Below are 57,107 nucleotides of genomic sequence, written 5' to 3' on the forward strand. Positions count from 1 at the left end.
CTTTCAGCAATATCCACTGGAGACACGACATCATGGCGAACAACATCACGGCTGATGAGATTCGGGAAAAATTTTCGCAGGCAATGTCGACGATGTACCAGCAAGAGGTGCCGCAGTACGGGACGCTGCTCGATCTGGTTGCGGACGTAAACCTCGCGGTGCTGGAAAACGACCCGGCCCTGCATCAGCGGTTAGAAAACGCCGACGAGCTGGCAAGACTTAACGTCGAGCGCCACGGCGCGATCCGCGTCGGCAAGCCCGAGGAGCTGTTCACGCTGCGGCGCATATTCGCCGTAATGGGCATGCAGCCGGTCGGCTACTACGATCTCTCGCAGGCGGGCGTGCCGGTGCACTCCACCGCGTTTCGCCCGGTTGACGACACCGCGCTTGCCTGCAATCCGTTCCGCGTTTTCACCTCTTTGCTGCGCCTGGAGCTTATCGAGGACGAAGCGCTGCGCAGAAAGGCGGCGTCGATTCTGGCCCGGCGCGATATTTTCACCCCGCGCTGCCGGGCGCTGCTCGACGTGTATGACAAACAGGGCGGCTTTAGCGCGGCGCAGGCCGACGAGTTTGTGCGCGCTGCCTTAGAGACGTTCCGCTGGCACAGCCACGCCACGGTGGATGCGCAGACCTACCAGGCGTTTCATGACCAGCATCGCCTGATTGCCGACGTCGTTTGCTTCCGGGGCTGCCACATCAACCACCTCACGCCGCGCACGCTGGATATCGACCGCGTGCAGGCGCTGATGCCGGAATACGGCATAACGCCGAAAGCGATCATCGAAGGCCCGCCGCGCCGCGAGTTTCCCATTCTTCTGCGCCAGACCAGCTTTAAGGCGCTGGAAGAGCCTATTCTGTTTGCCGGCGAGCACCACGGCACCCATACTGCGCGCTTCGGCGAGATAGAGCAGCGCGGCGTGGCGCTGACGCCGAAAGGTCGCGCCCTGTACGACGAGCTGCTGCTCGCGGCGGGCAGCGGCAAAGATAACCTCAGCCACCAGCAGAGGCTTCAGGAAGCCTTTAGCCGCCTGCCGGACAGCGACACCCTTATGCGCCGCCAGGCGCTGGCCTATTTCCGTTACCGCCTGACGCCAACCGGCGAGATGCACCGCGCGGGAATCGGGCCGGGGGACGATCCTCAGCCGCTTATCGAACGCGGCTGGCTGGTCGCACAGCCCATCACCTACGAAGATTTCCTGCCGGTGAGCGCGGCGGGGATATTTCAGTCCAATCTGGGAAGCGACGGCGGGGCGCGCAGCCACGGCCACGCCAGCCAGGAAGCCTTTGAAGAAGCGCTTGGCGCACCGGTCGCCAATGAGTTCGATCTGTACCAGCAGGCGGAGGATCGCAGCAAACGGCGTTGCGGTCTGCTCTGAAAGCGTTACTCTGCTGGGGTGTCGTTAACAAGGAACAGCAGATGGAAGAGCCAGAAATGCCGACGGTCAGGGTCGCTCAGGGCGAACTCGTCGGAACAAGGGAAGGGAACTGCAGCATCTTTCGCGGCATTCCCTTCGCCGCGCCGCCGGTCGGTAATCTACGCTGGCGCGCGCCGCGTCCCCCGGCAGGCTGGGAGGGCGTTAGGTCCGCCACAACATTTTCCCCCGCAAGCTGGCAAAGCCTCGAATACTGCAAGGCGGTAGGCGGCGGCGATCCGGGCCAGTTCTCCGAAGACTGCCTCTACTTAAACGTCTGGGCGCCCGACGGCCGTGCCGACGAGCCGCTGCCGGTTATGGTCTGGCTGCACGGCGGCGGCTTCACCATCGGGGCCGGTGGCCTGACACCCTATGACGGATGCGCGTTCGCCGCGCGCGGCGTGGTGCTGGTGTCCATCAACTATCGCCTCGGGCACCTGGGGTTTTTCGCCCACCCGGCGCTGGAAAACGAAGATCCCGATGGGCCGCTGCATAACTTTGCCCTGCTTGACCAAATCGCAGCGCTGAAGTGGGTGCAGGAGAACATTGCCGCGTTTGGCGGCGATCCGAGCCGGGTCACGCTGTTCGGCGAATCGGCCGGGGCGCGCAGCGTGCTTTCGCTGATGGCTTCGCCTCTCGCCGGTGGCCTGTTCCACAAGGCGATTGTTCAGAGCGCGTATACGTTGCCGGACGTCGAGCGCAATCAGGCGCTGAAAAAGGGCGTTTCCCTAGCCCGCCACTTTGGGCTGGAGGATGCCAGCGCGGAGCAGCTGCGCGAGCTGCCCGCCGACGCGTTCTGGCCGCTGGAAGCGCCGCAGAACGTTGGCCCCGCGCCGATATGCGGCGACCGCGTTCTGCCGGAGCCCATGCTCGACGTTTTCTTCGCGGGCAGGCAGCACGCGATGCCGGTAATGATCGGCAGCAACAGCGACGAGGCCAGCGTGCTGAGCTACTTCGGTATCGATCTCGCCGGGCAAATCGAGCTGCTCAGGCGCGAAAAACGCCTTGGGCTGGGGCTGATTCGCCTGCTATACCCCGGCGTGAAGGGCGATGTCGAACTCGGTCGGCAGGTCTGCCGCGATATGGCGTTTACCACCATGGGATTTGTGGTGATGCAGGCACAGCAGCGTATCAACCAGCCCTGCTGGCGCTACTACTTTGACTATGTTGCCCAGGCGGAGCACAAGGCGTATCCCAACGGCACCTGGCACGGCAACGAAGTGCCCTACGTGTTCAACACGCTGCCGCTCACGCCGCCCGCGAGCGAGTATGTGACGCAGGTTGATTTAGATTTCTCGGCAAAGATTTGCGACTACTGGGCAGATTTTGCGCGCAAAGTGACATCGCAAAGCGACCGGCTTGAGGGGGCGATCCGCTGGCCCGCCTGCACCCGCCGACGGGACAGAACGATGCTGCTGGGCGTGGATAAAAAGGCAAAATTTGCCATCATCAACCGGTTTATGCGCCTGCGGATGCAGCTCTTTAAGCGCGTGATGAAACATCATGTTCGGTTAGGGTAGGCGTTGGGTACGGCCGTACCCAATCGTCACGTTATGCAGGTAGTTTGCTGCGAAGTTAACTCAGGGACGAGTTAGCCGTTCGGTTCCCGCTTTACCTCGCCGTCTTTCAAAATAAAGGTCAGCGTGCCGTCCCAAAATTCGGCGATGAAAATCTCTTCTGGCTTAATATCCAGCGCCTCCATCTTGGCCTGTAACCACTCTTCATCCTTGCCGATCCCGCTTAGCTCGTTAAACCTTGGACGACCGTCTTTTATCAGAATGATGGAGGGCATTTTCCCGCCTTCACAAACCACGGAAAGCGAGCCGCTTGGCTCAATCTGGGCATAGCGTATTTCCTGAAAGGAATGAATGCCCTGCGAGTGAAGCTGGGAAGCGACGTTGATGATGTCGATCTTATTTCGCCTGCGTAAGATGTTTCCCATTAAAAATTTGCCGTCTTTGATGATGGCGATAGGCTCACCGATGGTAAAAGAGCGGAAAAACCACAGGTGTTTGCTCGCCCAGTTCAGCAAAGATATAAGACAGACGCCGATAAATAAGACCAAAATATACTGATGCATCGGTATGGCGTCGCTGTATATCACACCGCCGATGATGCCCCCCAGCACAAAGTTGCCAATAAAGTCCACCGGCGTCATTTGCGAGAGCTGGGTTTTACCGGAAAAATTTAAATGGGAGATGACGACAACGAAGCCAATAATAAATTTGGCAAGGACAATGGCATAATATTCCATGAGGCTTCCTTCTGAAAACAAGAAAGGGGCGTCATGCCCCTTGCGAAAACTATTTATTCTGCGGTGCTGCGCCGCCTGCCGGCGCGCTATTATCGGCAGGCTTGATGCTGTCTTTGATTTCTTTGGCCTTCACGGCGGCGTCCGATGAGAGCGTGTTTGCGCCGGAGATGGCGTCGGCTTTAATTTGTTTTGCCTGCTCAACAATTCGATCGCTTTGTTGTTTGGCATCAGCCTTTACGGCTTCGGCCTTGCTGTCCGCCTGCTGGGCGATGGCATCGGCTTTCTTGTCCGCTTCGGCCTTGAGCTGGTCAGCCTTTTCGGTGAGCTGTTTCGCCTGCTGGTCGGCCTCTTGCTTAACGGCATCGATGTGCTTTTCCGCATCATCTTTTATCACAGAGGCTTTATCAGCGGCGGCGTCTTTGATCTGTGCGGCATTATCTTTGGCCTTATCGAGATTAGCATCGACTTTAGATGAGTCGTCACAGCCGGCGAGGAACAGGCAAATTGCGGAGGCCAGCAGAGTTTTATTCCATAATTTCATAAATTGTCCTTTGAAATCACAAGTCATTATAAATGATATATTCTTAACGCTTAGGTGACTAATAGTGTCGTGCGGGGAACACGCTTTTAAAGGCGAGTTTTTATTGCAGAGGTAATTTATTATTATGCTGTCCAGTGTAGTTACCGGTCGGTTTGCGTCAAGTTTTTTTACTTGCTTAATGATGTGTGAGTGAAGCCTGAAACTTATTTTGCTAGCTAAGACTTTTCGCAACATAAATTAATTAATAGCGGGCGTCGGCTAATGCGTGATTGCCAATGACGGCCCCGGCACTGAATTATTCGTAAAAAACATCACAAGTTCTCACCTGTTTAAAGGTTATGTCCGGTCAGCGTCAGGCGGGCGTAAGGTGGCGTGACTTCCAATACAACCTGAGGTCACCATGAATTTCGATCCCTCCAATGACAATATTGCCATCGTATTGTCAGCGCTTAAGCTGCGCCAAACGTCAGATGGTCTGGATCCGTACAACGAGCCTTATCTCGTCGTGCTGGCTATGGATGAGAACGACGCGGGCCAGGCGCGCCTGTCTTATCATCTGCAAGAATTTCACAACGTTCGCGAGTATCAGCCGATGGTTCCCGCCGGGGAAGGGGTGATGCTCTACGGCCCCGCTAACCCGGGGGCGTTTGTCACTTTAACCGTGGCGCTGATGGAATCTGATGAAGATATTCGCGAGGCGGGGGCGCAAATACAGGCGCTGATAACGCGGGTAAACGCCGATTTGCAGACCACCAACCTGTCGAAAATTTTACCGGGCGTAGCGGCCGCCGAAGCTTTCCTGCACGGCGTGCTGGGTGATGTGGCGGGCGTGCTGGTCGAAAACCGGGACGATTACCTGCTGACCATCAGCGGCACCTGGCTACGGGACACGCCAACGCCCTATAAAATCGGCAGTTTTACCACTCATCATAATGATTTCGCCGAAGCGACGCTGAAGGTGGTGCCGCTCGTGAAACGCCCGCCGCGCAGGCCGGTGGAAAAGTGGCGCGTCACCCAAGCCTAAGCAGGCTTGCGCAGAACGCGTCGAGACCCGCCGCGCCGTCGCTTCCTTCGCGAACCGACAGGCGGTAGCTTGCCCCGGTTTTCACGCTGTGCGCAAACGGGCGCACCAGCCTGCCGGTGCGTAAATCCTCGGCAACCAGCGTTTCATCGGCAATCGCAATGCCAAAGCCTTGAATCGCGGCGCTGATGGCTAAATCCATGGTGTCGAAATGCTGATTTTTGAGCATTGCGGGGCGGGGCGCAGGATAATTTTCCAGCCACAGCGACCAGTCGGTGCGGTCCCGCGTCGGGTGCAGAAAGGTTAAACGTTGCAGCGCGTCTGCGGGCAGCTCGCCGTTTACCAGCAGGCTGCGGCCGATAACCGGCGTGAGGATCTCTTCAAAAAGCAACGTGCCGGCACGGGCATGCGGGCCAAAAACAATCGCCGCGTCGTAAGGCTCGTTTTTGAAATTGATGCCGTGCTCGACGGTGGTGGTCAGCGCCACCTGGATATCCGGCGCGCTCTGCTCAAGCTCAATCAGCCTCGGCACCAGCCAGCGCATCGCACAGGTAGGTGCCTTGAGGCGGATAACGCTTGGCTTATGGCTTGCCCGCTCGGCCACGTCCAGCAGGTTCTCAAAAGCGTGCTGCATGTCCGGCAGCAGGGCGCTTCCCTGCGGCGTAAGGTGCAGGCCGCGCGCGTGGCGTTCAAACAGCGCAAACCCTAGCCACTCCTCAAGCGCGGCAATCTTGCGGCTTACCGCACCCTGGGTCAGGCAAAGCTCTTTGGCAGCACGCGTCAGATTTAAATGCCGCGCCGTGACCAGAAACGCATCGATAGTATTGAGGGGGAAATTACGCCGCGCCATAGATGTTGCTCTCCGCTGAGCCATGCATTTTTTGCATGGCTATTATGACAACAATTCGTTTGTCGTGGCAATCGACTCGCTATTGAATAGTTATGCAAATCGAGACGCAACAGGAGCGGCCATGACAATGCATACCCCGGTTCAACATCGTTCTAAATTGCCCGACGTGGGAACCACCATTTTTACCGTTATCGGCCAGCTCTCGGCGCAGCATAACGCCATCAACCTTTCCCAGGGCGCGCCGAACTTTTCCCCCGACCCGAAGCTGGTGGCGGGCGTCACCAAAGCCATGCAGGATAATCATAACCAGTACGCGGCGATGACCGGCCTGGCACCGCTGAAAACCCTGATTGCCGAGAAGGTAGAAACGCTGTACGGCGCGCGCTACGACGTAAGCGACGAAGTGCTGATCACCGCAAGCGCGAGCGAAGGGCTGTACTCGGCGATTAGCGGCCTGGTGCATCCCGGCGACGAAGTAATCTACTTTGAACCCTCGTTCGACAGCTATGCGCCGATTGTGCGCTTACAGGGGGCAAAGCCCGTTGCGCTCAAGCTCGCGCTGCCGAACTTTACCGTTGACTGGGACGAGGTGCGCGCGGCGATTACGCCCCGCACGCGGATGATCATCATCAACACGCCGCACAACCCGAGCGGGCAGGTGTTTAACGCCCGGGATTTGGACATGCTGGCGGCGTTAACGCGCAATACGGATATCGTTATTCTCTCGGATGAAGTGTACGAACACATCGTTTTTGACGGCCAGCGCCACCACGGCATGGTGACGCACCCGCTGCTTGCGGAACGCAGCGTTATCGTTTCCTCGTTCGGCAAAACCTTCCACGTGACGGGCTGGCGCGTGGGCTACTGCCTGGCCCCGGCGGCGCTGATGGACGAAATTTGCAAGGTGCATCAGTTTTTGATGTTTTCTGCCGATACTCCTATGCAGTACGCGTTTGCGGACTACATGACGGACCCGCAAACCTATCTGTCGCTGGCGGCGTTTTACCAGCGCAAGCGCGACCTGATGCAAAATCTGCTCGCGGATTCACCGTTTAAGCTGCTGCCGAGCGCCGGTTCGTTTTTCCTGCTTGCAAGCTATGCGCATTTCAGCGATGAATCAGACGGCGAAATGGTGAAGCGTTTGATTACCGAATATGGCGTGGCGACGATACCGCTCTCCGCGTTTTATACCGACGGCACGGACAACAGGCTGATTCGCCTGTCGTTTGCCAAAGATGAAGCCACACTGCGGGCGGGCGCACGGGCGCTTTGCCAGGTTAAGCCACGTTGATTGGGAGCTACCGCAATGAAAAAAATCCATGCACTGAGTCTGGTCGTTGGGATGTTCACTACTTTTTCCGGGCTTGCCGCAACCGAGCTGCGCTATGGCCTGGAGGCCGAATACCCGCCGTTTGAAAGCCGTAATTCGGCGGGCGAGCTGGAAGGGTTTGACGTCGAGCTGGGCAACGCCATCTGCAAGGCCGCAAGCCTGAAATGCTCGTGGGTCGAAACTTCGTTTGACGCGTTAATTCCCGGCCTGATGGCGAAGAAGTTTGACGCTATTAACTCGGCGATGAACATTACCGAACAGCGGCGCAAGAGCATTGATTTTACCCAGCCCATATACCGCATTCCTTCGCAGCTGGTGGGCAAGGCGGGCAGCGCCGTTGAGGCCACGCCGGAAGGGCTGAAGGGCAAAACGGTCGGCGTTCTGCAGGGTTCTATCCAGGAAACCTACGCCAAAGAGCATTGGGAAAAGCAGGGCGTAACGGTGGTGTCCTATAAAGATCAGAACATGGCGTGGGGCGACCTGCTCAACGGGCGTATCGACGCCTCTCTGGTCATGTCCGCCGCGGGCCAGGCCGGGTTCCTCAGCAAGCCGCAGGGCAAAGGGTTTGGCTTTATCGGCAAGCCGGTGAGCGACGATACCATCCTCGGCAGCGGCATAGGCTTTGGACTGCGTAAGGGCGATGCGGACACTAAGAAACAGCTCGATGCCGCCATTGAAAAAGTGAAGGCCGACGGCACGGTAACCGCGCTTGCGAAGAAATATTTCCCAGGGATTGACGTTAGCGTCAAGTAACCGGGCTCGGTGAGGCATAGCGTAGGTTTGATAAGCGCAAGCGCCATCAAACAATCAAGCGGGTAGCGGCAAGTCGCCTTACCCGCCCTACGACACGCCTTCACCGACATTATCTTCCCCATTTTTCATCCCATTCCGGTACAAATAAAAAAACTGCGTCCCTAAGCCGAATCCGAGGCGAGAAGCATTGGATTAGCAATGAATTTTGTCTAGAGTGTGCGGTCGTAAAGGTTGCACCATCTTGCCGTAGTTCTGCCCTCGGGGCGGGACGAAATACATCGACAAAAAAGGACGATTTCCCAGGCATGAACCGCAGACGTTTTATCAAAGCCTCTATGGCTCTCGCCGCAGCCTGCGGCACCCCGGCCCTTGCCACTTTCTTCTCTCGTACCGCGTTTGCTGCGGAATCGGGTATCGCTGACGGCCTGACCACCGAGTTCGACTTTTCAGTGTTACAGGCGATGGCCCATGACCTGTCGAAAAAGCCCTGGAGCGGTGCGCCGCGCCCGCTTCCTGACACCCTGGCGAAGCTGACGCCGCAGGCCTACAACGCCATTCAGTACGACGCTGCGCATTCGCTGTGGAATAACCTCGGCGACGCCCGCAGGCTCGACGTGCAGTTCTTCCACGTGGGGATGGGGTTCCGCCGCCGGGTGCGCATGTTCTCCGTCGATCCGGCTTCCCAACAGTCGCGCGAAATCCACTTTCGCCCGGAGCTGTTTAACTACAACGACGCGGGCGTAGATACTCGACAGCTTGAAGGGCAGATGGATCTCGGCTTTGCCGGGTTCAAGGCGTTCAAAGCCCCGGAAATTGCCCGCCGCGACGTGGTGTCCTTCCTGGGTGCCAGCTACTTCCGCGCCGTGGATAACACCTATCAATACGGCCTGTCCGCCCGTGGCCTTGCGGTGAACACCTTTACCGACCAGCTTGAAGAGTTCCCGGACTTCACCGCGTTCTGGTTTGAAACGCCGAAGGCAAACGACACCACCTTTGTGGTCTACGCGCTGCTGGATAGCAAGAGCGTCACCGGAGCGTACAAATTCATTATCAGCTGCGAAGAAAAACGCGTGGTGATGGAGGTGGACAACCACCTCTACGCGCGCGAAGACATCAAACAGCTGGGCATCGCGCCGATGACCAGCATGTTCGCCTGCGGCACCAATGAACGCCGCATGTGCGATACCATTCACCCGCAGATCCACGACTCTGACCGTCTGGCGATGTGGCGCGGCAACGGCGAATGGATCGCCCGCCCGCTCAATAACCCACAGAAGCTGCAGTTCAACGCCTACACCGACAACAACCCGAAAGGCTTTGGCCTCCTGCAGCTCGACCACGAGTTCGCTAACTATCAGGACATCATGGGCTGGTACAACAAGCGCCCGAGCCTGTGGGTGGAGCCGCGCAACAAATGGGGTAAAGGCACCGTAGGCCTGATGGAAATCCCCACCACCGGTGAAACGCTGGATAACATCGTTTGCTTCTGGCAGCCGGAAAAGCCGGTAAAAGCGGGGGACGAGCTGGAGTTTAAATATCGCCTGTACTGGAGCGGCCTGCCGCCGGTCACTACCGATTTAGCTCGTGTCTACGCCACCCGCACCGGCATGGGCAGCTTCCCGGAAGGCTGGGCGCCGGGCGAGCACTTCCCGGATAAATGGTCGCGCCGCTTTGCCATCGACTTTGTTGGCGGCGATCTTAAAGCCGCAGCCCCGAGAGGCATCGAGCCGGTTATTACGCTGTCCAACGGCGAGGCGAAGCAGATCGAAATCCTCTACGTCGAACCGTTCGACGGCTATCGCATCCTGTTCGACTGGTACCCAACCGACGACTCAACGGCGCCGGTTGATATGCGCATGTTCCTGCGCTGCCAGGGTGAAGCGATCAGCGAAACCTGGCTGTACCACTACTTCCCACCGGCACCGGACAAGCGTAACTACGTCGATGACCGCGTGATGAAATAGCGGTTAGAAATGCAAAACCCCGCGGGTTATGTCGCGGGGTTTTTTATTACTTGAGCTTCATCTGCTGGCTGAGGATCTCAACAATGTAGCTATTCACTGACATACGCCGTTCGGCGGCGGCAATCGCAAGGCGTTCGCCAAAAGACTCCGGGTAACGAAGGGTGAAGGTTTTCACTTTCTCTTCGCGTTCATACGGGTCGATTCCGCTGGCTTTACAGTCGGCAAGATAGTCGTTTAGCGATATCTCTCCTTCCTGCATGAGTCCCTTCGCGCTGTCAGAAACAAAATCACAATATCCGGAAAGGCCTAAAAATTTGCCGCGGAACTGAGCGATTTCGGGAACCCAGGTAATCAGCGCCGGCTGACCACAGATGACCATTGTGTTGGGAATTAAATGTGTATTCGTCATGGTGCTACTCCAATACTTTCAAACCATTCTCTTAAGCTGACGATGGCACCCTTGTCGGCATCGGGAGAGGGATGGGGCCGATGAAACCTTGCGATACTGCTCTTTAAAAAGAAACGTACCCGCGAGCCCCTGCCGTTACTGACCTCTCCACCTAAAGCAACAATGAGCATCTCAACATCTTGCCATTTGATATTGGATGCCGTTGGTTTGGCAAAAATCTGTTTTAACGTGACGCGGTGTTTGTTCCTAAGGTAATCCTTGTCATAGCCCATGAATCCTTCCGTGATGTCAGTTTATGAAGTCATGGTAGCATACAAAAAAATGACGTCAATTTCTGACGTCATTTCTGGAACTGGATTCAGGATTGCAATGAAAAAACATGCAACTCACTCCAGCGGGCCACCCATAATCGTTTCGCGCATGCCGGACAGCACGCGTTCGCCGGTTTCGGCTTTCAGCTCCTCATACCAGCCGTGGGTCACGTCCATATCTTTGCCGTGGGTCACATCGCAGCGCTTGCGGGCCTTAAGCACCAGATCTTTCACCCGCCAGGCGCGTTTTTCCTGATAGCGGAGCAGGGCATCTTCGACACCCAGCGAGTTGGTTTGCAGGGCGATGGCCAGCACGACCGCATCCTCCATGGCCGCGCAGCCGCCCTGGCCGATATCCGGCGTCGTGCTGTGTCCGGAATCCCCCAGCAGCGCAACCCGCCCGCGCACCAGCTGCATAAAAGGCTCGATATCGTGAATTTCTATGCGATTTGTGGTTTCAGGGTTGATAGCGTTAATCAGTTTTTGCACCGGCTCGGCCCAGCCGGAGAAGTAGCGCGTCAGGTCGGCCTTCACCGTACTGCGGTCTTCGGGCAGGCCTTTCGGCAGCGGAACGTCGAAGAAAAAGTAGAAGCGGCTGTTGGCAACGGGCATTAGCGATACGCGTTTGCCTTCGCCCACGAAGGTGGTCCACTGGTTTGCCGGGGCGATGGATTCATCGATTTCCACCAGGCCGTTCCAGTTAACGTACCCGGCATAGTGCCTTTCCGCCTGCTGCCCTAAAACATAGGGGCGGATAACGGAGTGGGTGCCGTCGGCGGCAATCAGCAGATCGCCCTCGGCGACGTGCCCGCATTCGAAACGGGCGCGAACGCCGCCTGCACATTCTTCCACCTCCACAATGCGCTTGCCGAACTGAATCTCTTCGCGCCCGTAGGTATCAATCAGCATATTTTGCAGCTCGGCGCGGGCGACGGGGTAAGGGCGCTCGCCAACGCTCTTCACCAGCGGGTCGAGGCTAAAGCGCGTCAGGGTTTGGCCGTGCAGATATTCGCGGTAGGCCATGTAGTCCATTTGCCCGCCAAGGCGCTGCAACTGCTCCTTCATGCCCAGCCAGTTCAGGCACTTCACGCCGTTCGGCCAGATCGAAATCGCTGCGCCTGCGGGCCTGATCTCTTTCACCGCCTCATAGACTTCGGTGGCGATACCGCACCGTTTTAACGCAATTGCCGCCGATAGCCCACCGATGCCGCCGCCAATTATTATCGCTTTCATCTCTGCCTCCTTTTCGTTTTGCAGAGATGAAGCAACTTTTGTACCAGTTTTCCTAGCTGCTGAAACGGTTGTTTCTTGCGGTTCAGGCCGGGCGCGTGCGCGGCGCTGGGGTTCTACGCTGGTGCAGCGCTACTTCTGTGCACCATAGAACATCCCTTCAAGCTTCATGCCGTCCGGGTCGAGAAAGAACACGGCGTAGTAGTCCGGATAATATTCGTCCGCCGGGTCGAAGATCTTGACGTTATTCTCTTTGAGCCAGGCCTGCAGCTCGTCCACGTCCTGCCTGCTGCGCAGCGCCCACGCATAATGATGGAAGCCGGGGTCGCCTTTGCGGTAGGGATGTTTCAACCCCTGCTCGTCGGCCTGGCTTATCCAAAGGCGGGTGGAGCCGTTCGTCCAGCCCATCATCGCCGGGTACTCGTCCAGCACCTCAAAGCCCAGAAATTCCATCAGGCCGGAATAAAACCTGCGCGAGACCGCAAAATCGCTGACTGAAATCACCAGGTGATCGACTGCTTTAACGCGAGACATATGCTTTCCCCCTATTTAAGCCTGTGTTAACTATAGAAGACAGGCACGAAACCCAGGAGAAGCCCCTTGCAAGACGTTGAAAACTGGCAGGATGAAGTGATTGCCCTTGACGAAAACCTCACGCTGCGTTCGGTGAGCGAAAAATACGTCGACGATATATTTGAGCTGGTGCGCAAAAATCAGCGCTGGCTGCAAAAGGCGATGGAGTGGCCGCAGTACGTCACCAGCCGCGACGACTCGCTTAAAACGGTGCAGGGGAACTACATTTTGCACCATCGCGGCTACGCCAAAATGTTCCTTATATACCGCGATGAGCAGATGATTGGCGTGTTCTCATTCAACCAAATCGAGCCGACGAACCGGACGGCGTACATCGGCTACTGGCTTGACGAAGACTGTCAGGGGCAGGGGGTTATTTCGCGCGCGCTGGAGGCGGTTATCGCCAAATATGCCAGCGAAGGAAGCGTGCGCCGCTTTGTTATCAAATGCATCGTAACTAACGAAGCCAGCAACCGGCTCGCCGTTCGCAACGGCTTCACGCTTGAGGGCCGCCTGCGCCAGGCGGAGTATTTGAACGGCGAGTATCACGATCAGAATATTTACGCGCGGATTGTTGAGTAATCAGAAGACGCCATAAAACGGCGTGCGCGTTACCCGCTGCTCGCCGTTGATATCCTTGATGCCGCGAACGTGCAGCGGCTCATCGTTCAGCCCGTCTACGACGGCGTTATCGTAAATCTGGACGTTGTTTTCGATAAGCACGTTGCCGGTGACGCGCGCGCTGCCGTAGATCTGCACGTGGTTGTCGAGCAGGATCGGGCCGCCTGTCAGCACGGCGTTATCGAAAACGCACACCTGATGCTTCAGCACGCAGTCGCCTTCTATTACCGCATTGCCATACACCTGCGAAGAGTAGCGAACGGTTGGGATCTGGTCATCGCCGCTGCCCGCCACGATGCGGGCATTATCAAAAACGCGCGCGCAGTCGCAGATCCAGATATTGTTTTCCTCGTTGCCTTCCAGCACGGCGTTGCCAAAAACTTCCGCACGATGTTCGATAAACGCGTTGCTGACCGTGGCGTTGCCGTAAATCTGCGCCTGATGCACCACGCGCGAGGCGGTGACGGTTGCGCTGCCGTAGATTTGCAGCAGCTGGTCGCGGTCTGCGGTCAGCCCGCGCACGGCGATGATCTGGCAGCCGTCCAGAATTCGCGCCTGGTCATAAATAAAGCATTCGCCGCTGACCAGCGAGTTTTCAACCACCGCGCTCCCGGCGACGTGCGCCTGATGGCAAAGGGTAGATTCACCGCGAATCTGCGCGTTATCCTTCACGTCCGAGCCGCCAAACACCCGCGTTTCGCGATCGTAAATCCAGCAGTCGCCCAGCTGGCTAAGGTTTTCTTCGCATTCAAGCCAGCCGCCCAGCTGCCCGGCTTTTACGTCGCCGAAGTCGCGCAGCGCGCGGATCTGCCAGAGCCTGACCTGCTGCTTAATGCCGTCCTGGAGGTAGTCGTGAAGCTGTGAATCTTCGGTTAAAGCGTACTTAGTCATCCGTTTGCCCCTTTCAAACCCTGCTTAAAACGTAGCAGGTAAACGGCGAGCGTGGCGTTCCGCTGCGGAATCGCATAAAATGCATCTAAAATACATTTTAAAAAATAAACAAAATGAATAAATCTGACGCCCGGACGATTGTCAATCTGCCCGCGGGCTACTTTGGCATGGTGCTCGGCATTATCGGCATGGGCTTCGCGTGGCGCTACGCCGCGACTACTTGGCCGGTAAGCCCGCTTATCGGCGAGGCGCTGGAGGCTCTGGCGATGCTGGTGTGGCTGCTGCTGGCGCTGGCATTTGTATACCGGCTGGTGAGGCATCCGCAGACGGTAAAAGACGAAATCCTGCACCCGCTGACGAGCAGTTTTATTAGCCTTTTCCCGGCGACAACCATGCTGGTTGCCATCGGCGTTGCGCCTTACCTTCGCCCGCTGGCCGTCGGCATGTTTGCGTGCGGGGCGGTGGTGCAGCTTGGCTATGCTGCCTGGCAGAGCGCCGGACTGTGGCGGGGGAACTTCCCGCAGACCGCCACCACGCCGGGCCTGTATCTGCCCACCGTGGCGAATAACTTTATCAGCGCGATGGCCTGCGGCGCGCTGGGCTACCACGATCTGGGGATTTTGTTTTTAGGGGCGGGCGTGTTTTCATGGCTCAGCCTGGAACCAGCCATATTGCAGCGCATGCGAAGCGCCGGGGAAATGCCCGCGCCGGTGCGCACCTCGCTCGGCATTCAGCTTGCTCCGGCGCTGGTGGCCTGTAGCGCCTATCTCAGCGTCAACGGCGGCCAGACGGATTTCTTCGCGAAGATGCTTTTCGGCTACGGGCTGCTTCAGCTGCTGTTTACGCTGCGCCTGTTCCGCTGGTATACGGCGCAGCCGTTTAACGCCTCGTACTGGAGCTTCTCGTTCGGCATTTCGGCGCTGGCAACCACCGCGCTGCATCTTAGCCACGGCAGCAACGATGGCCTGTTTTCGGCCATCGCCGTGCCGCTGTTTATCTTTACTAATGTGATTATCGGCCTGCTGCTGGCGCGCACGTTTATTTTGCTCATCAGGGGAAAGCTCATCGTGCGTACCGCCCGGCCCGCAAAGAAGAAGGAAGTGTGATGACTCAGGTTTCAGAAAACTACTACAGCGAAAAATACGGTTTAACCCCAACGCATTCCGACGTGGTCAACGCGGCGACGATCGTCCCGCCCGGCAGGGCGCTGGATCTCGGCTGCGGCGGCGGACGCAACAGCCTGTATTTGAACCAGAAAGGCTTTGACGTTACGGCGTGGGATAAGAACACGTTGGGCATCGCTAATCTGAATAAGATTATCGAAGCCGAAGGGCTGAAAAATATCCGCACCGATATCGTCAACCTGAACGAACTGCGGTTTGACGGCGAGTACGACTTTATTCTGTCGACCGTGGTGATGATGTTCCTTGAACGCGACGCCATTCCCGGCCTTATCGCCAACATGCAGCGCTGCACAAAAGCGGGCGGCTATAACCTGATCGTCGCGGCGATGGATACCGAAGACTTCCCGTGCACCGTTGGCTTCCCGTTTGCGTTTAAAGAAGGCGAGCTGAGTGACTATTACGCAGGCTGGGAGCGTGTGAAATACAACGAGGATATCGGCCAGCTGCATAAAACCGATGCCGAAGGGAACCGTATCAAGCTACGTTTTGCAACGATGTTGGCCCGTAAACCTTGAGTGAGTGAACGTCGGGTGGCGCTGACGCTTAACCGATCGACGTTTCAAGGTGTGAGATTTTGTCGGGTGGCGCTAACGCTTACCCGACCTACATTTCACGGTTTGTGATGTTGTCGGGTGGCGCTGACGCTTACCCGAGCTACGTTTCAAGGTGTGAGATTTTGTCGGGTGGCGCTAACGCTTACCCGAGCTACGTTTCACGGTGTGAGATTTTGTCGGGTGGCGCTGCGCTTACCCGACCTACGTTTCACGGTTTGTGATGTTGCCGGGTGGCGCTGCGCTGACCCGACCTACGTTTCACGGTTTGTGATTTTGTCGGGTGGCGCTGACTCTTACCCGAGCTACGTTTTGCAGTTTTGTAGGGTGGATAAGCGTCTGCGCCATCCACCGATTTGCCAGGATGCAGACGTAATAATTGCTAATGAAAAAGATACCCTCGCACAAAAGGCGGATATTTTTCCGCCGCTAAAAATTCCCGCTACGGCTTTTTATTGATAATTAATTGACTGCATGAATGCTTGGCGTGAAAACATAATTTTATTAGAGGGTATTGACGATCACTCCGAAAATAGAGTGATAAAAAAGCTTTAAATTCAAACAGCTGATTAGCACTGCGTGCTGAAATATTTCGATTTAAATCCCACTTCTGCACTATTTTTCTTTGCCGCATGGTTTAGCCAGATCCGATTTGCTATAACTGAAGAGCTTATATGCAAATTACAGGGATTCATTAATGCGTACTTCTCTCATTTTTAAAGCTGCCTGCTTGACCGGCCTGCTGGCGCTTGCCGGCTGTTCATCAAAAGTCACCTCCCCGGAAAAATATTCCGGCTTTTTAAAAGATTACTCCGGCCTGCAGGAGACTAAATCTGCTACCGGTAAAACCGTGATGCGTTGGGTCGATCCGAATTTTAAAACCAGCAACTACGACAGCCTGGTCTATAACCCGGTGACCTACTACCCAATTCCAAAACCATCGACCCAGATTGGCGAACAGACGCTGAACCAGGTGCTGGCCTATACCAACACCAAGCTGAAGGCGGCCGCCGCAGAGCGTAAACCGCTGGTGAGCAAACCGGGCCCGCGCAGCCTGATCTTCCGGGGCGCAATTACCGGCGTGGACAGCAGCAAAGAAGGCCTGCAGTTCTACGAAGTTATCCCTGTGGCGATGATCGTTGCCGGTACGCAAGCCGCTACCGGCCACCGTACTATGGAAACCAACCTCTATTTTGAAGGCGAGCTGATCGACGCGGCAACCAACAAGCCGGTGATGAAAGTTGTGCGTAAGGGCGAAGGTAAAACCGTCAGCAACGAAAATACCAAAGTGACGGCGGATACCCTGAAACAGGTTATCGACGACATGGCGACCGACGCCACCATGTTTGATACCAAATAATTGTTTTAACTTTGAGAGAAGGGAGCCAGATGGCTCCCTTTTTTTTATTCACGCCACACGCCTGCGCCACGGCCACGCTTTAAACATTCCCGGCTTTGAAAACATCACCAGGTTGCCGACCAGAATCATCGCAAGGCCAATCACCGCGTTGCTGTGCCAGACGTAGCCTTCGTACACCGTCGAAAGGCTCAGGGCGACAAGCGGGAAAAGCAGCGTGCTGTACGCCGCCTGGCTGGCACCGATACGGCCAACCAGCGTGAAGTACGCGCCGAAGGCGATGACCGAGCCGAAAAGGGCGAGGTAGAAAAGCGAGCCGAGGTAGCGCGCGGTAAATTCCGGCATAAACGAATCCCCGCGCGCCAGCGCCACCATGCCCATAATCACCGTGCCGTAAAACATGGCGTAGGTGTTGGTCGACAGCGTTTCCAGCCCGCGCCGCTGGTGGCGGGTGCTGATCATATTGCCGATGGAAAAACCAAACGTTCCCAGCGCGCTCAGCCCGATGCCCATCAGCAGCTCAGGCGCGAGCCGCGTGGCGACAAGATCGTGCCAGAAGAGCGCCACCACGCCCGCGATCCCCAAAACTGCCGCAGGCAGCAGGTTGGCGTGCGGGCGCTGGCGGAAAAACAGCATGCTGTTAAACGCGTTAAACAGCACCGCCATCGAGAAGATCACCGACTCCAGACCGGAGCTGATGTACGCCGCCGCGTGGTAGAAACAGTAAAAGTTAAAGCCGAAAACGCACGCGCCCTGCAGCATACAAAAAAGATGATCGCGCAGGCTGATGCGGCGCAGTTTGCCTAACGCCCGCAGCACCACAAACATCACGCCAGCCGCCACGGCAAAGCGCCAGAAAATCGACACCGGTGCCGACACCACTCCCTGCTGCATGTAGATCGCAAGCCAGGTCGTTCCCCAAATAACCACCACCAGAATATAGAGCAAAGCGTTCATGTTGTTATCTCCGTCGAACCGTGGCGACAGTCTGCCGATAACCACAGGCCCGCGCTTTCACCGTCCTGCGCGACTTGCATATTCTTGCGCATTTTTTTGTTCCGTGGAGGTTAATGGCTGGTAACAAACTGCGGCTCTCCTTACACTAGCCTTTTCCCCCGAGCGACCCGAAAGCCATGAGCCAGCCGTACAATGCCTTTGAAAATCTGCGCAGGCACAACGCCAGTCTTAACGACAGCGTGCAGCTCAGCTCGGGCATTATGCTGGCTGCCTGGTCCAATCAGGACGATCGCGTTACCCAGTGCAGCGACCACCACACGCTGAGCCTGTATATCAACAACGGCTATGAAACCTACCAGAAAACCCCGGCAGGCTGGAAAAACGGCGGCGGGCCGGACAGGTTTTGCCTGATGCCCGAAGACGATGAAACGACCTGGGATATCCGTAACGACTTCTCGTTTGTGCACCTCTACTGCACGGACGAACATCTGCGCAATATCGCGGAGCAAATCTGGGACCGTAGCCCGTCGAGCCTCCAGGTGGATAAAAAAATCTTTGCCGAAGACCCGCGCATCACCCAGCTTTATCGCCACTTTTTATTAAGCAGCAGCTGGCAGCAGAGCGCCAACCATATGACGCTGAGCACGGCGTCAACCCTGCTGCTGACCCATCTGGTGCAAAACTACAGCAGCGTACAGTGGAAGCTACCCGCGGTGCGCGGCGGCCTGGCCCCGGTGGTGCTGCGCAATATTCAGGCATACGTTGAGGAACATCTTAGCGAGCCGCTGACGCTCGCCGAACTGGCGCGCGAGGCAAGCTTGAGCGAATTTCACTTTGCGCGCATGTTCAAGCAGTCCACCCGGCTCGCCCCGCACCAGTACGTGATGCAGCGGCGCATGGTGCGGGCGGAAACGCTGGTGCGCCACAGCCCGCTGTCGCTGACGGACATTGCGATGGCGTGCGGGTTCAGCTCCGCCAGCCACTTCAGCAACCGCTTTAAGGCTATGCGCGGCGTCACGCCGTCCCAGCTACGCTCGGCGGGCCAGTGAAAACACCGCGTAGCAAATCCCACCAGCAACCAGCCCCCAGAATGCCGAACCGATTCCCGCAAGCGTCACCCCGGAAGCCGTAACCAAAAAGGTCACAATCGCCGCGTCGCGATCGCGCTCGTTGATAAGCGCCTGGTGCAGGCTGCCCGCAATCGTGCTCAGCAAGGCCAGACCGGCAAGGGTGTGGATAAACGCGAGCGGCAGCGCGGTAAGCAGGGCGGAAATCGACCCGCCGAACGCGCCGGCCAGCAGATAAAACACGCCCGCGCTTGCTGCGGCGAGCCAGCGTTTGGCCGGGTCAGGGTGCGCTTCGCTACCCTGGCAAATGGCGGCGGTGATGGCCGCAATGCAGATTGAGAACACGCCAAAAGGTGCGAGCAGCAGGGCGATAGCGGCGGTCACCACAATCAGCGGCGAGACGGGAATGTTGTAGCCGGAGGCCTTCAGCGTCGCCACGCCCGGCGCGTTTTGCGACGCCATGGTAACGAGGAAAAACGGCAGGCCGATCCCCAGCAGGCTGGCAACAGAGAAGTGTGGCGCGGTGAATTCCGGCAGCGCGACCCCCATCGGCACGCCTGCGGACGTAAACTCGCCCGTTATCAGACACACCGCGAGTCCCATAAGCAGCGCGGCCACCACGGCATAGCGCGGGGCAAAAGCCTTCGCCAGCAGCCAGCCCATCAGCATGCTCAGGCACAATAAAAAGTGACACTGTAACGACGTGAAGGTATCCAGCCCGAAGCGCAGCAGGATGCCCGCGAGCATCGCCGCCGACAGCGTAGGGGGAATGAGGCGCATCAGGCGTGCGAAAAGCCCCGTCGCGCCGCAGACCAGAATCAGCGCCGAGGCGAAGATAAAGACGCCCACCGCTTCGTTTAACGTGCTGCCGTGCAGGCTGGTCGCAAGCAGCGCCGCGCCCGGCGTGGACCACGCGGTCAGCACCGGCGCGCGATACCACAACGTGAGGGCAAGGGTGCTAACGCCCATGGCGATGCCCAGCATGGTCAGCCAGCCCGCTATTTGCGAGGCGTTGGCGCCCGCAGCGTCCGCCGCCTGCCAGATGATGGCCGCCGAGCTTGCGTAGCCCACCAAAACCGCGACAAAACCAGCGAGTACCGTGGGTAACGGAATCGAAATGGCGCGCATGAAAATCCCCTTTGTGCGTTATAGCGTCCGCAGGAATATAGCACCGTGCGTTATAGCGCACAAGCCGCTATACTTTGGCCGTTAACAAGGAGAAAAAATGGATATTGCCGCCCATCTGAGCGCGACGCTGAAAGCCTTAAGGCAGGCCAGGGGCTGGAGCCTGACGGTCACCGCCGAGAAAACGGGGGTGTCGAAGGCGATGCTCGGCCAAATCGAACGCAACGAATCCAGCCCGACCGTGGCGACGCTGTGGAAAATAGCCACCGGGCTGAACGTGCCGTTTTCGGTCTTTCTGGAGTCCGGCGAGCCGCCGGAGCGCCCGGTATTCGACCCGCAGAACAGCGATATGGTCGTCGTGCCGCTCTTTCCCTATGACGAGCAGCTGCGCTTCGATCTGTTTTCGATCACGCTTGCGCCGGGCGCGCTTAGCGAATCCTCGCCGCACGATGTCGGCGTGATTGAGCACGTCACGGTGATTAGCGGCGCGCTGGATATGCAGATCCACGGCGAATGGCAGACTTTACGGGCGGGAGAAGGGCTGCGCTTCGCGGGGGACGAAGCGCATGGCTATCGCAACAGCGGGCATGAGCAAGCGCATTTCCACTCGCTGATCCACTATCCCTGAGCCGGTACCTGGAACGCGTGGCTGAACGTCGGCGTGACCTGAATAGCTTTTGGCAGCAGGCTGGCGGCGTGGTAGAAGTCGGCGGTTTGCTGCTGCTGCGCCACCGTCGCGTTATCGATGGTTTGCCAGACCGAATGGCGGCGTTCAAACGACAGGCGGGCCACGTCCTCCGGGAAGCCGATGATTTTCGCCAGCGTTTTGCCGTACACGTCCGGATGCTGGTTCGCCCAAATCTGCGCGGCGTTCAGGCGCGTAAGGTAATCGGCGATAGCCGCTTTTTTCTCGCTGTCCGCAAGCGCTGAGTCGGTGGCCGCAAGGAACGTATTGCCGGACCACAGCCCGCGCCCGCTCACGGCAACGCGCAGTTTGTCCACGCTTTCGGCATAGGCGGTGTAGGGTTCCCACGTCGCCCAGACGTCAACCGAACCCTGAATCAGCGCAAGCTTGGCCTCGCTCGGTGGCAGAAAGCGGAAGGTGACGTCTTTGGCGCTCAGCCCGGCGGATTCCAGCGCCTTCAGCGCCACAAAATGCCCGATGGAGCCACGGTTGGTGGCGATGCTTTTGCCTTTCAGATCCGCCGCCGAGGTTATCGGGCTGTCGGGCCTGACCAGCAGCGCCGTGCCGTAGGCGTCTGATTTGCTCACGGCGATAGCCTTAGCCTGCGCGCCTGCGGCCACCGCAAACAGCAGGGGCGCGTCGCCGATAATCCCCACGTCGATAGCCCCGGCGTTTAGCGCTTCGGCCAGCGGCGCGGCGGCCGGGAACTCCGCCCATTCAATCTTGTAAGGCAGCCCTTCAAGCCGGTTGGCCGCCTCCAGCTGCGAACGCATGCCGCCTTTCTGATCGCCAACGTGCAGCGTTACTTCCGCCTGTGAAAAGGTGCTCCACAGCGCCAGGGCCAGCCCGGCAACCTTCCACTTATTCATCAGGCGCTCCTTGCCAGGCGGCGGGCGGCGACCTTTTCGCGCGTCAGCGGGATAAGCTCTTTGCCGTACTCAACGGCGTCGTTAAGCGGGTCGAAGCCGCGGATCAGGAAGCTGTCGATGCCCAGGTCGTAATAGTCGAGCAGCGCGTCGGAAACCTGCTCCGGCGTGCCGACCAGCGCGGTGGAGTTGTAGCCGCCGCCGACCAGCGCCGCGATGCCGGTCCACAGGCGTTTGTCGAGCCTGTCGCCCCGCTGCGCTGCCTCCAGCAGCCGCCTGCCGCCCACGCTTTGCGGCTTTTTAAGACCGTAGGTGTGGTGACTGTCGGCAAGGTTTTTGCGGGTCGTCTCGCGAATATATTCGGCCTTTTCCCAGGCTTCGGTTTCGGTTTTGCCGAGAATAGGGCGGAAAGAGATGTTGAAGCTAATGTCACGACCGTGCTGCCCTGCGGCCGCGCGAACCGCCTCGACGGTTTGGCGCGCGCCGGCGAGCGGTTCACCCCACAGCGCAAACACGTCCGCGTGCTTGGCCGCCACCTGAATCGCCTCGTCGGAGGAGCCGCCAAAGTACACCGGCAGGCGCGGCTGCACCGGCTTGACGGCAGAAAACGCCTGCTCGGCGCGGAAGAAACCGCCGGTGTGGTCGTAGGGCGCATCGCCGTGCAGGCTGTTGTTCAGCACGGTGAGAAACTCATCGGTGCGGGCGTAGCGCTCTTCTTTATTCAGCCAGTCGCCGTCTTTGCGCTGCTCGGCGTCGCTGCCGCCGCTGATGATATGCACCGCCAGGCGGCCGTCCAGCAGGTGGTCGAGCGTGGCAAGCTTGCGCGCCGCAAGCGTCGGGGCAACAAATCCTGGGCGATGCGCCAGCAGGAACTTAACCCGGCTGGTGTGCGCCCCGGCGTGTGCCGTCACGAGGAAACCGTCCGGTTGATCCGACCAGTAGCCGACCAGAATGCGGTCGAAATCCGCGTCCTCGTGGGCTTTGGCAAAACGGGCAATATAGTCTTTATCGAAGATCGGGCCGCTGGCGGGCAGGATTTCAGAGGCCAGGCGATGGCCAATCATGCCGAGGAATTGAACGCTCATTGCAGGTTCCTTATCGTTGTTTGTTTGCTCACCATAACGGGCGTGGCTGCGGGGCCGAAATGCGAATTCTGGCTATGCTTTGCCGGGTTAAGCCTATGCCGCTTTATGGATAACCTTTTGCTTTACCGGCATTTGGCGGCGGGCCAGAGGCTGGTAGTCTCGGGTTTTTAGCCATTCTGAGAGCACGCCATGTCCGCCTCATCCACCGCGCCGAACCTCGCACGGCTGCGCCATTTCCTTACCGAGTTCTCACGCCTGGTGGAGCACTTTCACCAGGAAAAACCGCTGCTGGAAAAAGGCCGCCGGCTCCTGTCCGAGCTGGTGCGCCACGACGACTGGCTGCCGGAGATCGCATCCGTCGCCCATCCCCAGCATTACCAGCAGCACCTGCTGTACGCCGATCCGCAGGGACGCTTTTCGGTGGTGAGCTTTGTATGGGGGCCGGGGCAGCAGACGCCGATCCACAACCACGGCGTGTGGGGGCTTATCGGCATGCTGCGCGGGGCCGAAACCAGTCAGTTCTACGCGAAGGTTAACGGCAGGTGGCTGCCCGAGGGCGAGGCCACGACGCTCAGTCCCGGCGAAATCGAAATCGTCACGCCCAGCGGCCAGGACGTACATCAGGTCAGCAACGCCTACGACGACCGGGTTTCCGTCAGCATTCACGTTTACGGTGCCAATATCGGCGCGGTTCATCGCCGGGTGTTCACCACCGACGGCGAGGAAAAATCATTTATCTCCGGCTATTCGGGCGCTTTCCTGCCGAACATCTGGGACCTGTCAAAAGAGAGGGCGGTATGAGTGAGTTACGACACTATGCGCAGCTGCGCGCGGCGCTGATTAATAAAGAAGAAGTGGCGTTAATCGACGTGCGCGAAGAGGCGCCTTTTGCCGCCGGGCACCCGCTGTTCGCGGCGAATTTTACGCTCGGCAAGCTGGAGCTGGAGGTCTACGCGCGCATTCCACGGCGCACCACGCCGATTACGGTTTACGACAACGGCGAAGGGCTTGCCGTTAGGGCGGTTGTGAAGCTGCGCGAGCTTGGCTACCGCGACGTGGCGCTGCTGGCGGGCGGGCTACAGGGCTGGCAGGAGGCGGGCGGCGAGCTGTTTATCGACGTGAACGCGCCGAGCAAGGCGTTTGGCGAACTGGTGGAGGCGAAGCGGCATACGCCGTCGCTCGATGCCGAAGAACTTCACCGGCTGCAAAAGCAGGGGGCGGATCTGGTGGTGCTGGACGTCCGGCGCTTTGACGAATACCAGACGATGAGCATTCCGGGCGGCATCAGCCTGCCGGGCGGCGATTTAGTGCTGAAGGCGCGGGCGCAGGTCAACAGCCACGACACGCGGATTGTGGTGAACTGCGCCGGGCGCACGCGCAGCATTATCGGCGCGCAGTCGTTGATTAACGCCGGGATCGCTAACCCCGTTGCGGCCTTACGCAACGGCACCATCGGCTGGACGCTGGCGGAGCAGGAGCTTGAGCATAACCAGGATCGTCAGGCGCAGGAAAGCACGGGCGAAGAGGCCGAACGCATCGCGGCCTGGGAGCTGGCGACCAGCGCGGGCGTCAGCTTCGTGGCCTGGAGCGACTGGCTCATCTGGCAGCATAACAGCGACCGCAATACCTGGCTTTTCGACGTGCGCTCGTTAGACGAGTATCGCGCGGGGCACCTGCCGGGCGCACGCTCCGTGCCGGGTGGGCAGCTGGTGCAGGAAACCGATCATTACGCCGCCGTGCGCGGCGGCAGGATAGTGCTGGTTGACGACGACGGGATGCGCGCGCCGATGGCCGCCTCGTGGCTTGCGCAGATGGGGTGGGAAGTCGCCGTGCTGGAAGCGGCCCGCGAGCTGTTTACCGAACGCGGTGACTGGCAGGCGCCGGTGCCCGCCGCGCCGAAAGTGGAGGAAATCTCCTCTGCTGCGCTTGCGGGCTGGCTCGAGCAGCCGGGCACTACGCTGCTGGATTTCACCACCTCTACCAATTTCCGTTCGCGCCACATTCCCGGGGCGAAATGGCTGGGCCGCAGCAGGCTCTGCGCCGCCGTTGCCAATCTCCCGGAACCCGAACGCTGGGTGGTTACCTGTGGGAGCAGCGCGCTGGCAAGGTTCGCCGTGCCGGAGCTACAGGCATTGTCGGGCCGCCCGGTTTACGTTCTGCAAGGAGGCACGCTTGCGTGGATCGCCGAGGGAAGACCGCTGGCCCACGGCCCGCAGGGCGAGCTGCATCTGCCGGAAGACCGCTACCGCCGTCCCTATGAAGGCACCGACGTGCCGCGCCAGGCGATGGAGGACTATTTACAGTGGGAATACGGGCTGGTTGCGCAGCTTGAGCGCGACGGCACGCACGGTTTTAACGTCATTTAAGGCGCTCGTGGCGGAGGGCGTTCGCGCCTTTCCGCCGCACTTTAAGTTTGTATAATATTCATACAAAACATCCCCTGTTTTTAGCCGTCCTTTCTGACTACAATAGCCGCCTTTCGCCTACATACAGAAAAACGACGAACTATGCGCCTGCACGCTAACCACCTTGAATTACTCAGCCCCGCCCGCGATACCGACATTGCCCGTGAAGCCATCCTGCACGGTGCCGACGCCGTATATATCGGCGGCCCCGGCTTCGGTGCCCGTCATAACGCCGGTAACAGCCTGCGCGATCTTGCCGAGCTGGTGCCTTTTGCCCATCGCTATGGCGCGAAGATTTTTGTCACGCTGAACACCATTCTGCATGACAACGAGCTGGAGCCCGCGCGGCTGATGATTCACGACCTTTACCAGGCCGGGGTGGACGCGCTGATCGTTCAGGACATGGGCGTGCTGGAAATGGACCTGCCGCCGATTGAGCTGCACGCCAGCACCCAGTGCGACATCCGCAGCGTGGAAAAAGCGAAGTTTCTCTCGGACGTCGGCTTCTCGCAGATCGTTCTGGCCCGCGAGCTAAACCTTGACCAGATCCGCGCCATTCATCAGAACGTTGACGCGACCATCGAATTCTTTATTCACGGCGCGCTGTGCGTGGCGTATTCCGGGCAGTGCAATATCTCCCACGCCCAGACCGGCCGCAGCGCCAACCGCGGCGACTGCTCCCAGGCCTGCCGCCTGCCGTATACCCTAAAAGACGACCAGGGCCGCGTCGTCGCGTTTGAAAAACACCTGCTGTCGATGAAAGATAACGATCAGAGCGCCAACCTGGCGGCGCTGGTCGATGCGGGCGTGCGCTCCTTCAAAATCGAAGGGCGCTACAAGGACATGAGCTATGTGAAAAACATCACCTCATACTATCGCCAGCTGCTCGACGAGCTGATGGAAAACCGCACCGACCTTAAGCGCGCTTCCGCAGGCGTGACGTCGCACTTCTTTATTCCATCGCCGGACAAAACCTTCCATCGCGGCAGCACGGACTACTTCGTCAACGAGCGTAAAATCGATATCGGCGCGTTCGACTCGCCTAAATTTATCGGCCTGCCGGTGGGTGAAGTGCTGAAGGTTGGTAAAGATCACCTCGACGTGACGGTGAGCGATGACAACACGCTGACCAACGGCGACGGCCTGAACGTGCTCATCAAGCGCGAAATCGTCGGCTTCCGTGCCAATACCGTGGAAAAGACCGCGAAAAACCAGTACCGCGTCTGGCCGAACGAAATGCCGGACACGCTGAAAAACCTTCGCCCGCACCATCCGCTTAACCGTAACCTCGACCACAACTGGCAGCAGGCGCTGCTGAAAACCTCGAGCGAGCGCCGCGTGGCGGTGGACATCGAGCTAACGGGCTGGGAAGAGCAGCTGGTGCTGACCCTGACCTGCGAAGACGGCGTTACCGTGACCCGCACGCTGGAAGGTCAGTTTGCGGTGGCAAACAACCCGCAGAAGGCCTACGACAGCCTGCGCGACGGCGTCGCCAAGCTGGGCCAAACGATTTATTCCGCGCGCAGGGTGAATATCGTCCTGCCCGCGCCGCTCTTCGTGCCAAACGGCCAGCTAAACCAGCTGCGTCGCGACGCGGTGGACGCACTGACCGAAGCGCGCGAGCAGCAGTACCAGCGCGGCACGCGCAAAGCGGTGTCCGTTCCTGCCCCGGTTTATCCGGAAGAGCATCTGACCTTCCTCGCCAACGTCTATAACCATAAGGCGCGTGAATTCTACCAGCGCTACGGCGTGAAGCTTATCGACGCCGCCTATGAGGCGCATGAAGAGAAGGGCGAAGTGCCGGTGATGATCACCAAGCACTGCCTGCGCTTTGCCTTTAACCTGTGCCCGAAACAGGCGAAGGGGAACATCAAAAGCTGGCGCGCCACGCCGATGCAGCTGGTGCACGGCGACGAGGTGCTGACGCTGAAGTTTGACTGCCGCCCGTGCGAAATGCACGTCATCGGCAAAATGAAAAACCACATCCTCAAGATGCCGCTGCCGGGCAGCATCGTGGCGACCATCAGCCCGGACGAGCTGATGAAAACGCTGCCGAAGAAGGCGAAAGGCTAGCTCTTTTCACATCTCGATTGAACGCTCACTCCGGTGGGCGTCATACTGTCGGCAAAGAAGGAAAAAGCGTGGTTTTTCCTTCTTTGTGTTTATCAGCCGAAAATCAGTGAAGTGATTTTCCTTTTTATTTTTCCGTGCAAAAAGCTCATTCCGTGGATCCATGAATTCTGCGATCTGTCTTACGCCCACTTCGGTGGGCGTTTTTTTTTGTCCACGACATTGGGACATATATAAATAATCTATGAGTTTCGTCATCTGAATTATCAAGCTGTGGGAAATTATCAGGGCAGAAAAATTGCCGCTTGTTGACGCCAACTGAGCCTAAAGTTTGCGCATGCAGGGCGGTAATTCGCTGCTTTGCAACGCGATGCGGGATTCCCCGCATCGTTTCCCCACCCTGAAACCCAGGATAAAAAGATGACTGTGATAAACCAACCAACCTGCAAACTGTTTACCGACGCTGCACGTTTCACCCAGCTTTCGGCCTATTACGAAGAAGAACGCCGCACGGTATGGATGATGCTCCGCGCACAGCCTCGTCCGTGCTTTAACCACGTTCTGATCGAGGAGATCATGAACCTGAGCTATCTGGTGCAAAGTTCAGGCTACGCGGTGGACTTCTGGGTTACCGGCTCCCTGGTGCAGGGGATGTACAACACCGGCGGCGACCTGCGCTTTTTCGTCGAGACTATCCAGCAGGGGCGGCGCGAGGCGTTGCGCGCCTATGCGCGTGCCTGCGTGGACTGCGTTCATGCGGCCTCTCGCGGCTTTGATACCGGGGCGATAAGCCTCGCCATGGTTGAAGGCAGCGCGCTGGGCGGCGGGTTCGAAGCCGCGCTTGCGCACCACTTTGTGCTGGCCCAGCGCGACGCGCGCATGGGCTTCCCGGAAATCGCCTTTAACCTGTTCCCCGGGATGGGAGGCTATTCGCTGGTGGCAAGGCGTTCGGGGATGAAGCTCGCGGAAGAGTTAATCTACAAAGGGGAGTCGCATACCGCGGAATGGTATGAGCAGCATGGGCTGGTGGACGTGCTGTTTGAGCCGGACCAGGGCTATCTCGCGACGCGGACGTTTATCGACACGCTACAGCCGAAGCTGAACGGCGTGCGGGCCATGCTGCGGGCGCGCCAAAGGGTATTACAGCTGCCGCGGGCCGAGCTGATGGATATCACCGAGGATTGGGTTGACGCGGCGTTTAGCCTCCAGCCTAAAGATATTGCCTATATGGAAAGGCTGGTGCAGTTGCAAAACCGACATACGTCGACGGTTTTGCGTAAAGCAAGTTAACTAATAATTAAAACCAGGGATCTTTAGATTCCTGGTTATTCACGGCGGGGGATTTTGGAATACAGGCAATTAACTTAATAAATGATTGGTTTGACAACGTTTGAACAATAATGTTAATAATTGCGCGCATAATCGCGCATGAATATATTTATTTGGTGAATGAAAACTTGTGGGGGTATCCGTATTTGCAATGGTTATGCAAAATACATGCGGATATAAGTTTTATATTTTGGATTAAAAATATTATAAAGGGGAAAGTGATGATGCAGAAACTTAACCAGTATATCAAATCTTCCGGCGGTTTTTTTAATGCTTTTTGTCAGGCCGATTTGCTTAATAAAAACAACTGGTGGGGAACCCGTTATGAAGATCGCTCGGGTGCCTGGGTTGGAAACAGTGGCCACAAAAACGCAGAAGGCCAGGTGGTTTATGGATTATCCGGCGCTTGCTATGGGTTATCCTGCGCCTATCTGATTAAGGGGGCGCAGTGGTCAGAGTTTGAACCATATATCAACACCCGTGCGGGACACAGCGTCATTCTGGGTATAATGAATTACCAGAAGCAGCATACCGCGATATTACGTGCGGTGAAAAGGTCGACGACTCTCAACGAACGATATAAAAAGAGAATACCTACAAATAAAGAAGCGGCTGAGATTGTCATGAAGACCAATGCCGATATTGTTTTTTCTAACTCTCAACAAATCCGCAGTATAGTCAGTCCCGAAGTAAGAGCAAAAATACTCATCGATAAACTAAAACCCGGTTACTGCTATGAGATTTCAATTTTTAGCACTCAGGCTAGGCATTCTGTCGCCGCGTGGGTAGAGAATAATGTTATCAAGTATTTTGACTCTAATTACGGTGAGATAACCTATCCTAATACCAAAGTGGGTTTGAACTCCTTGAAGGCAGCCTTAGGTATGATGTTTGCCGATTCATATAAGAACTTTAACGAAGTGACAATTCGAAGTTATAATTGGCGTGCTACGGCCTGATAAACCTTCATTAAAATACACAAATATATATTAAGTGAATGAAATTTTGCTGTCTTATCCGTGATTGCAATGGATATCGGGGCGTTATAATTTGCATTATAAAAAATAAAAATAGGTGATCGTTGTGTTGCAGAAGCTCATCCATCATGTTACGTCTTCTGGTGGTGTTTTTAATTATTTTAATCAGACTCTTTTGATCCGTAAGAATCAATGGCTTGGCACAAACTATAAAAATCTTTCAGGCGCATGGTTTGGTGATACTGGACATAAAAATGCTGATGGAGAGGTTTTTTATGGACTCTACGGGGTTTGCTATGGTCTTTCTGGCGCCTATCTCATTAAGGGGGGGCAGTGGTCAGAATTTGAGCCGTATATCAACAGTCGCGCGGGGCATAGCATCATTCTTGGCGTAATGAATTGCCAGGCACAGCGAACCGCGTTAGTTCGCGCAGTAAAAAATTCGAAGGCCCTGAAATCGCGATATAAACAGGGGATCCCTTCGGCTAAAGAATCGTTTGATATTATAATGAAAAGTGCTGGCGTTAATTATTATAGCTCTCAAGCTTTACCTATTATAAACAATGCCGAGTTAAGAATGAAAATGCTCGTCGACCAGCTTAAGCCAGGTTACGGCTATGAAATTTCATTTTATAGCTCTACGTCAGGACATTCTGTCGCTGCATGGGTAGAGAAAAACGTCATTAAATTCTTTGACTGTAATTATGGTGAGATAACCTTTCCAAATACCCTGGCAGGTCAGGCTGGTTTGAAGGTAGCCTTGGGGATTTTGGTTTCCAACGAATATAACGAACATAGCAGAGTGGTAATCGAGAGCTACCGCTGTCGTGCTATGGCTCGTTAGAATAAATTTCGTTTCAACGCTTGTGTTTTTAACTCATGTGATTAATGGTGATTAATATGATGGATAAGCTTAGTGAATATGTAAAGTCCACACGAGGGAGTTTTATTTACCACAATCAGGTGGTGTCTGTAGTTGATAAAAACAAATGGACGGGAACAAACAATAAAAATTTATCGGGGGCGTGGACCGGCAATAGCCATTTTAAAAACGATAAGGGGGAGGAGCTTTACGGTCTGCCGGGTGTTTGTTTCGGTTTAATTGCTGCCTATCTTATAAAAGGATATGACTGGCGTGAGTTTGAGAAATTCATAAACGCCAGTGAAGGACATCGGATCATTCTTGGCATCATGAATTACCAGGCGCAGCGCCCGTTATCGATTCGTTCTGCGAGATCTTCGAAGGAGAATATCCAACGTTACAAACAATCGATTATTACTAATCAAGAGGTTTTTAAAACCGTTGTAAAAGCTCGTGGCTCCGTTATTTATCAAGGGTATCGTAGCTTACCCAAAATAAATGATATTCAGGCAAGGGTAAAAATGATTGTCGATAATCTGGATGTGGGCTATTGCTATGAGGTCGGTATATATAGATTATCGAGCGAAAATATTCAGTGCGACGGTCACTCAGTTGCATTTTGGGTTGAAAGAAATGTCATCAAATTTTACGATCCAAACTTTGGTGAGATCAGCTATGCAAACAACCGGTCGGGCATTGACTGTTTTAAAGTGGCCGTTGAAATCATCTTTTTTGGTTATTATCGAGAGCATAAAGTTGTGGAGATGAGCCGCTTTGCTTCACCAGTCTTAACGCAGAAATGCCGCGGCAAACTTTCAACCCTGGTTTAATTTTTGTTTTTGAAGATAATGCGAAAGTGGCAATAGGTTATGGTTTTAAAAAATCATTGCAATATAGCCATTGCTCGAACACGGTAGGGCACGAGTTTAGCAAACAGGTCACTCTGCCGTTCGTTGATGCTGTGCTTGGTGAGAAAAGCGTTTTTTCCTGAAGGGTATGTGATGGTCACACTCACAATTGTGATTTAATTTATGTGATTAATGGTGATTGCATGATCAGTAAACTTAGTAAATATGTTAAGGCAACGCGCGGTCTTTTTATTTTTCACGATCAGGGAAGACTTATCGAAAAAAATAAGTGGGCGGGTACAAGCAATAAAAATTTATCGGGTGCATGGACCGGAAAGAGTGATTACAAAAATGATAATGGGGAGGAGCTTTATGGTCATCCCAATGGTGTATGTTACGGTTTAGTTGCCGCTTATCTTGTCAAAGGGTACGACTGGCAGCAGTTCGAAAGTTTTATTAATGCCAGTGAAGGTCATCGAATTATTCTTGGTATTATGAATTACCAGGCACAACGCCCGTTATCTCTTACTTCTGCAAGATCCACCGTGGAGGGTACCGCCCGGTACCAACAATCGATTATTTTTGTTGAAGAGGTCTTTAATATTGTAGTGAAGACCAGCGGCTCTGTTATCTATCAGCGCAGTCATAATCTTCCAATAGTTTTTGACGTTCGGCTAAGGGTAAAAATGATTGTCGATTTGCTTACCGTGGGCTATTGCTATGTGGTCGGGCTGCGTGCATTGCCTTCAGGGAAAAAAGTAGCCGGTGGTCACGCAGTTGCTTTTTGGGTCGAAAAGGAAATTATCAAATTCTACGACCCAAATGTTGGTGAGGTTAGTTATTTAAATACCTGGTCGGGTATTGATACTTTCAAGGCGGCCTTAGAAATTATCTTCCTTCGCTATTATAAAATGCATAATATGGTGAATGTCGATTGTTTTACTTCGCCAATTTTAACGCAGAACTGTTCCAACAGACTTGCGACCTTGGTTTAATTTGTGCTGGCAAAAATAAAAGTAGCGTCGCAGTATAATAACGCTTTAAAAAGGCGTTGCAATATAGCCCAAGCCCACAGGCTATATTGCAAATGAGATTAGCAGGGCGTTAACGCCCCGTTCTTGCCTGATAGCGCTTTAGCCAGCGTTCGAAGACCGCAGCGGGCATAGGTTTAGCAAACAGGAATCCCTGCCGTTCGTTGACGCCGTTCTTGGTTAGAAAGGCGTCTTCTTTCTGGCTCTCCACCCCTTCGGCAATAACCTGCAGGTTCAGCGCCTGGGCGACAGCGACAATCGCGCGCACCAGCGACTGCGATACGGATTGCTTATGGATGTCGCGCACGAAAGCCTGGTCGAGCTTTATGGCATCAATCGGGAAGCGGGCCAGTTGTGAAAGCGACGAATAGCCGGTGCCGAAGTCGTCCAGGTGGACCTGAGCGCCGAGCTTGCTGAACTGCTGTATGACCGACAGCGCCAGCTCTTCGTTTTCAATCAGGCAGCTTTCGGTTAGTTCCACGTCAATGGGGCAATATTCAAAATTGAGATCTTTAAGCGCCTGTTTGAGATCGCTAAAGATGGTTTGATCCGCCAGCTGTCTCGCCGATACGTTCACCGCCACGCGCAGGTTAATGCCCTTATCGCGCCATTTCGCTACCTGCTGCACCACGCTCAACATAACCCAGCGCCCGAGCGGCACGATAAGCCCGGATTCCTCGGCGTAGGAGATGAAATCCATCGGCGGAATCAGGCCGCGCTCCGGCGACTGCCAGCGCACCAGCGCTTCCAGGCTGCGCACTTCGCCGCGCCAGGTCATTTTGGGCTGATAGTGGATGACAAGCTGATCGTTTTCCAACGCCTTGCGCAGGTTGGTATCGAGCCATAAATACTCGAACACGCGCTGGTTCATCTCCGGGGAGAAGACGCAGAACTTACCGCGCCCGCTCTCTTTGGCGGTGTACATCGCGGTGTCGGCGTTGCGGATAACGCTTTCCCGGTCTTCGCCGTGCTGCGGGGCAAGCGAAATGCCCAGCGAACAGCCGGTGTAGACTTCAATCAGGCCGATACGGAAGGGCAGTTTTAAACGGGTCAGAATGCGCGAGGACATGGCTTCCAGCGTGGCCTGCGAGGTGTCCGTTGCCAGTACGATAAACTCATCACCGCCCAGGCGCGCCAGAATCTGGCCTTCCTCGAGGCAGCTCAGAATCGCCAGCGAAACGGCCTGCAAAAGCTGGTCGCCAAACATATGCCCGTAGGCATCGTTAACCTTTTTGAAGTTATCGAGATCGAGATAGACAATGCCCACCTGCGACTCGCCGCGGTTTTCGATGGCCGTGCTTATCAGGTCATGAATGGCGTTACGGTTCGGCAGGCCGGTAATCGTATCGGTATTGGCCAGCACGCGTAGCCGCTCCTGGGCGCGGCGTTCCTCGGTGATGTCGGTGCCCGAACAGATAAGATAGATTTCGTTTTTGCCGCTGCCGCTGTGTACGAACTTATTGCGGAACAAAAACAGGCGCTGCCCCTTGCGGGTTTTGATCCAGCGCTCGACCTCGTAAGAGTTGCCGTTGCGAAAAAATCCGCTGATGTTGCGGCGCGACGCGGCGGCCTCGCTGCGGCTCATAAAGAGTTTAAAGACGTTCTGGCCGATGACTTCCTGTTCTTTCAGGCCGGTGTACTCTTCGCTCAGCCTGTTGAAGCGCTGAATGTTTCCCTGTTTATCGAGAATGACGATAACGGAATTCGCCTCCGAGACCACCTGCTCGGCAAAAGAAAGCCCCTGCGCGAGATCGCGCGCAACGGAAGGGGTGTCATGCCACGCCGAGGCCGTTCCTGCCCACTCGCGCTTGGAAACTTTGCGCCCCACCAAGTGAACCGGCACTTCGCTGCCAAAAATAGAAATAGACATGGTGATGCTGGAGGTGATCACCGTCATCTGGCGGATATCGTCGGCCTGTTCCGGGCTAAGCGCGATGACCTGACCGGTATCCGCAGTTTCGCTGGTGGCGAGGTGTAGGGCATTGCTGTCTGAAAGCAAACGCCAGTATGGGCTGGTTGTCCCTAAATAACGGTAAAGCAGGTTCTGCTCCAACTCGTCTTTCATGCTCTCTCCTGAACCGGTGCATGGCGCGTCAGTTTACTATTTATATTAGCAACATAAAGTCAATCTGAGACTATCGGCAAGCGTTAAAAAATAGAGATATGTGTTAACCATCAGAAAAACGGAGCTAACTTGCATAAATTTTGGAAATTCCTCAGGCTCGACGGCGCGATAATTTCTAAGAAATGCTTATTAGTTCAGCTTTGAAATTATAATGAATGGCAATGGATTAGCGCAGCGGTATAACGTAACAGAAGGCAACAGGATAAGAATAGAGCAACAAAGAGGGAGATAGTGAAAAAGAAAAGGCTGAACAATTATTCAGCCTTTGTGATTAGTTATGGCGTTTTAGGCCGCCGGGCGAGCGATTACGCTGCGCGTTTCCATACGCACTTCGGCGATGGTCACGTCAATAACGTCCGTCACTTTGTAAGCCACTTCACCTTTGATCTGCACGGTGCCGTTTTCCTGGCTGCACACCATTTCGTCGCGTACCGCGTGGATGAACGGAGCCGGGATAAAGGCGACCGCACCGTTATCTACCAGGCGAGCGCGCATCCCACCACGGCTGACGTCGATGATTTCTGCGGCAAAGCGCGTGTCGGTACCGGCTTTGTCTTTCAGGAAGCGAGCGTACAGCCAGTCGCCCACGTCGCGTTCCGCCATGCGGTTCAGACGGCGGCGTTCGGCCATCTGCACCGTGGTTTCGGCCTGCGGACGGGCGGCGGATTCACCTTTAATGATCGCTTTCAGCAGACGATGGTTAACCATGTCGCCGTATTTACGAATAGGTGAGGTCCAGGTCGCGTAGGCTTCCAGGCCCAGGCCAAAGTGCGGGCCTGGCTCGGTGCTGATTTCGGCGAAGGACTGATAGCGACGGATGCGGCTGTCGAGGAAGCCCGTTGGCTGCGCGTCCAGCTCGCGGCGCAGCTTGCAGAAGCCGTCCAGCGTCAGCACTTCCTGTGCGTCAACGGTAAAACCGTGGCCCGCAAGCATGGTTGCCAACTGCTCGGTATTCGCTGGGTCAAAGCCGGTGTGCACGTTGTAGATGCCGAAGCCGAGCTTATCGCGCAGCACGACCGCTGCACAAACGTTGGCGGCGATCATGGCTTCCTCTACGATGCGGTTAGCGATGCGGCGCGGCTCGGAAACGATATCCAGCACTTCGCCTTTTTCGCCCAGCACGAAACGGTAGTCCGGGCGGTCTTTAAACACCAGCGCGTGATTATGACGCCATTCCCCGCGAGCCAGGCAAATGCGCTGCAGCAGTTTGATCTGCTGGGCGATCTCTTCACTGCCCGGCTGCCATTCGCCTTTCTCTTCCAGCCAGTCTGACACTTCGTCATAAACCAGCTTGGCTTTAGATTCGATGGTGGCGGCGAAGAAATGAATGTCGCTGCTGATTGCGCCATCCTGTTCGATAACCATACGGCAGGCGACGACAGGGCGGGTTTCGTTTGCGCGCAGCGAGCACAGGTCGTCAGACAGCTCGCGCGGCAGCATCGGGATGTTAAAGCCCGGCAGATAGTTGGTGAACGCGCGCACCTTGGCGATGTTGTCCAGCTTGCTGTCTTCGGCGATCCATGCGGTCGGATCGGCAATGGCAACGGTAAGCTGAAGTTTGCCGTCGGCGAGTTCTTCAACGTACAGCGCATCGTCCATATCCTGGGTACTGGCGCTGTCGATGGTGACGAAGTTCAGGGCGGTAAGGTCTTCACGCACCAGGCCATCGTCAAGCATTTCCGTTGCGACGCCGTCCGGCGCTTCGCGCTCGAGATTATGGCGAGAAAGCGTGACCCACCACGGCGCGAGGTGATCGTCGCCAAAGGTAATGTACTGGGTCAGCTCGGCGTAAAAACCGCGGTCGCCCTTGAGCGGGTGGCGCTTCATTTCAGCCACGGCCCAGTCGCCGTTCTGGAAATCATGCGTAACGTTACGGTCCGCGCGACACTGAATGGCGTCTTTTAACAATGGATGATCCGGCACGATAGAAAGACGGTCGTCTTTCTTCTGTACACGGCCAACGAAGCGGGTCAGGAACGGTTCGATAAGCGCTTCAGGCTCAGCGGTCTCCCGGTCTTTGTCCGTGTGGATCACGGCGCTAATGCGGTCGCCGTGCATCACTTTTTTCATCTGCGGAGGCGGAATAAAGTAGCTTTTATTAGCGTCAACCTCGAGGAAGCCAAAGCCTTTTTCAGTACCTTTTACCACGCCTTCAGCGCGAGGCGTCTGGGAATGCAGTTGCTGTTTTAGCTGCGCGAGCAGCGGGTTATCCTGAAACATATCGTTTAGTTTTCGTGGCCTAAGAGCGGCTGACAGTTTTACGCGAATCTGCCCTGCGCGGCAAGCGGTGTTTGCCGCAGTGACGCGCCGGATGCGGCACCTACGGCCTGCCGCCCAGCCCGGTTTTCAGGCGATTAAGCCAGCCGAAAAGCCCTGAGCTTACGAGCAGTCTTAAGGCTTCAGAAGCGCTAAAACCCTGCTCTAATAAGGGTTGAACGTGGGCCGCGCTGAAACGGTCGGGCGCGCGGGTGAGCAGCTGCACGGCCTGGATAATGGCGCGTTCGCGCGGGTGGTTGTGGCTCCATGCCTGAAGCGCTCTTTCTCCGTTGCGCACCGCGTCGGGCAGGCCGCTGTCGCCTCGCCACTGCTGTGCCGCTTCGGCAAAACACGACGGGCTGCCGTTGATGCGGGCGCTGAGTAGCATCACCAGCGTTTGGTCGTCGGTGTGCGTCGGCGCGGGCTGCCACAGCAGGCGAACCAGCTGGCTTAGCGCGGAGAGCGCAGGGGCGTCGTGGGCCAGCAGCCAGCCCAGGCCGTGTAGAGGACGCAGCGGCTGGCTGACGCTCAGCACTTCCAGCTGGTCTGGCTGGGCGTAACGCAGCTCAACCGGCGGCAAATCTGCGGCCCATGCCGCACTTTGGTTCGCGAACAGTTCAGCCGGTGCATCCTGCAGCGTGTCCAGCCCCGGCAGCCAGCGCACGGGCAACCCCTGTAACGCCTGCCAGGCGGCAACGGCGCGCGCCTGGAAGCCGATAAATCCGATCAGCTGGTTGAAGGTGACGATGTCATTGACCGATAGCCCAACCTCATCAAGCTGGTTGCGTGAGGTGTTATCGATAAGCGTGGGCTGGCCGGCAAGCTGGCGGGCGTACTGGGTGATTTGCGTCAGGCGGCGGTTGCTCTCGCGTGAGGAATCCGGCCCCGGCTGGGGTGCCAGCCGCGCCGCGTAGTGGTTACACAGCCGCTGAACGCCGTAGACCTGTGCCACGGTCAGCGCGGTGCTGAGCCGGTCATAGCAGCTCAAGGTGTGCAGGCGGTTTACGGCGACGGTTTCCGGCAGCAGCGTTTCGCTGGCGCTGCGCGCGGCGGCGATCCACGCCTGTTCTTCGGCAAGCTGTTCAGGGCTTAGGTTTAGGTCAAGTATAAAACGGTCCGCGTGAGCGGCTTCGGGAACTAACGGCAGTACATCCGCCGGGCAGAGACTGGACTGGGTTTCGTGATACCAGTGGCTTTTGCCGGAAAAGTGGCGTTGTTCCATGGTCGTTCCTTGGTCAAAGAGTTAACAGACCCGTTAAAAAACTGCGATTGGGGCCTGATTCGCTGCTTTATCCTGGCGCAAGCGCGGAAGGTGACAAAAGAATGATCGGTGATAATAAATATCGGAATGGTATATGGGGAGGCAAAACAGGAGGTTATCGGGGCAGACGGGCCGCCCCGAAGCAGGCTAAATCAGTCTTTCAGTTCCAGCTCGTTCATAGCAGCAATGCTGAAGCCGCCGTCAACGTGAACCACTTCACCGGAGATACCGGCAGACAGGTCGGAACACAGGAAGGCCGCAGAGTTACCCACGTCTTCGATGGTGACGGTGCGACGAATCGGGGTAACCGCTTCGCAGTGCGCCAGCATTTTACGGAAGTCTTTGATGCCGGAAGCGGCCAGGGTACGGATTGGACCCGCGGAGATGGCGTTAACGCGCACGCCTTCTGGGCCCATTGCGTTCGCCATATAGCGCACGTTTGCTTCCAGAGAAGCTTTTGCCAGGCCCATAACGTTGTAGTTAGGGATTGCGCGTTCTGCACCCAAGTAAGACAGGGTAAGCAGCGCGGCGCCTGGGTTTAACATTTCGCGGCAAACTTTTGCCATAGCAACGAAGCTGTAGGCAGAGATGTCGTGCGCGATTTTGAAGCCTTCACGGGTAACGGCGTTCACGTAGTCACCGTCCAGCTGGTCCGCAGGGGCGAAGCCGATGGAGTGAACGAAGCCGTCAAATTTCGGCCAGCTTTTCGCCAGTTCGGTAAACAGCGCATTGATGCTTTCATCTTCGGCAACGTCGCACGGCAGGACAATGCTGGAGCCCAGATCGGCAGCAAAACCTTCAACACGGCCTTTCAGTTTTTCGTTCTGATAGGTGAAGGCCAGTTCAGCGCCTTCGCGGTGCATCGCCTGAGCGATACCGTAGGCGATGGAAAGTTTGCTGGCAACGCCAGTGATCAGAATGCGTTTACCGGTAAGAAAACCCATAGCTTTGAATCCTTATAGTTTCTGCTAATTTTATGACTGCATAATCATGAAGTTACTGATGATTAGTCACAATTATTCAACACTAAATTGAAATTATATCCCACTCAAGGGAGGTTGTGTCACCTTATTTTTCCGGCGTGCGCCGACTGGTTATCACGTCGCCAGAGGTCTGAACAGCTGTTGGGTAAAAAAAAGGCCGCCTCGGTGACGTTCCTGCGGCGGCCTAAAACAAGCAATGGATGATCTAGTCGAGCGTTTTATAATTATTCGGGAATAAGGTGCTGGCATCGACTTCCAGCAGTGCCAGCAGCAGGGCGCTAAGCGCGGCATAGAAGCCAAAACCGTCGAACCGAGCGCAGCGCTGGTTGAATTCCGTCAGCCAGCTCAGGCTGTTAATCACTTCAGATCGCAGCGCGAGCAGCTCTTCGCGCGGCGTTTCCTCCTCCGTTAGGGCAAAGCTCAAACGGCTGAGAAGCTCCAGAGTTAGCGCCAGATGATCCTCTGGTTCGGCAAAGGTACCGCTCACCGTGAGTCCCGACTGCGCCAGCATCGCCTTCATCTCAACGCTTTGCTGCTGCTTAAAGCGCGATGAGTCAGCCTGATAGCACGAGGCGTAGGGCAGAGCGGCGGCTTTACCGGTCATTAGAAACAGCCCGGCAAAATCCGCCGCCAGCTCCAGCCGCGCGTCCGGACGCTGCTGTAGCGCCGTGATAGCTTCTGCTAGCTGATTCACCTGCGCCGCAAGCTTCGGTACCTTGCCGAGCATCGTCAGCCACGGCGTGAACTCTGGGCCTGCCAGCCCGGCAATCTGCTCGTCGCTCAGCTCACGGGCGAAGGAGCCCGAAAGCCAGGCGTACAGACAGGCGTAGTGGCTTAAGCCGGGCGTTTCCTGACTCAACATGATTCCACTCCGTTATTGCCGCGCGCTTTCGGCAGGCTTAGGCACGTATTCACACTGGGCAATCATCTCGGTCGGGCCGCTGAAGGCCGTCACCGGCGTGATTTTGCCGTTGTATTTTTCGATTTCGACCACCGCCGTATGCGCGCTGGTGGCCTGCGCCAGCTCCGACGAGCCGATATCCACCGTCAGCACGTTCGGGTTGCCGTATTTACACAGCGTACCCGCCACGCCGCCGTCTTCAGGATCGTACCAGGCGCCTTCGTGAATGCGGATGACCCCCGGCGAGAAACGATCGGAAACCACCGCGCCCGCAAGAACCTGCCCGCGCGCGTTGAATACCCGCACCACGTCGCCGTTGTTAATGCCGCGAGCGCGGGCGTCTTCAGGGCTGATATAAACCGGCTCTTTGCCTGCCACGCCGTACTGCGCGCGCAGGGTTTCGGATTCGCAAAGCTGCGAATGCAGACGGAAGTCCGGGTGAGCGGACTGCAAATGCAGCGGATAGCTGGCGGACTGCGGCCCGCCGTGCGAACGCTCGACTTTCTCAAACCACATCGGGTGGCCCTTGCAGCTTGCGTAATTCAGGTCGGCAATGCTTTTCGAGTAAATCTCGATTAGCCCGCTCGGCGTGCCCAGCGGCTCCAGGTCGGGATCTTCGCGGAAGGCCTGATGGCGCACGAACATCTCCGGGTGGCTGAATTCGAAATAGCCGCTGCCGTTCCAGAACTCGTCAAAGGCGGGCAGGGCGATGCCGCGCCCTTTACCCTGACGCGCCGCGTCCTGATAAATGCGCTTGATCCAGCCCATTTCGTCGAGGCCTTCGGTAAATTCGCGCTCGCGGCCAAACAGCTTGCAAAGATCGCGGAAGATATCGAAGTCGTTGCGCGCCTCAAACTGCGGCGGCACCAGCTGTTTCATCGCCATAATGCCGCGGTTGGAATGGTTGCCAAACTGGTCGATATCGTTGCGCTCAAACTGTGTGGTGGCGGGCAGGACGATATCGGCGAAGCGGCAGGTTGACGTCCACTGGTTATCGATGGCGATCACCGTTTCCAGCTTCTGCCAGCCTTCAATCATGCGGTTAACCTGCTGATGGCGGTGGAACGGGTTGGTGCCCGCGAAGACGCACATTTTTAGCATCGGCAGCTTCACGCGCTTGCCGTTCCAGTCGATCTCTTTGCCCGGTTCCAGCATCGCATCGATAATGCGCGCGATAGGGATGGTGGTGCTATAGCCTTTAAAATCACCGTTGGCGTGGACCGGCGGCGTGGACGTTGAGCCAGAGAAGCCGCTCAGGATCACGCCTTTGCGGGTCGGCGTACCGGCACCGTTATAGTGCCAGCCAAAACCAAAGCCGCCGCCCGGCAGGCCGATTTGCCCCAGCATCGCGGCCAGCACCACGGTCATCCACGCCCACTGTTCGCCGTGCTGCATACGCTGCACGCACCAGCCCGCGATGATTTGCGTGCGGTTAGCCGCCATCTGGCGCGCCATCTGCTGAATAACGCCTGCCTCCACGCCGCACAGCTTCGCGGCCCAGTCGGCATCTTTCGGCTGGCCGTCGGTTTTGCCCAGCAGATAAGGCAGGAACTGGTCGAAGCCGACGCAGTAGGTCTTGAGGAAATGTTCGTCGTGCAGCTTTTCGGCGTACAGCGTGTGCGCCAGGGCAAGCTGTAACGGTACGTCCGTCTGCGGGTTGAGCGCGATATGCTGCACCCTGTCGCGGCCAATAAATTCGTGCGTCGAGGTCACCACCGGGTCAACGCTGATAACCTTGATGTCGCCCCGGCCCGCCCTGGCCTTCAGCGCTTCGTAATACTCATAGACATCGTGGTCCGGGCACCACCAGTTGGCCTGCTGGTTTTTCACCAGGTCGGAACCCCAGAGCACCACGATTTTGCTGTTCTCAAGTACCAGCGGCCAGGAGGTTTGCTGTTCGTAAACCTCCATAGAGCCGACAACGCGCGGCAGAATCACCTGCGCCGCGCCGGTTGAGTAGTCGCCGCCGGTGCCAACGGATTCGCCGTGCAGCGCGAGGGCGCGGCTCAGCATGCCGCCCGCGTTGTGCAGCATGCCGGTAGACTGCCAGCCGCTGCTCGACAAAAGCGCGGAAGGGCCGTGCGTTTTCTGCACGCGCTCCAGCTCCTGATAAAACAGATTCAGCGCCTCGTCCCAGCTGACGCGTACAAAGCGGTTATCGCCGCGCTGGGTGGTATCGCTTAAATGGCGTTTGCGCATCCAGTCCACGCGCACCATCGGGTAACGAACGCGCGCGGTGCCGTGCAGGTGATCGGGCAGGCCTGCAATCATTTTTGACGGATATTTATCCATCTCGAAAGGCTTAGCCGAGACAAAGCGCCCGTCCAGCACGGTGGCGCGAATGGCGCCCCAGTGTGAGCCGGTCAGCAGACCTTCCTGTAAGCCCGCGCCCGCGCCGGTATCCGCCAGCGCGTTCTTCGGCACCAGCAGAGAAGGGCTAATCATGCCGATGGCGCTAAGGCCGCCGAGCTGGGCCAGAAAACGACGGCGGGACAAGCTGACTGTTGATGAATTTTTCATGTGCCTTATCCCTTAGTGTTTCTGCTCTGCGCCGCCGGTGTCGGAAGCGTTCATTTGCAAATATTTCAGCAAGGTGCGCTCTTCGCGCTTGTCCAGGCTGGTAAAGCCAATCATGCCGTTGAGCGTGCCGATCCAGCCGTTGGCATCGAAATGCGCTTTCTCCGGCGCGCCGTGGCACTGGTTACAGGTGCCGTTGTACAGCGCTTCGGTGTAGGACCAGATTGGCTTGATGTCGTTAACCAAATCGCCTTTTTGCACCCAGGCGGTGGTTTGCATTTTGCTCCATTCCACGCCGGTACTCTCGACCGTGGTTTTCTCAAGGGTCTTCGCGTGCTTTTGCACTTCATCACGAATGGAGGAAACAAAAATGCGCTTGCCCGGCAGCAGGGAGAGGACGCGCTGGCGGCCGGTGGATTCCGTCCAGCCAACGATCTGCACTTCCAGCCAGTCGCCGTCGCGTTTTAAGACGGTAACTTCTGATGCGGGAAGCAGAGAGCCTGCGGGCTCTTTATCGCCTTTCGCGGCGTAAATCGGCTTCATGTCCAGCGTGAAGAGGGTGTCGCCGTCGCTGTTTGCGTCAGCGCCGTGGCGCAGCTCTTCAAACTGCTTGCGGAAGCCGCTGCTCATGTCCGGCAGCTGGTGGGCAATGCCCTTGTGGCAGTCGATACAGGTCTGGTTATCTTTCGCCGCGATGCTCATTTGCTTCGCCGCTTCGGGATGCTGCTTGGTGTGATCCATCGCGTCGTAGTTGTGGCATGAGCGACAGCTGGCGGAGTTGTTATCCTTCATGCGCTTCCACTCGCGCTCGGCCAGCTCGCCGCGTTTGGCTTCGAACTTTTCAGGCGTATCGATAGAATGGGCGATGAAGTTTTGGTAAAGGTCATTGGACGCTTCAAGCTTGCGCCACAACATGCCGGGAACGTCCGGCGGAATATGACAGTCGTGGCATTCCGCACGCACGCCGGAGGCGTTTTTGAAGTGAACGGACTGCTTATATTCTTTGTAAACCGGCTGCATGGAATGGCAGCTCACGCAAAATTCGGTGGTGCTGGTTATCTTGATGCCGGCATGAGGCAGGATAATCACCGCCAGCCCGATAAGGCACCCGATGCCAAGAAGCGCCAGCACGGACCACTTCGCGCTGGGCCGGGTCAGTTTTCGCCAAAGATTACTCATTAGTATGACCTTTCCGTTATTATGGATACTCCTCCCGTATGATATTGAGTGAATATGAATAGGGTCAGCGGGCCGTATGAACGCAATAAGTAAGAATATGAACGGATATGAACAGAATGGTTGCTAAGGGACGCCCATGAGCCATCACATCGTCATTGTGGAAGACGACATCGTTACCCAGGCGCGGCTGCGGGACTATTTTGTGCAGCAGGGCTACCGGGTTTCTGTCACGGAAAGTGGGGCGGGGCTAAAAGAGATCATGCTGCTTCAGCCGGTGGATTTGATCCTGTTGGATATCAACCTGCCGGAGGAAAACGGCCTGCTGCTTACGCGCGCGCTGCGCGAACGGTCCAACGTCGGCATTATTCTGGTGACGGGCCGCTGCGATCGGATTGACCGCATCGTGGGGCTGGAAATGGGTGCCGATGACTACGTGACCAAGCCGCTGGAGCTGCGCGAGCTGGTGGTGCGGGTAAAAAATCTGCTCTGGCGCATCGACCTTGCGCGCGGCTCGGCAAGCCAGGCCCAGCAGGATAACTGCTATCTGTTCGCGGGCTACAGCCTGAACCTATCGCGCCACACGCTGGAATTTGCGGACGAAGCCATTCGCCTCACGCGGGCGGAATATGAAATGCTGCTGGCGTTCGTCACCAATCCTGGCAAGGTATTAAGCCGCGAACGCCTGCTGCGTATGCTTTCGTCGAACCGCGTGGATAGCCCGGACACGCGCACCGTAGACGTGCTAATCCGCCGCCTGCGCAAAAAGCTGAGCGCCGATTTGTTCGTTACCCAGCACGGCGAGGGCTATTTCTTAGCGGCTGAGGTCAGCTGAATCAAGCTCGTAAACCGGGCGGAACCCCACCGGAGACAGCGACTGCTCAACCTTTTGCGGGCTGATATTCCGGGGCGTGAGGGTGAGGATCTGCGGGCTAACGTTGTTTTCAACCGGCTGATGCTGAAGAACCCGCACGGCCTGGCTTATTGCCAGCTCGCCCTGCAACACCATTTGATCGCTTGCGGCCGCGATAATTCGGTGGCGCTTAAGCCCCCGGTAGACCTGGTGCGAAAGATAAAAAGAGACAATGCCAAGCGGCCTTTCCCTGTTGCGGTCCTCGCCCATGGCGACCTGGGCCGCCAGCGCGTTTCCCGCTACCACGTTGGTCTGCGGGTATTTTTCCAGCATGTCCTGCAGGAGGTTGCGCTGCACTTCCAGATCGTTATCGCCGTAGACCACGTCCACAATCTTGATTTTGCTTCCCTTTACCGCCTCACGAAACCCTTCGGTCATTTCGCGGCTGCCGCCCGCGTCTTTCGGGCCGGGCATCAGCAGCACGTTGGGCTGCGGCTCGGACGAATGCTCCGCAAGGTAGCGCCCGGTCTGGTAGCCCATCTGAAACCAGGGCACGCCCACGCGGGCCTTCATGGCGGGATAATTCAGCGCGTTGACCACGCCGATAACCGGCACGCTGCCAACGGATTTTGCCAGATCCGGGAATTGTGAAACGCTGCTGCCGAGCAGGATCGCATCGGCTCCCCACTCGCGGCACAGCCCCAGCTGTTCGCGCTGGGCGTCGAGCTGTGAATATCCGCTTGCCTCAAAGACCTTAAGCGTAACGCCCGACGCCTCCGCCTGGCGCACCATGCCGTAATTGATCGACAGCCAGTAGGCGTCCTTCAGGCTGGGATAAAGCGCGCAAAGCTTCCAGTTACGCTGGGCGTGAGGCGGAGGCACGAAGGCGACGGGCTGGTGCTGGCGATCGTTCAGCCAGCGCACCAGCGGCTCGTGGATCGCCGCCCGCGCCGCAAAAACCACGGAGCCACAGGCTAGCAGCGCAAGAAAACGGAGAATCGGGCTTTGCATAATGGCCTCACGATTAAGAAGGCTTTATGCTAGTGGCTTCGCGCGCGGCTTCAAACATTTTATTTCATCTCCGGGACATTTATGGGCCACCCCTCCTTAACTCGACGACTCTGGCTGGCCTTTCTGCTGATGGCCGGACTGACGCTGCTCAGTTCGCTGATCGGCTGGTTTGGCTTTCGCTTTATCAGCGAGGTGGAGCAGGCCAACACGCAGTCGGTGATCCCGACGATGAACATAGCCCGCCAGCTCAGCGAGGCCAGCGCCTGGGAGCTGTTTTCAGCGCAAACGCTAACTAACGCAACCACCGAAAGCGAATGGCTCGACCAGGGCAAAATGCTGACGGTGCAGAGCCTGCGCATCAGCCAGCTGCTGGGGCGGCTGCGCGAGCTGGGGTTCGATACCCAGGCCATCGAACAGCAGGAGTCCGACATTACCCGCAGCCTTGGCCTACAGGGCGAACTGGTAGGAAAGCGCCTGGCGCTGCGCAGGCAGCAGGTCGAGCTTTCGCGCGAAATCATGGACGCGGCAAACCGTATTGCTGAGCTGGCAAAAGGGCAGCTAAACAATGCGGCCACGGCGGCGGGTGCAACGCAGGCCGGTATTTACGACCTGATCGAAGAAAATCGCAACCAGGCGGCGGAGCAGGCGTTAGACCGGCTGATTGACGTCGACTGGGAATACCAGAATCAGATGAGCGAACTGCGGCTTAACGCCATGCGCATCGAACATCTGATTTTGCTCCTCGAAAAAGAGATGGCGGAACGCGCCCCCGCCGAGCTGATTTCCCGCATCGGCGACTACGTGCGCATCCTCGAACGCCGCCAGGAACGCGTGGAAGACCCGCTCACGCGGGAGAAAATCGGCAATGAACTGCACATCGTGGCGCGCTACCAGCAGCTTTCCTCTTTATACCAGCAGGACCGAGACATCCGCGCCCGGCTCCAGCAGCTGGCGCAAAACAACCTCGATGTGTTTACGCGCTTTAGCAGCGAAATCAGCCAGCAGGTGAGCGATATCGAGCGGCGAAATACTCATGCTTTGGAAATGCTCAAGCAGGCGCGCGAAACGGGGCAGCGGTGGCTTATCGCGCTGGGCGTGCTGTCGCTGGCGGCGCTGTCGTGGATTCTGTGGCGCGTGGTGTGGCGTTCGGTCACGCTGCCGCTGGCCAGGCAAACGGCGGCGCTGCAAAGGCTGCTGGAAGGCGATCTGAACTCGCCGTTTCCGGCCACCTCCGGCGTGCGGGAGCTGAACACCATGGGACAGCTGATGGAGGCGTTTCGCGCCAGCGCCGACGCGCTGCAAAATCAGCAGCACTATTTAAGCGCGCAGGTTGAATTACGCACCGCCGAGCTTGAGGAGCTGGTGCAGCAGCATCATCAGGCCCGCGCCGAGGCGGAAAAAGCCAACCGCGCGAAGTCTACGTTCCTCGCCGCCATGAGCCACGAAATCCGCACGCCGCTGCACGGTATTCTCGGCACCGCGCAGCTGCTGGCGGAACGGCCGCTGTCGGCCAAAAGCCTGTCGGACGTGCAGGCGATAAACGATTCCGGCGAAAGCCTGCTGGCGATCCTCAACGACATTCTGGACTACTCGGCGATTGAGGCGGGCAGCGGCAGCGTAACGCTCAACAACGAACCCTTCGATCCGCGCGCGCTGCTCGCAAGCATTGTGCGCCTGATGGCGGGGCGTATCCGCAGGCGCGACGTTCGGCTTCAGCTGCACTGCGCCGACGATCTGCCGCAGTGGCTGACCGGCGACCCGCGCCGCATTCGTCAAATCGTCATTAACCTGCTGGCAAACGCGCTACGCTTTACCGCCGAGGGCCAGATTGACGTCCGCGTAACGGTAACCGCCGAACGCTGGCAGATTGACGTGGCCGATACCGGCTGCGGCATTGCCGAACAGGAGCAGGCGAGGATTTTTCAGCCCTTCGTGCAGTTGACCGACAGGCGCGGCGGCACCGGGCTGGGGCTGGCGATTAGCCTGGGCCTGGCGCAGGCGATGGGCGCAACGCTTGGCGTAGCCAGCAGGCCGGGCGAGGGCAGCTGTTTTTCACTCAATCTTCCGCTGCACGTCGCGGCGGTTTCTCATCAGCAGCGCGCCGAAGAGCGCACCGATCTTAGCGGCGTTCGGCTGCTTGTCGTTGAAGATAACCTGGTCACGCAGCGCATCACGGCTGAAATGCTGCTGTCGTGCGGCGCGGCTGCCAGGGTGGTCAGCGACGGGTACCGCGCGCTCGCCATGCTTAAGGAAGATAGCGCGTTCAGCGGCGTGCTGGTCGATCTCGACCTGCCGGACATCGACGGCCTGACGCTTGCTGGGCAAATCCAGCAGCTTGCTCCGCGCCTGCCGCTGATAGGATTTAGCGCCCACGTAGCCGACGAAACCCTGCGGCAACGCTGCGCGCGGGCGTTTCGCGGCCTGATTCAAAAGCCGGTTGCGCGGGACGAGCTGAGTCGGCTTATCGAACACTATCTCGCGGGGCGGAACACGCTGGACGTGGCGCAGCTGGAGCAGGACGAAAAAACGTTCGGCAGGCAGAAAATCGGCGAGTGGATGGCATTGTTTATCGAGCACGCCCTTCCGCAAGTGAGCGAAATTGAACAGACGCGCGCGGCGGGGGAACTCGGTGTGGTTTCGCGGCTGGCGCACAGGCTTAAAAGCAGCTGCGCCAGCCTGGGAATGCTGCAATCGACGGCGGCCTGTCAGGCGCTGGAAGATAACCCGCAGGCCGACGCGGCGCTGCGCTGCGCGGTTGACGACGAGCTGCGGCAGCTTTCAGCCTGGGTGAAAAAGTAAGAGGAACCGGAGTTCCTCAAGCCGTTACCTGTCTTTGCGCCACGCGTCCGCGGTCAGGGCTTCGCCGAAGTGGCTGGCGATTAAACGCCTGGTCAGCTCGTGCAGCGGGGAGGCAAGCACGTCCGCCGTGCTGCCGCGCTCGACCACTTCGCCCTGGTGCATCACCATCACCTGGTCGCTGATGTGCTTCATCATGCCGATATGCTGGGTGACGTAGATATAGGCGATACCCTGTTTTTCCTGCAGCTCAAGCATCAGGTTAATCAGCTGCGAGCGCATCGACATATCCAGCGAGGCCAGCGCCTCATCGGCGATGATCACCTTCGGGCGCAGGATTAGCGCGCGGGCAAGGCCCAGACGCTGTTTCTGCCCAGGCGCGAGCATGTGCGGGTAGTAGCTTGCGTGGTCGGGCAGCAGGCCCACCAGGCGCAGCGTTTCAACAATCCTTTTCTGCCGGGCCTCCGGCTCCAGGTCGGTATTCAGCCGTAGCGGGAAATCCAGAATCTGCGAGATGCGCTGGCGGGGATTAAGCGACGTGCTCGGGTCCTGGAAAATCATCCTGATGCGCTGGCTGCGGTACGAGTAATCGCCGAAGTGCAGCGGATGGTCGTCAATCACCAGCTCGCCGCCGCTTGGCTCAATCATGCCCGCAAGCATTTTTGCCAGCGTAGATTTACCGGAGCCGTTCTCGCCGATAATGGCCAGCGTTTGCCTTTCGCGCAGGGTGAAGCTTAACGGCTTCACCGCCTCAACGTGCTGGCGATGGAACAGCCCGGTACGGTAGCGAAACGTCTTACTTAGGTTACGCACTTCGAGCAGCGTTTCGGCCATTACTGACTCTCCATATTCAGCGGGAAATGACAGGCGTACAGGTGCGTTTTCGGGCCTGTCAGACGCGGCGTTTCAATACATTTGCGCTGCGCGTACGGGCAGCGTGGCCCAAGGCGACAGCCAATCGGCAGGTTTTCCAGCAGCGGAATCGCCCCCGGCATGGTATTGAGGCGGCTTTTGTGCGGCATCGGGCTGCCGAAGTCCGGTATCGCGCGGATCAGCGCCTGGGTGTACGGATGGTGCGGGGTGGCGATAAGCTCCTCGCTGGTTGCGCTTTCCACCGTCTGCCCGCAGTACATCACGTTGATTTTGTCCGCCCATTTGCTGAGCATTTGCAGATCGTGGCTGATGAGCAAAATCGTCGTGTTGTTGTACTGATTCAGACGGGTTAAGAGCTTGAAGATCTGCGACTGGGTGGTCGGCTCCATGGCGTTGGTTGGCTCATCGGCGATCAGCAGGCGCGGCTGGTTCGCCAGCGCAATGGCGATCATCACCTTCTGGCATTCGCCGTCGGTCAGCTCGTAGGGGTAGCTGCGCATCGCGTCTTTGTGGTCTTTGATCCCTACGCGGTGCAGCAGCTCGATGGCGCGGCGTTTGCGCCAGCCGAAGCGCTTCCACCAGCGGCCCTTAAACGTCCAGCCGGGGATATTTTGCGTAAGCTGGCGGCCCACGCGCTCAGACGGGTCAAGACAGGACTGCGGCTCCTGGAAAATCATCGACACGTTATGGCCGACGAGGCGACGACGCTGGCGCGGCGTCAGGCGCAGCAGGTCGATATCGTCAAAGCGCATGCGGTCTGCGGTGACGCGCCAGTTGTCTTTGGTTACGCCGCAGATGGCTTTGGCAATCAGGCTCTTGCCCGAACCGGATTCGCCGACAAGCCCGCGGATCTCGCCTTCGTTGAGCGTCATGCTGACGCGGTCAACGGCCTTTACCCAGCCGTCGGACGTCATAAATTCGATGGTCAGGTTACGGATATCAAGTAATGGCATTATTGCACCCCCGCGTTAATCGCACGGCGCAGGCCGTCGCCCAGCAGGTTGACCAGCAGCACGCTAATCATGATTGCCGCGCCCGGCAGCATCACGGTCCAGGGCGCAACGTAGATCAGCTCCAGCGCGTCGCCCAGCATCGCGCCCCATTCCGGGGAGGGAAGCTGCGCGCCGAGATCCAAAAAGCCCAGCGCCGCGATATCCAGAATCGCCATCGACAGGGCGCGGGTCACTTCCGTGACAAGCGTTGCGGCGGTATTGGGCATCACGGCGAACCATAAAATATTCAGCGTAGACGCGCCGTCCAGGCGGGCGGCAACCACGTAATCTTTTTCCAGCTCGTCATGCACCGCGCTGTAAACCGATCGCACCATGCGTGGCAGCAGCGCCAGCCACACGGCAAACATGGCGTGGGTAAGATGCGGGCCAGCAAACGCCACCACGATAATCGCCAGCAGCAGAGAAGGAATGGAAAGCAGGGTGTCGAGAATGTGGTTGAGCACCGCTGAACGCAGGCCGTGGGTGGCACCCGCAATCACGCCGAGCACCACGCCGCAAATCGTTGCCGCAAGCGTAACGATAAACGCGCCGCCAACGGTAGGCGCCGCGCCGCTCAGCAGGCGGCTTAACACGTCCCGCCCGAGGTCATCGGTGCCGAGGAAGAAAGAAACCTCCCCGTAGCGCGACCAGGACGGCGGCAGCAGCTGATAGCCGAGGAACTGCTGGTCAAGGCCGTATGGCGCAAACACGCTGCCAAACAGGCACAGCAGCACCAGCGCGCCGCAGCCGTACAGGCCGACCATCGCCGTGGTATCACCGTAAAATTTACGCCACGTCAGGCGCAGCGTGCTTGGCGGTCGCTTCTCGCGATAGACGCTATCGTAAGGCATACCATTCCTTATGTTTCAGCGGGTTAGCCATAGCACCCAAAATATCGGAAATCACGTTAACGATGATGACCAGCGAACCGATAACCATCACGCCCGCGGAGATCGCCGCATAGTCCTGCTGGCGAATGGCGTTGATAAGCCAGCGCCCGAGGCCCGGCCAGCTAAAGACCACTTCGGTGATCATGGCGAGCGTCAGCATGGTGGAAAACTGTAGCCCGAGGCGCGGGATCACCGGCGGCAGCGCGTTGTGCAGCACGTGGCGATGCAGAATGGTAAAGCGCGACAGCCCGCGCGTCGCCGCCGCTTTGATGTAGTTCTGGTCGAACACTTCGCTGGTGCTCAGGCGCATCAGGCGAATCACCTCGGTGGTCGGCGCTACGGCAAGCGCGACAACCGGTAGCACCATATGGCGGATTGCGCTGACGATCATTTCCTCGCGGTAGGGCGAGTCCGACAGCCACGCGTCAACCAGCGCGAAGCCGGTCACGGGCTTCACTTCGTAGAGCAGATCGAAGCGCCCCGATACGGGGAACCAGCCCAGCGTGAGGGAGAAAAACAGCGTTAAAAGCAGGGCGAACCAGAAAACGGGAATGGAAAAACCGAGCAGCGCGAGGGCGCTAATCAGCTTGTCCTGCCATTTATTACGCGTGATGCCCGCGAGCATGCCAACGGGAATGCCGATCAGCAGCGCCAGGCCAAAGGCGAGCAGGCACAGCTCCATGGTCGCCGGGAACACGTCGCGAAGCTGTTCGTTGATCGACTGGCCGTTGATGCTGGAAACGCCGAAATCCCAGTGCAGCAGGCTTTCGAACCAGAACACCCAGGCGTTCCACAGCGAAGCGCCCTGCAAAGGCGCGTGCGGGGTAAAGTAGTTCAGGCTAAAGCCGACCATCGCGAGGAATAACAGCGTGATGAGCAGCAGTAACAAACGCCTCAGGGTAAAGATGATCATGGTTTTTTCACCTCTACGTCTTCACGAGAAACCCCGGCAAAGGACGCGTTGCCAAACGGGCTGAGCACCAGCCCTTTGATGTCGTAACGGAAAGCCTGCAGGCGCAAAGAAGAGGCCAGCGGCAGCACCGGCAGCTCCTTGGCTAAGATATCCTGCGCCTGGTTGTAGGCTTCAATGCGCGAAGCGAGCTGCTGGGAGGCGAGGGCCTTTTGCAGAACCTTGTCGAATTCCGGATCGCACCAGCGAGCATAGTTGGTTTGCGAGCGAATCGCCGCACAGCTCAGCATCGGGCGGAAGAAGCTGTCCGGGTCGTTACTGTCGGTTGCCCAGCCGGCGAGCGTCAGATCGTGGTTCATGTCCATCAGGCGCGCCTCCTGGAAGCGGCCCTCAACCGGCACGATAATCACCTTCACGCCAATCTGCGCCATGTCCGCCTGAATCAGCTCGGCGGTTTTCAAGGGGCTTGGGTTCCAGGCCTGGGAGCTGGTCGGCACCCAAAGACGCAGTTCGAGGTTGTTAATGCCCAGCGCTTTCAGCCGCTGGCGCGCCTTTTCCGGATTGTATTCGGTGATTTTCGAATCGCTGTCGTAGGCCCACGACGCGCGCGGCAAAATCGACGCCGCGGTTTCCGCCGTTCCGTAGTAAATGGACTGCATCAGCCGCTGGTTATTGATCGCCAGCGCGAGGGCGTGGCGCACTTCCGGGTTATTCATCGGCGCTTTATTGGTGTTAAAGGCCAGATAGGCGATGTTCATGCCGGGGCGCAAGGTCAGGCGCAGGCGCGGATCGTCGCGCAGGATGGTCAGCTGGCTGGCGGCGGGATAGGCCAGCACGTCACATTCGCCGGTAAGCAGCTTGGACAAACGCCCGGTGCCGCCTGAACCCAGGTCCAGCACCACCTGCGGCATCAGCGGAACGCCGCGCCAGAATTTCGGGTTGCGGGCAAGGCGGATGTACTGCCCGGCGCGATACTCGCTCAGCTGGAACGGGCCGGTGCCCACCGGCTGGCGGTCCATCAGCTCCTGACGGTCGATTTTGGTCAGCTGCCCCGCGTATTCGGCGGACATCACCGAGGCGTAGTGGGTTGCCATATGCCACAGGAAGGACGCGTCCGGCTTTTCCAGGCGGAACTCAACGGTGTTGTTATCCAGCCTGCGGACGCTTTTCACCGAGTCCGGGAACTGGAGGCTGTCGAAATAGGGATAGTTCCCGCCGTTGACGTTGTGCCACGGGTGCTTGCGGTCAAAGATGCGCTGGAAGCTGAATACCACGTCGTCGGCGTTCAGGGCGCGCGTCGGCTTAAACCACGGGGTTGTCTGGAACTGCACGTTCGGGCGCAGGTGGAAGCGGTAGGTCGCGCCGTTGTCCAGCACCTCCCAGCTTTGCGCAAGCTCGGGGACCAGGCGATAGGTATAGGGGTCAACGTCAAGCAGGCGGTCATAGAGCTGTGCGGCGAGCGTGTCGACGGTCAGCCCGCCGCTGGCCATCTGCGGGTTGAAGGTGTTGACCTGGCCGTTAACACAGTACACAAACCCACTCTTGCGAATGTCGTCTGGCTTATTTTCAGGCGCAGCAGGCGTAGCGGCCGTTGCCACGCCGCTCAGGCAGCTGAGACTCAGTAAGAGGGAGGGGATAATTCCGCGCATAAGTTTTTGAGTTTTCAAAGGTGATAGCCAAAGTGTATCGCACTCTGCGGGGCTTCCCAAAATATGTCAGGCTTTTTGCCTTTTTTATAAACAAAGGGCGCAAAAAACGCGTGGATTTGCTGTTTTTTGCGCCGGATGCGGCCCTGGCTAAAAATCTGTAAGGCCGCTGTCAGGGCGTTTCAGGAGCGAATCAGAAAGCGTAGCTGGCGTTTAGCGTGCCGTTAAAACCGGTGCTGCTGCGATCGGCGGCCAGCACGTTGACGCCGGCCGCAAGCGTCAGGTTGCCCCGCGCCGCGCTCAGGTTAATACCCGCTTTATAAAGGTTATCGCTATCGAAGGCGGAAACCTGATTCACGCCGATCCCGTACAGGGAGGCGTGCGAGGTGCTTTGTGCATTATCGAGCAGGCGTTCATAGCCCACGTTAAGGCCCGGCGTAACCGTCCAGCTGCCCGGAACAAAAGGCTTCAGGCGAATATCGAGATTGCTCACCAGGCTGGTTTGCGTTTCGTTGCTGCCGTCAACGTCAAGCGCCGCTTCGCTGTCCGTTTCCTGAACGCCTTTCAGATACAGATGCGTTACCTGCACGCCGAGGCTTGGGTCAAACGTCACTACGCCGGGCACCAGCCAGCCTATGCCCGCTCGGGCGCTGTAAAACTGCCCGCTGCTGTCGCCGTTTGCCGTGCCCAGCCCGCCGCCGGGCCTGCGCTCGCTTTGATAATCAACGTACCCGGCGTTGCCCTGCAGCGTGGCGTAAGGCCCGTCCTGCAAAGAGCGCAGCGCGTAGCGGCCCCCGAGCGTAATAAAGGTGGAGTTGGTTTTTACCTCATCGGCATTGCTGCTCACCGCGCCGTGGCCGTAGCCCAGACTGGCGTTCACCGCCAGCCGCTCGCTGCTGCGCCAGGTGCTGCCCACCACGGCACCGGCAGAGTGTTCGCTGCTGCTGCCGGTCGCGCTGCTGCCGTTGGTGCCTAAATAGCTGTCCATGCCCGCAAGCCATACGGCGGCGTCGCCTACGGCAAGCGTATTCCCGGCAATCAGGGGCGCGATGCGATCGTTTATCTGCGAGGGAGCGCGCAAAAGGTAGCTTTGCGCATCGGCATGCACCTGGCCGCCAATACGTTTTTCCATGCCGCCAAGCGAGCCGCCGTCGACGGCCGACTGGAGATAATAGTTATACGCGGTGTAGCGCCCGGAAAGCGGGGAGTCCTGGAGCGCGTTCAGAAACGCCGCGCCCGCCGCCGCGTTGCCGGTGAAACTCGCCTGGCCGGGAAGCTGCGCATAGCGCACCATTTTGGCCCGCAGGACGTAAATAGTTTCCTGGCTCAGCCCAAGCCCCTGCTTAAGGTAGTTATCGACGCTGCCGTAGCTGGCAACGATCTGATCGAACCCCGCCTGCAGCCAGTTGGCCTGCACGCCCATCAGCGTGCGGTAGCTTTCCTGCATCGAGGCGGGAAGCGCCGCCACCGCCGCGTTGACCCGCGCGGCGGTATATTCATTGGTAGCGAGATAATCCTGCATGATGGTCGCGGCATCGACGCCTGCGATGGACTGTAAAAGCGCCGCCGTCCAGCCGGTACGGTCTTTGCCCGCCGTGCAGTGGAACAGCGCCGCGCCGTCGGCGGTTGCCAGCTCGTTGAAAATATCGGCCATGCCGCCTCGCGCGTAATCGCTGGTTACGAAGCTGCGCTCCGCGTCTTCCATCATGGTGTTGATAGCGGCTGGCGTCATGCTGTCGAGGGTGCCGGGCACGCTGCCGTTGCTTTGGCTGCCGATGAGATCGACGTTGAGATAGGTCGCGCCGGCGGGCAGCGTGTCGGGCGTGGTGGCGATTTCAGCCGGGGTGCGTAAATCAATCACGCTGGTGATATTCAGCGTATTCATCACGCTCAAATCGGCGGCCGTGGGCGTGAGGGCGTTGGAACGATAGAAAACGCCGCCGCGCATCACGCCGTTATGGCTGGTGGCGTAGGGGGTATCCACTCCCGCCACGTCCCGGAAATTATCCATCCCCTTGAGATGAGGCGTATTGAGCGCTAAACCTTCCGCCCGTGCGCCCGAGCAGGCCAAACAAATCATAGATGCGATAAATGCTTTATTCTTTTTCAAAACAGTCCCTTATCCAGTGTTTGCAATCCGTGCTGATTGTAGGGCGGCATTATGAAAGAAAATTTACAGGCGGTTCAGTGCGGTGCTTAGCACTCTAACGATGTTGGTGGAATCCACCTGAACGAGCGTCGGGAGAAGGGGCTAAAAGGTTGCGCGGAAGAAATAGCAGACAAATCAACAGGGCTGGCATGTAAATCCAGCCTTTTATCTGTTTTTAAAGGGTATGCACGGTTGGGGAAATATCGTGCTTTTTAAGCAGCGCGCGCAGCTGATGGTAGGTCAGCCCCAGCAGGTCGGCGGCCTTGCGCTGGTTGTACAGCGCCTTGCTCAGACTCTGCGTCACCAGCGCTTTTTCCTGCTCGTTCTGCCATTTACGCAGGTCGATGGGAAGCGTAGGGCTTACGTCGGATTTGATCGGTTCGGGCCGTGTCGTGCTGCGGGCGAAGGGGTCTAAAATCACTTCGTCCACCGGCTCGTCGCTGCTGCCGTGTCGATAGACCGAGCGTTCCACCACGTTTTTCAGCTCGCGAATATTGCCCGGCCAGCCGTAGTTAAGCAGCGTCCGCTGGGCTTCCTCGGTAAAGCCGGGGAACAGTGGGAGCTGCAGTTCGCGGCACATCTGAATGGCGAAATGCTCCGCCATCAGCATGATATCGGGCTGACGTTCGCGCAGCGGCGGCAGGGTGACGACGTCGAATGCCAGCCGGTCGAGCAGGTCGGCGCGGAATTTGCCTTCTTCCGCGAGCTTCGGCAGATCGGCATTGGTTGCGCATACCAGGCGCACGTTTACCTGGAGCGGCTGGCTGCCGCCGACGCGCTCCAGCTCGCCGTATTCCACCACGCGCAGCAGCTTTTCCTGCACCATCATCGGCGCGGTGGCAAGCTCGTCAAGAAACAGCGTGCCGCCGTCCGCGCGCTCAAAGCGGCCCGGATGGCGTTTTTGCGCGCCGGTAAACGCGCCCGCCTCGTGGCCGAAAAGCTCAGAGTCGAGCAGATTGTCGTTTAGCGCCGCGCAGTTCAGCGAAATAAACGGCCCCTGCCAGCGGCGGGAGAGGAAGTGAAGGCGGTTAGCAATCAGCTCTTTACCGGTGCCGCGTTCGCCGATCACCAGCACGGGCTTTTCGAGCGGGGCGAGACGGGAAACCTGCTCAAGCACTTCAAGAAAGCTGTTAGCCTCGCCGATGAGATTATCTTTTTGTTCAGCCATGATGAAATTAACCAACTGTTAGCGAATATCACCACTATAAA

General features: G+C 57.6%; 49 protein-coding genes. 22 read left to right on the plus strand and 27 right to left on the minus strand.

What is annotated here, in order from left to right; all coding sequences use genetic code 11:
- Nucleotides 1-32: 32 nt before the first annotated feature.
- A complete protein-coding gene (gene hglS / locus ACSPHG_RS11080; RefSeq protein WP_435953518.1) occupies nt 33-1,376 on the plus strand; it encodes a 2-oxoadipate dioxygenase/decarboxylase HglS in 1,344 nt (447 codons plus the stop codon).
- A gap of 41 nt (nt 1,377-1,417) precedes the next feature.
- Complete coding sequence (locus tag ACSPHG_RS11085) at nt 1,418-2,932, plus strand: carboxylesterase/lipase family protein (protein WP_435953519.1); 1,515 nt, start codon at nt 1,418-1,420, stop codon at nt 2,930-2,932.
- 71 nt (nt 2,933-3,003) lie between these two features.
- Here the strand turns inward: ACSPHG_RS11085 and ACSPHG_RS11090 are convergent, their stop codons facing one another.
- Nucleotides 3,004-3,666: a DUF421 domain-containing protein gene (locus ACSPHG_RS11090; protein ID WP_435953520.1), complete on the minus strand. Its 663-nt coding sequence runs from the start codon at nt 3,664-3,666 to the stop codon at nt 3,004-3,006.
- Between the two features lie 49 nt (nt 3,667-3,715).
- A complete protein-coding gene (locus tag ACSPHG_RS11095) occupies nt 3,716-4,207 on the minus strand; it encodes an E3 ubiquitin--protein ligase (RefSeq protein WP_435953521.1) in 492 nt (163 codons plus the stop codon).
- A gap of 400 nt (nt 4,208-4,607) precedes the next feature.
- On the opposite strand from ACSPHG_RS11095, the gene ACSPHG_RS11100 reads away from it, so the two are divergent.
- Nucleotides 4,608-5,231 (plus strand): hypothetical protein, encoded by a 624-nt coding sequence (locus tag ACSPHG_RS11100; RefSeq protein ID WP_435953523.1) that lies wholly within the window; start codon nt 4,608-4,610, stop codon nt 5,229-5,231.
- On the opposite strand, the gene ACSPHG_RS11105 is transcribed toward ACSPHG_RS11100, so the two are convergent.
- Nucleotides 5,218-6,078 carry a LysR family transcriptional regulator gene (locus ACSPHG_RS11105; RefSeq protein WP_435953524.1) on the minus strand — a complete coding sequence of 287 codons (861 nt, stop codon included), beginning with the start codon at nt 6,076-6,078 and terminating at the stop codon, nt 5,218-5,220. The two genes, ACSPHG_RS11100 and ACSPHG_RS11105, sit on opposite strands and share 14 nt — an antisense overlap.
- A gap of 121 nt (nt 6,079-6,199) precedes the next feature.
- On the opposite strand from ACSPHG_RS11105, the gene ACSPHG_RS11110 reads away from it, so the two are divergent.
- From ACSPHG_RS11110 to ACSPHG_RS11120, 3 genes are all read left to right on the plus strand, one after another.
- Nucleotides 6,200-7,369, plus strand: a complete 1,170-nt coding sequence (locus ACSPHG_RS11110) for a pyridoxal phosphate-dependent aminotransferase (RefSeq protein WP_435953525.1) — start codon at nt 6,200-6,202, stop codon at nt 7,367-7,369.
- 15 nt (nt 7,370-7,384) lie between these two features.
- Nucleotides 7,385-8,161, plus strand: a complete 777-nt coding sequence (locus tag ACSPHG_RS11115) for a transporter substrate-binding domain-containing protein (RefSeq protein ID WP_435953526.1) — start codon at nt 7,385-7,387, stop codon at nt 8,159-8,161.
- A gap of 305 nt (nt 8,162-8,466) precedes the next feature.
- A complete protein-coding gene (locus ACSPHG_RS11120) occupies nt 8,467-10,125 on the plus strand; it encodes a glucan biosynthesis protein D (protein ID WP_435953527.1) in 1,659 nt (552 codons plus the stop codon).
- A 46-nt stretch (nt 10,126-10,171) separates the two neighbouring features.
- Here the strand turns inward: ACSPHG_RS11120 and ACSPHG_RS11125 are convergent, their stop codons facing one another.
- From ACSPHG_RS11125 to ACSPHG_RS11140, 4 genes are all read right to left on the minus strand, one after another.
- The gene (locus tag ACSPHG_RS11125; protein ID WP_435953528.1) at nt 10,172-10,534 is read right to left on the minus strand and encodes a type II toxin-antitoxin system HicB family antitoxin; all 363 of its coding nucleotides are present in this window, start codon (nt 10,532-10,534) and stop codon (nt 10,172-10,174) included.
- Nucleotides 10,531-10,806: a type II toxin-antitoxin system HicA family toxin gene (locus ACSPHG_RS11130; RefSeq protein WP_435953529.1), complete on the minus strand. Its 276-nt coding sequence runs from the start codon at nt 10,804-10,806 to the stop codon at nt 10,531-10,533. The genes ACSPHG_RS11125 and ACSPHG_RS11130 overlap by 4 nt, the downstream gene beginning before the upstream one ends.
- A 114-nt stretch (nt 10,807-10,920) precedes the next feature.
- Nucleotides 10,921-12,078: an FAD-dependent urate hydroxylase HpxO gene (hpxO, locus tag ACSPHG_RS11135; RefSeq protein WP_435953530.1), complete on the minus strand. Its 1,158-nt coding sequence runs from the start codon at nt 12,076-12,078 to the stop codon at nt 10,921-10,923.
- Nucleotides 12,079-12,207: 129 nt separating this feature from the next.
- Nucleotides 12,208-12,609, minus strand: a complete 402-nt coding sequence (locus ACSPHG_RS11140; protein ID WP_435953531.1) for a VOC family protein — start codon at nt 12,607-12,609, stop codon at nt 12,208-12,210.
- Nucleotides 12,610-12,675: 66 nt separating this feature from the next.
- Here ACSPHG_RS11140 and rimL point away from each other — a divergent pair, with 66 nt between their 5' ends.
- A complete protein-coding gene (gene rimL / locus ACSPHG_RS11145; protein ID WP_435953532.1) occupies nt 12,676-13,230 on the plus strand; it encodes a 50S ribosomal protein L7/L12-serine acetyltransferase in 555 nt (184 codons plus the stop codon).
- Here rimL and ydcK read toward each other — a convergent pair whose 3' ends face one another.
- Entirely contained in the window at nt 13,231-14,160 is a 930-nt protein-coding gene (gene ydcK, locus ACSPHG_RS11150; protein WP_435953533.1) for a YdcK family protein, read from the minus strand.
- Nucleotides 14,161-14,273: 113 nt separating this feature from the next.
- Between ydcK and tehA the strand changes: the two genes are divergently transcribed.
- The 3 genes from tehA to ACSPHG_RS11165 all read left to right on the plus strand — a co-directional run bounded on the left by tehA (nt 14,274) and on the right by ACSPHG_RS11165 (nt 17,255).
- Nucleotides 14,274-15,266, plus strand: coding sequence for a dicarboxylate transporter/tellurite-resistance protein TehA (gene tehA, locus ACSPHG_RS11155; RefSeq protein ID WP_435953534.1), 993 nt, complete (start codon nt 14,274-14,276; stop codon nt 15,264-15,266).
- Entirely contained in the window at nt 15,266-15,859 is a 594-nt protein-coding gene (gene tehB, locus ACSPHG_RS11160; protein WP_435953535.1) for a tellurite resistance methyltransferase TehB, read from the plus strand. Before tehA ends, tehB begins: the two co-directional genes overlap by 1 nt.
- Before the next feature lie 733 nt (nt 15,860-16,592).
- Nucleotides 16,593-17,255, plus strand: a complete 663-nt coding sequence (locus ACSPHG_RS11165) for a DUF3313 domain-containing protein (RefSeq protein WP_435953536.1) — start codon at nt 16,593-16,595, stop codon at nt 17,253-17,255.
- A gap of 48 nt (nt 17,256-17,303) precedes the next feature.
- Here the strand turns inward: ACSPHG_RS11165 and ACSPHG_RS11170 are convergent, their stop codons facing one another.
- Nucleotides 17,304-18,209 carry a DMT family transporter gene (locus tag ACSPHG_RS11170; RefSeq protein ID WP_435953537.1) on the minus strand — a complete coding sequence of 302 codons (906 nt, stop codon included), beginning with the start codon at nt 18,207-18,209 and terminating at the stop codon, nt 17,304-17,306.
- A gap of 176 nt (nt 18,210-18,385) precedes the next feature.
- Between ACSPHG_RS11170 and ACSPHG_RS11175 the strand changes: the two genes are divergently transcribed.
- Nucleotides 18,386-19,258, plus strand: coding sequence for a helix-turn-helix domain-containing protein (locus ACSPHG_RS11175; protein ID WP_435953539.1), 873 nt, complete (start codon nt 18,386-18,388; stop codon nt 19,256-19,258).
- Here ACSPHG_RS11175 and ACSPHG_RS11180 read toward each other — a convergent pair.
- Entirely contained in the window at nt 19,238-20,404 is a 1,167-nt protein-coding gene (locus tag ACSPHG_RS11180; protein ID WP_435953540.1) for a benzoate/H(+) symporter BenE family transporter, read from the minus strand. The two genes, ACSPHG_RS11175 and ACSPHG_RS11180, sit on opposite strands and share 21 nt — an antisense overlap.
- Before the next feature lie 97 nt (nt 20,405-20,501).
- On the opposite strand from ACSPHG_RS11180, the gene ACSPHG_RS11185 reads away from it, so the two are divergent.
- A complete protein-coding gene (locus ACSPHG_RS11185) occupies nt 20,502-21,029 on the plus strand; it encodes a helix-turn-helix domain-containing protein (RefSeq protein ID WP_435953541.1) in 528 nt (175 codons plus the stop codon).
- On the opposite strand, the gene ACSPHG_RS11190 is transcribed toward ACSPHG_RS11185, so the two are convergent.
- Together ACSPHG_RS11190 and ACSPHG_RS11195 are read right to left on the minus strand one after the other, a co-directional pair.
- A complete protein-coding gene (locus ACSPHG_RS11190) occupies nt 21,020-21,955 on the minus strand; it encodes an ABC transporter substrate-binding protein (protein WP_435953543.1) in 936 nt (311 codons plus the stop codon). The two genes, ACSPHG_RS11185 and ACSPHG_RS11190, sit on opposite strands and share 10 nt — an antisense overlap.
- Complete coding sequence (locus ACSPHG_RS11195; RefSeq protein WP_435953544.1) at nt 21,955-23,037, minus strand: LLM class flavin-dependent oxidoreductase; 1,083 nt, start codon at nt 23,035-23,037, stop codon at nt 21,955-21,957. The genes ACSPHG_RS11190 and ACSPHG_RS11195 overlap by 1 nt, the downstream gene beginning before the upstream one ends.
- A gap of 189 nt (nt 23,038-23,226) precedes the next feature.
- Between ACSPHG_RS11195 and ACSPHG_RS11200 the strand changes: the two genes are divergently transcribed.
- From ACSPHG_RS11200 to ACSPHG_RS11235, 8 genes are all read left to right on the plus strand, one after another.
- Nucleotides 23,227-23,838: a cysteine dioxygenase family protein gene (locus ACSPHG_RS11200; protein ID WP_435953546.1), complete on the plus strand. Its 612-nt coding sequence runs from the start codon at nt 23,227-23,229 to the stop codon at nt 23,836-23,838.
- Complete coding sequence (locus tag ACSPHG_RS11205; RefSeq protein WP_435953547.1) at nt 23,835-25,403, plus strand: rhodanese homology domain-containing protein; 1,569 nt, start codon at nt 23,835-23,837, stop codon at nt 25,401-25,403. The genes ACSPHG_RS11200 and ACSPHG_RS11205 overlap by 4 nt, the downstream gene beginning before the upstream one ends.
- Before the next feature lie 141 nt (nt 25,404-25,544).
- Entirely contained in the window at nt 25,545-27,515 is a 1,971-nt protein-coding gene (locus ACSPHG_RS11210) for a peptidase U32 family protein (RefSeq protein ID WP_435953548.1), read from the plus strand.
- A gap of 417 nt (nt 27,516-27,932) precedes the next feature.
- Nucleotides 27,933-28,802, plus strand: coding sequence for a crotonase/enoyl-CoA hydratase family protein (locus tag ACSPHG_RS11215; RefSeq protein WP_435953550.1), 870 nt, complete (start codon nt 27,933-27,935; stop codon nt 28,800-28,802).
- Between the two features lie 260 nt (nt 28,803-29,062).
- A complete protein-coding gene (locus ACSPHG_RS11220; protein ID WP_435953551.1) occupies nt 29,063-29,800 on the plus strand; it encodes a hypothetical protein in 738 nt (245 codons plus the stop codon).
- A gap of 124 nt (nt 29,801-29,924) precedes the next feature.
- A complete protein-coding gene (locus tag ACSPHG_RS11225; RefSeq protein WP_435953552.1) occupies nt 29,925-30,662 on the plus strand; it encodes a YopT-type cysteine protease domain-containing protein in 738 nt (245 codons plus the stop codon).
- Nucleotides 30,663-30,718: 56 nt separating this feature from the next.
- Complete coding sequence (locus ACSPHG_RS11230; protein WP_435953553.1) at nt 30,719-31,510, plus strand: YopT-type cysteine protease domain-containing protein; 792 nt, start codon at nt 30,719-30,721, stop codon at nt 31,508-31,510.
- A gap of 221 nt (nt 31,511-31,731) precedes the next feature.
- Nucleotides 31,732-32,523, plus strand: a complete 792-nt coding sequence (locus ACSPHG_RS11235; protein WP_435953555.1) for a hypothetical protein — start codon at nt 31,732-31,734, stop codon at nt 32,521-32,523.
- 109 nt (nt 32,524-32,632) lie between these two features.
- Here the strand turns inward: ACSPHG_RS11235 and pdeR are convergent, their stop codons facing one another.
- From pdeR to torC, 7 genes are all read right to left on the minus strand, one after another.
- Nucleotides 32,633-34,624, minus strand: a complete 1,992-nt coding sequence (pdeR, locus tag ACSPHG_RS11240; protein WP_435953556.1) for a cyclic di-GMP phosphodiesterase — start codon at nt 34,622-34,624, stop codon at nt 32,633-32,635.
- Nucleotides 34,625-34,969: 345 nt separating this feature from the next.
- Entirely contained in the window at nt 34,970-36,904 is a 1,935-nt protein-coding gene (locus ACSPHG_RS11245; RefSeq protein ID WP_435953557.1) for an exoribonuclease II, read from the minus strand.
- A gap of 100 nt (nt 36,905-37,004) precedes the next feature.
- Nucleotides 37,005-38,162: a CMD domain-containing protein gene (locus ACSPHG_RS11250; protein ID WP_435953558.1), complete on the minus strand. Its 1,158-nt coding sequence runs from the start codon at nt 38,160-38,162 to the stop codon at nt 37,005-37,007.
- A 191-nt stretch (nt 38,163-38,353) separates the two neighbouring features.
- Nucleotides 38,354-39,145 carry an enoyl-ACP reductase FabI gene (fabI, locus tag ACSPHG_RS11255; protein ID WP_435953559.1) on the minus strand — a complete coding sequence of 264 codons (792 nt, stop codon included), beginning with the start codon at nt 39,143-39,145 and terminating at the stop codon, nt 38,354-38,356.
- Nucleotides 39,146-39,389: 244 nt separating this feature from the next.
- Complete coding sequence (gene torD, locus ACSPHG_RS11260) at nt 39,390-40,046, minus strand: molecular chaperone TorD (RefSeq protein WP_435953561.1); 657 nt, start codon at nt 40,044-40,046, stop codon at nt 39,390-39,392.
- Between the two features lie 12 nt (nt 40,047-40,058).
- Nucleotides 40,059-42,605: a trimethylamine-N-oxide reductase TorA gene (gene torA, locus ACSPHG_RS11265; protein ID WP_435953562.1), complete on the minus strand. Its 2,547-nt coding sequence runs from the start codon at nt 42,603-42,605 to the stop codon at nt 40,059-40,061.
- 12 nt (nt 42,606-42,617) lie between these two features.
- On the minus strand, nt 42,618-43,781 hold the full coding sequence (gene torC / locus ACSPHG_RS11270) for a pentaheme c-type cytochrome TorC (protein WP_435953563.1): 1,164 nt from the start codon (nt 43,779-43,781) through the stop codon (nt 42,618-42,620).
- 136 nt (nt 43,782-43,917) lie between these two features.
- On the opposite strand from torC, the gene torR reads away from it, so the two are divergent.
- Nucleotides 43,918-44,613: a two-component system response regulator TorR gene (torR, locus tag ACSPHG_RS11275; RefSeq protein ID WP_435953564.1), complete on the plus strand. Its 696-nt coding sequence runs from the start codon at nt 43,918-43,920 to the stop codon at nt 44,611-44,613.
- Here the strand turns inward: torR and torT are convergent.
- On the minus strand, nt 44,593-45,642 hold the full coding sequence (gene torT / locus ACSPHG_RS11280) for a TMAO reductase system periplasmic protein TorT (RefSeq protein ID WP_435953565.1): 1,050 nt from the start codon (nt 45,640-45,642) through the stop codon (nt 44,593-44,595). The genes torR and torT overlap by 21 nt on opposite strands.
- Nucleotides 45,643-45,723: 81 nt before the next feature.
- Between torT and torS the strand changes: the two genes are divergently transcribed.
- A complete protein-coding gene (gene torS / locus ACSPHG_RS11285; protein WP_435953566.1) occupies nt 45,724-48,441 on the plus strand; it encodes a TMAO reductase system sensor histidine kinase/response regulator TorS in 2,718 nt (905 codons plus the stop codon).
- Between the two features lie 24 nt (nt 48,442-48,465).
- Here the strand turns inward: torS and sapF are convergent, their stop codons facing one another.
- The 7 genes from sapF to pspF all read right to left on the minus strand — a co-directional run bounded on the left by sapF (nt 48,466) and on the right by pspF (nt 57,081).
- A complete protein-coding gene (gene sapF, locus ACSPHG_RS11290) occupies nt 48,466-49,272 on the minus strand; it encodes a putrescine export ABC transporter ATP-binding protein SapF (RefSeq protein ID WP_435953567.1) in 807 nt (268 codons plus the stop codon).
- A complete protein-coding gene (gene sapD / locus ACSPHG_RS11295) occupies nt 49,272-50,264 on the minus strand; it encodes a putrescine export ABC transporter ATP-binding protein SapD (protein WP_435953569.1) in 993 nt (330 codons plus the stop codon). Before sapD ends, sapF begins: the two co-directional genes overlap by 1 nt.
- Complete coding sequence (gene sapC, locus ACSPHG_RS11300) at nt 50,264-51,154, minus strand: putrescine export ABC transporter permease SapC (RefSeq protein ID WP_435953570.1); 891 nt, start codon at nt 51,152-51,154, stop codon at nt 50,264-50,266. Before sapC ends, sapD begins: the two co-directional genes overlap by 1 nt.
- Nucleotides 51,141-52,106, minus strand: a complete 966-nt coding sequence (sapB, locus tag ACSPHG_RS11305) for a putrescine export ABC transporter permease SapB (protein ID WP_435953571.1) — start codon at nt 52,104-52,106, stop codon at nt 51,141-51,143. The genes sapC and sapB overlap by 14 nt, the downstream gene beginning before the upstream one ends.
- Nucleotides 52,103-53,752 (minus strand): ABC transporter substrate-binding protein SapA, encoded by a 1,650-nt coding sequence (sapA, locus tag ACSPHG_RS11310; RefSeq protein ID WP_435953572.1) that lies wholly within the window; start codon nt 53,750-53,752, stop codon nt 52,103-52,105. Before sapA ends, sapB begins: the two co-directional genes overlap by 4 nt.
- A 190-nt stretch (nt 53,753-53,942) precedes the next feature.
- Nucleotides 53,943-55,859, minus strand: a complete 1,917-nt coding sequence (locus ACSPHG_RS11315) for a tyrosine-protein phosphatase (protein WP_435953573.1) — start codon at nt 55,857-55,859, stop codon at nt 53,943-53,945.
- A gap of 214 nt (nt 55,860-56,073) precedes the next feature.
- Nucleotides 56,074-57,081, minus strand: coding sequence for a phage shock protein operon transcriptional activator (gene pspF / locus ACSPHG_RS11320; RefSeq protein WP_435953574.1), 1,008 nt, complete (start codon nt 57,079-57,081; stop codon nt 56,074-56,076).
- Nucleotides 57,082-57,107: the final 26 nt, after the last annotated feature.

The organism is Dryocola baronae (assembly GCF_051297175.1).
GTDB lineage: Bacteria > Pseudomonadota > Gammaproteobacteria > Enterobacterales > Enterobacteriaceae > Dryocola.

Bases quoted from the DNA above. Each gene is read 5' to 3' on its own strand.
- torR (WP_435953564.1), top strand. From the start codon at position 43,918: ATGAGCCATCACATCGTCATTGTGGAAGACGACATCGTTACCCAGGCG.
- torT (WP_435953565.1), bottom strand. From the start codon at position 45,642: ATGCAAAGCCCGATTCTCCGTTTTCTTGCGCTGCTAGCCTGTGGCTCC.
- hpxO (WP_435953530.1), bottom strand. From the start codon at position 12,078: ATGAAAGCGATAATAATTGGCGGCGGCATCGGTGGGCTATCGGCGGCA.
- ACSPHG_RS11115 (WP_435953526.1), top strand. From the start codon at position 7,385: ATGAAAAAAATCCATGCACTGAGTCTGGTCGTTGGGATGTTCACTACT.
- torA (WP_435953562.1), bottom strand. From the start codon at position 42,605: ATGAAAAATTCATCAACAGTCAGCTTGTCCCGCCGTCGTTTTCTGGCC.
- ACSPHG_RS11245 (WP_435953557.1), bottom strand. From the start codon at position 36,904: ATGTTTCAGGATAACCCGCTGCTCGCGCAGCTAAAACAGCAACTGCAT.
- ACSPHG_RS11170 (WP_435953537.1), bottom strand. From the start codon at position 18,209: ATGAACGCTTTGCTCTATATTCTGGTGGTGGTTATTTGGGGAACGACC.
- sapD (WP_435953569.1), bottom strand. From the start codon at position 50,264: ATGCCATTACTTGATATCCGTAACCTGACCATCGAATTTATGACGTCC.
- ACSPHG_RS11190 (WP_435953543.1), bottom strand. From the start codon at position 21,955: ATGAATAAGTGGAAGGTTGCCGGGCTGGCCCTGGCGCTGTGGAGCACC.
- ACSPHG_RS11095 (WP_435953521.1), bottom strand. From the start codon at position 4,207: ATGAAATTATGGAATAAAACTCTGCTGGCCTCCGCAATTTGCCTGTTC.
- ACSPHG_RS11100 (WP_435953523.1), top strand. From the start codon at position 4,608: ATGAATTTCGATCCCTCCAATGACAATATTGCCATCGTATTGTCAGCG.
- pdeR (WP_435953556.1), bottom strand. From the start codon at position 34,624: ATGAAAGACGAGTTGGAGCAGAACCTGCTTTACCGTTATTTAGGGACA.
- ACSPHG_RS11250 (WP_435953558.1), bottom strand. From the start codon at position 38,162: ATGGAACAACGCCACTTTTCCGGCAAAAGCCACTGGTATCACGAAACC.
- ACSPHG_RS11200 (WP_435953546.1), top strand. From the start codon at position 23,227: ATGTCCGCCTCATCCACCGCGCCGAACCTCGCACGGCTGCGCCATTTC.
- sapF (WP_435953567.1), bottom strand. From the start codon at position 49,272: ATGGCCGAAACGCTGCTCGAAGTGCGTAACCTAAGTAAGACGTTTCGC.
- ACSPHG_RS11125 (WP_435953528.1), bottom strand. From the start codon at position 10,534: ATGACGAATACACATTTAATTCCCAACACAATGGTCATCTGTGGTCAG.
- fabI (WP_435953559.1), bottom strand. From the start codon at position 39,145: ATGGGTTTTCTTACCGGTAAACGCATTCTGATCACTGGCGTTGCCAGC.
- ACSPHG_RS11185 (WP_435953541.1), top strand. From the start codon at position 20,502: ATGGATATTGCCGCCCATCTGAGCGCGACGCTGAAAGCCTTAAGGCAG.
- tehB (WP_435953535.1), top strand. From the start codon at position 15,266: ATGACTCAGGTTTCAGAAAACTACTACAGCGAAAAATACGGTTTAACC.
- sapC (WP_435953570.1), bottom strand. From the start codon at position 51,154: ATGCCTTACGATAGCGTCTATCGCGAGAAGCGACCGCCAAGCACGCTG.
- ACSPHG_RS11210 (WP_435953548.1), top strand. From the start codon at position 25,545: ATGCGCCTGCACGCTAACCACCTTGAATTACTCAGCCCCGCCCGCGAT.
- tehA (WP_435953534.1), top strand. From the start codon at position 14,274: ATGAATAAATCTGACGCCCGGACGATTGTCAATCTGCCCGCGGGCTAC.
- torS (WP_435953566.1), top strand. From the start codon at position 45,724: ATGGGCCACCCCTCCTTAACTCGACGACTCTGGCTGGCCTTTCTGCTG.
- ACSPHG_RS11130 (WP_435953529.1), bottom strand. From the start codon at position 10,806: ATGGGCTATGACAAGGATTACCTTAGGAACAAACACCGCGTCACGTTA.
- sapA (WP_435953572.1), bottom strand. From the start codon at position 53,752: ATGCGCGGAATTATCCCCTCCCTCTTACTGAGTCTCAGCTGCCTGAGC.
- ACSPHG_RS11140 (WP_435953531.1), bottom strand. From the start codon at position 12,609: ATGTCTCGCGTTAAAGCAGTCGATCACCTGGTGATTTCAGTCAGCGAT.
- ACSPHG_RS11195 (WP_435953544.1), bottom strand. From the start codon at position 23,037: ATGAGCGTTCAATTCCTCGGCATGATTGGCCATCGCCTGGCCTCTGAA.
- ydcK (WP_435953533.1), bottom strand. From the start codon at position 14,160: ATGACTAAGTACGCTTTAACCGAAGATTCACAGCTTCACGACTACCTC.
- ACSPHG_RS11120 (WP_435953527.1), top strand. From the start codon at position 8,467: ATGAACCGCAGACGTTTTATCAAAGCCTCTATGGCTCTCGCCGCAGCC.
- ACSPHG_RS11205 (WP_435953547.1), top strand. From the start codon at position 23,835: ATGAGTGAGTTACGACACTATGCGCAGCTGCGCGCGGCGCTGATTAAT.
- ACSPHG_RS11105 (WP_435953524.1), bottom strand. From the start codon at position 6,078: ATGGCGCGGCGTAATTTCCCCCTCAATACTATCGATGCGTTTCTGGTC.
- ACSPHG_RS11175 (WP_435953539.1), top strand. From the start codon at position 18,386: ATGAGCCAGCCGTACAATGCCTTTGAAAATCTGCGCAGGCACAACGCC.
- ACSPHG_RS11180 (WP_435953540.1), bottom strand. From the start codon at position 20,404: ATGCGCGCCATTTCGATTCCGTTACCCACGGTACTCGCTGGTTTTGTC.
- ACSPHG_RS11215 (WP_435953550.1), top strand. From the start codon at position 27,933: ATGACTGTGATAAACCAACCAACCTGCAAACTGTTTACCGACGCTGCA.
- ACSPHG_RS11230 (WP_435953553.1), top strand. From the start codon at position 30,719: ATGATGGATAAGCTTAGTGAATATGTAAAGTCCACACGAGGGAGTTTT.
- sapB (WP_435953571.1), bottom strand. From the start codon at position 52,106: ATGATCATCTTTACCCTGAGGCGTTTGTTACTGCTGCTCATCACGCTG.
- ACSPHG_RS11165 (WP_435953536.1), top strand. From the start codon at position 16,593: ATGCGTACTTCTCTCATTTTTAAAGCTGCCTGCTTGACCGGCCTGCTG.
- ACSPHG_RS11090 (WP_435953520.1), bottom strand. From the start codon at position 3,666: ATGGAATATTATGCCATTGTCCTTGCCAAATTTATTATTGGCTTCGTT.
- ACSPHG_RS11110 (WP_435953525.1), top strand. From the start codon at position 6,200: ATGACAATGCATACCCCGGTTCAACATCGTTCTAAATTGCCCGACGTG.
- ACSPHG_RS11085 (WP_435953519.1), top strand. From the start codon at position 1,418: ATGGAAGAGCCAGAAATGCCGACGGTCAGGGTCGCTCAGGGCGAACTC.
- hglS (WP_435953518.1), top strand. From the start codon at position 33: ATGGCGAACAACATCACGGCTGATGAGATTCGGGAAAAATTTTCGCAG.
- ACSPHG_RS11220 (WP_435953551.1), top strand. From the start codon at position 29,063: ATGATGCAGAAACTTAACCAGTATATCAAATCTTCCGGCGGTTTTTTT.
- torC (WP_435953563.1), bottom strand. From the start codon at position 43,781: ATGAGTAATCTTTGGCGAAAACTGACCCGGCCCAGCGCGAAGTGGTCC.
- torD (WP_435953561.1), bottom strand. From the start codon at position 40,046: ATGTTGAGTCAGGAAACGCCCGGCTTAAGCCACTACGCCTGTCTGTAC.
- ACSPHG_RS11235 (WP_435953555.1), top strand. From the start codon at position 31,732: ATGATCAGTAAACTTAGTAAATATGTTAAGGCAACGCGCGGTCTTTTT.